General features: G+C 46.5%; 41 protein-coding genes and 1 pseudogene (1 of these 42 cut by a window edge). 31 read left to right on the top strand and 11 right to left on the bottom strand.

Annotated features, from left to right (window positions below; genetic code table 11):
• Positions 1-107: 107 nt before the first annotated feature.
• Together QUA80_RS10575 and QUA80_RS10570 are read right to left on the bottom strand one after the other, a co-directional pair.
• On the bottom strand, positions 108-824 hold the full coding sequence (locus tag QUA80_RS10575; RefSeq protein ID WP_333423903.1) for a pentapeptide repeat-containing protein: 717 nt from the start codon (positions 822-824) through the stop codon (positions 108-110).
• 209 nt (positions 825-1,033) lie between these two features.
• Complete coding sequence (locus tag QUA80_RS10570) at positions 1,034-1,306, bottom strand: hypothetical protein (RefSeq protein WP_333423901.1); 273 nt, start codon at positions 1,304-1,306, stop codon at positions 1,034-1,036.
• Positions 1,307-1,412: 106 nt separating this feature from the next.
• Here QUA80_RS10570 and QUA80_RS10565 point away from each other — a divergent pair, with 106 nt between their 5' ends.
• Entirely contained in the window at positions 1,413-2,126 is a 714-nt protein-coding gene (locus QUA80_RS10565) for a tetratricopeptide repeat protein (protein ID WP_333423899.1), read from the top strand.
• A gap of 78 nt (positions 2,127-2,204) precedes the next feature.
• Here QUA80_RS10565 and QUA80_RS10560 read toward each other — a convergent pair whose 3' ends face one another.
• Complete coding sequence (locus QUA80_RS10560; protein WP_333423898.1) at positions 2,205-3,542, bottom strand: peptidylprolyl isomerase; 1,338 nt, start codon at positions 3,540-3,542, stop codon at positions 2,205-2,207.
• A 119-nt stretch (positions 3,543-3,661) separates the two neighbouring features.
• On the opposite strand from QUA80_RS10560, the gene QUA80_RS10555 reads away from it, so the two are divergent.
• The gene (locus tag QUA80_RS10555; protein ID WP_333423896.1) at positions 3,662-4,213 is read left to right on the top strand and encodes a peroxiredoxin; all 552 of its coding nucleotides are present in this window, start codon (positions 3,662-3,664) and stop codon (positions 4,211-4,213) included.
• A gap of 365 nt (positions 4,214-4,578) precedes the next feature.
• Here QUA80_RS10555 and QUA80_RS10550 read toward each other — a convergent pair whose 3' ends face one another.
• Positions 4,579-5,118 carry a phosphate-starvation-inducible PsiE family protein gene (locus tag QUA80_RS10550; RefSeq protein ID WP_333423894.1) on the bottom strand — a complete coding sequence of 180 codons (540 nt, stop codon included), beginning with the start codon at positions 5,116-5,118 and terminating at the stop codon, positions 4,579-4,581.
• Positions 5,119-5,498: 380 nt separating this feature from the next.
• Here QUA80_RS10550 and QUA80_RS10545 point away from each other — a divergent pair, with 380 nt between their 5' ends.
• The gene (locus tag QUA80_RS10545; protein ID WP_333423892.1) at positions 5,499-6,101 is read left to right on the top strand and encodes a superoxide dismutase; all 603 of its coding nucleotides are present in this window, start codon (positions 5,499-5,501) and stop codon (positions 6,099-6,101) included.
• Positions 6,102-6,392: 291 nt separating this feature from the next.
• Here QUA80_RS10545 and QUA80_RS10540 read toward each other — a convergent pair whose 3' ends face one another.
• Entirely contained in the window at positions 6,393-9,128 is a 2,736-nt protein-coding gene (locus QUA80_RS10540) for a bifunctional acetate--CoA ligase family protein/GNAT family N-acetyltransferase (RefSeq protein ID WP_333423890.1), read from the bottom strand.
• Positions 9,129-9,551: 423 nt separating this feature from the next.
• Between QUA80_RS10540 and QUA80_RS10535 the strand changes: the two are divergent.
• From QUA80_RS10535 to hypD, 17 genes and pseudogenes are all read left to right on the top strand, one after another.
• Positions 9,552-10,859, top strand: a pseudogene (locus tag QUA80_RS10535) (pyruvate formate lyase family protein); the annotation flags it as partial.
• A gap of 957 nt (positions 10,860-11,816) precedes the next feature.
• Entirely contained in the window at positions 11,817-12,371 is a 555-nt protein-coding gene (gene hoxE, locus QUA80_RS10530) for a bidirectional hydrogenase complex protein HoxE (protein WP_333423888.1), read from the top strand.
• Between the two features lie 135 nt (positions 12,372-12,506).
• Positions 12,507-13,604: an RNA-guided endonuclease TnpB family protein gene (locus QUA80_RS10525; RefSeq protein ID WP_333423886.1), complete on the top strand. Its 1,098-nt coding sequence runs from the start codon at positions 12,507-12,509 to the stop codon at positions 13,602-13,604.
• A 127-nt stretch (positions 13,605-13,731) separates the two neighbouring features.
• Complete coding sequence (gene nuoF, locus QUA80_RS10520) at positions 13,732-15,360, top strand: NADH-quinone oxidoreductase subunit NuoF (protein ID WP_333423884.1); 1,629 nt, start codon at positions 13,732-13,734, stop codon at positions 15,358-15,360.
• A gap of 7 nt (positions 15,361-15,367) precedes the next feature.
• The gene (gene hoxU, locus QUA80_RS10515) at positions 15,368-16,084 is read left to right on the top strand and encodes a bidirectional hydrogenase complex protein HoxU (RefSeq protein WP_333423882.1); all 717 of its coding nucleotides are present in this window, start codon (positions 15,368-15,370) and stop codon (positions 16,082-16,084) included.
• Positions 16,072-16,620 carry an oxidoreductase gene (locus tag QUA80_RS10510; RefSeq protein ID WP_333107970.1) on the top strand — a complete coding sequence of 183 codons (549 nt, stop codon included), beginning with the start codon at positions 16,072-16,074 and terminating at the stop codon, positions 16,618-16,620. The genes hoxU and QUA80_RS10510 overlap by 13 nt, the downstream gene beginning before the upstream one ends.
• Positions 16,621-16,690: 70 nt before the next feature.
• Complete coding sequence (locus tag QUA80_RS10505) at positions 16,691-18,127, top strand: Ni/Fe hydrogenase subunit alpha (RefSeq protein WP_333423880.1); 1,437 nt, start codon at positions 16,691-16,693, stop codon at positions 18,125-18,127.
• A 69-nt stretch (positions 18,128-18,196) separates the two neighbouring features.
• Positions 18,197-18,688, top strand: coding sequence for a hydrogenase maturation protease (locus QUA80_RS10500; protein WP_333423878.1), 492 nt, complete (start codon positions 18,197-18,199; stop codon positions 18,686-18,688).
• 90 nt (positions 18,689-18,778) lie between these two features.
• On the top strand, positions 18,779-19,120 hold the full coding sequence (gene hypA / locus QUA80_RS10495; protein WP_333423876.1) for a hydrogenase maturation nickel metallochaperone HypA: 342 nt from the start codon (positions 18,779-18,781) through the stop codon (positions 19,118-19,120).
• A gap of 1 nt (position 19,121) precedes the next feature.
• Complete coding sequence (gene hypB / locus QUA80_RS10490; protein ID WP_333423875.1) at positions 19,122-20,012, top strand: hydrogenase nickel incorporation protein HypB; 891 nt, start codon at positions 19,122-19,124, stop codon at positions 20,010-20,012.
• Positions 20,013-20,024: 12 nt separating this feature from the next.
• A complete protein-coding gene (gene hypF, locus QUA80_RS10485; protein ID WP_333423873.1) occupies positions 20,025-22,472 on the top strand; it encodes a carbamoyltransferase HypF in 2,448 nt (815 codons plus the stop codon).
• A gap of 2 nt (positions 22,473-22,474) precedes the next feature.
• The gene (locus tag QUA80_RS10480; protein ID WP_333423913.1) at positions 22,475-22,720 is read left to right on the top strand and encodes a HypC/HybG/HupF family hydrogenase formation chaperone; all 246 of its coding nucleotides are present in this window, start codon (positions 22,475-22,477) and stop codon (positions 22,718-22,720) included.
• A gap of 190 nt (positions 22,721-22,910) precedes the next feature.
• On the top strand, positions 22,911-23,081 hold the full coding sequence (locus tag QUA80_RS10475; RefSeq protein WP_333423871.1) for a hypothetical protein: 171 nt from the start codon (positions 22,911-22,913) through the stop codon (positions 23,079-23,081).
• Between the two features lie 68 nt (positions 23,082-23,149).
• On the top strand, positions 23,150-26,974 hold the full coding sequence (gene nifJ, locus QUA80_RS10470; protein WP_333423869.1) for a pyruvate:ferredoxin (flavodoxin) oxidoreductase: 3,825 nt from the start codon (positions 23,150-23,152) through the stop codon (positions 26,972-26,974).
• A 75-nt stretch (positions 26,975-27,049) separates the two neighbouring features.
• Positions 27,050-28,063 (top strand): dihydroorotate dehydrogenase-like protein, encoded by a 1,014-nt coding sequence (locus tag QUA80_RS10465; RefSeq protein WP_333423867.1) that lies wholly within the window; start codon positions 27,050-27,052, stop codon positions 28,061-28,063.
• 41 nt (positions 28,064-28,104) lie between these two features.
• A complete protein-coding gene (locus QUA80_RS10460; protein ID WP_333423865.1) occupies positions 28,105-28,782 on the top strand; it encodes a DUF305 domain-containing protein in 678 nt (225 codons plus the stop codon).
• Positions 28,783-28,976: 194 nt separating this feature from the next.
• Positions 28,977-30,113, top strand: coding sequence for a hydrogenase formation protein HypD (hypD, locus tag QUA80_RS10455; protein WP_333423863.1), 1,137 nt, complete (start codon positions 28,977-28,979; stop codon positions 30,111-30,113).
• 144 nt (positions 30,114-30,257) lie between these two features.
• Here the strand turns inward: hypD and QUA80_RS10450 are convergent, their stop codons facing one another.
• Positions 30,258-30,608 carry a four helix bundle protein gene (locus tag QUA80_RS10450; RefSeq protein ID WP_333423861.1) on the bottom strand — a complete coding sequence of 117 codons (351 nt, stop codon included), beginning with the start codon at positions 30,606-30,608 and terminating at the stop codon, positions 30,258-30,260.
• 118 nt (positions 30,609-30,726) lie between these two features.
• Between QUA80_RS10450 and hypE the strand changes: the two genes are divergently transcribed.
• The 6 genes from hypE to QUA80_RS10420 all read left to right on the top strand — a co-directional run bounded on the left by hypE (position 30,727) and on the right by QUA80_RS10420 (position 37,248).
• On the top strand, positions 30,727-31,785 hold the full coding sequence (gene hypE, locus QUA80_RS10445; RefSeq protein WP_333423859.1) for a hydrogenase expression/formation protein HypE: 1,059 nt from the start codon (positions 30,727-30,729) through the stop codon (positions 31,783-31,785).
• A complete protein-coding gene (locus tag QUA80_RS10440) occupies positions 31,779-32,432 on the top strand; it encodes a radical SAM protein (protein ID WP_333423857.1) in 654 nt (217 codons plus the stop codon). The genes hypE and QUA80_RS10440 overlap by 7 nt, the downstream gene beginning before the upstream one ends.
• 124 nt (positions 32,433-32,556) lie before the next feature.
• Positions 32,557-35,187, top strand: coding sequence for a bifunctional acetaldehyde-CoA/alcohol dehydrogenase (gene adhE, locus QUA80_RS10435; RefSeq protein ID WP_333423855.1), 2,631 nt, complete (start codon positions 32,557-32,559; stop codon positions 35,185-35,187).
• A gap of 227 nt (positions 35,188-35,414) precedes the next feature.
• A complete protein-coding gene (clpS, locus tag QUA80_RS10430) occupies positions 35,415-35,708 on the top strand; it encodes an ATP-dependent Clp protease adapter ClpS (protein ID WP_332982802.1) in 294 nt (97 codons plus the stop codon).
• A 136-nt stretch (positions 35,709-35,844) separates the two neighbouring features.
• Positions 35,845-36,126, top strand: coding sequence for a hypothetical protein (locus QUA80_RS10425; protein WP_333423854.1), 282 nt, complete (start codon positions 35,845-35,847; stop codon positions 36,124-36,126).
• Positions 36,127-36,342: 216 nt separating this feature from the next.
• Positions 36,343-37,248: a hypothetical protein gene (locus QUA80_RS10420; protein WP_333423852.1), complete on the top strand. Its 906-nt coding sequence runs from the start codon at positions 36,343-36,345 to the stop codon at positions 37,246-37,248.
• Positions 37,249-37,255: 7 nt separating this feature from the next.
• Here the strand turns inward: QUA80_RS10420 and QUA80_RS10415 are convergent, their stop codons facing one another.
• From QUA80_RS10415 to QUA80_RS10400, 4 genes are all read right to left on the bottom strand, one after another.
• Positions 37,256-37,756 (bottom strand): plastocyanin/azurin family copper-binding protein, encoded by a 501-nt coding sequence (locus QUA80_RS10415; protein WP_333423851.1) that lies wholly within the window; start codon positions 37,754-37,756, stop codon positions 37,256-37,258.
• An 82-nt stretch (positions 37,757-37,838) separates the two neighbouring features.
• Positions 37,839-38,957: a tocopherol cyclase family protein gene (locus tag QUA80_RS10410; protein WP_333423849.1), complete on the bottom strand. Its 1,119-nt coding sequence runs from the start codon at positions 38,955-38,957 to the stop codon at positions 37,839-37,841.
• A 599-nt stretch (positions 38,958-39,556) separates the two neighbouring features.
• A complete protein-coding gene (locus QUA80_RS10405) occupies positions 39,557-40,333 on the bottom strand; it encodes a hypothetical protein (RefSeq protein WP_333423847.1) in 777 nt (258 codons plus the stop codon).
• Positions 40,334-40,439: 106 nt separating this feature from the next.
• Positions 40,440-41,195, bottom strand: a complete 756-nt coding sequence (locus QUA80_RS10400; protein ID WP_333423845.1) for a class I SAM-dependent methyltransferase — start codon at positions 41,193-41,195, stop codon at positions 40,440-40,442.
• Between the two features lie 524 nt (positions 41,196-41,719).
• Between QUA80_RS10400 and QUA80_RS10395 the strand changes: the two genes are divergently transcribed.
• From QUA80_RS10395 to QUA80_RS10375, 5 genes are all read left to right on the top strand, one after another.
• Complete coding sequence (locus QUA80_RS10395) at positions 41,720-46,042, top strand: amino acid adenylation domain-containing protein (RefSeq protein ID WP_333423843.1); 4,323 nt, start codon at positions 41,720-41,722, stop codon at positions 46,040-46,042.
• A gap of 27 nt (positions 46,043-46,069) precedes the next feature.
• The gene (locus QUA80_RS10390) at positions 46,070-47,377 is read left to right on the top strand and encodes a phthiocerol/phthiodiolone dimycocerosyl transferase family protein (RefSeq protein ID WP_333423841.1); all 1,308 of its coding nucleotides are present in this window, start codon (positions 46,070-46,072) and stop codon (positions 47,375-47,377) included.
• A 1-nt stretch (position 47,378) separates the two neighbouring features.
• Positions 47,379-48,161, top strand: coding sequence for an SDR family oxidoreductase (locus QUA80_RS10385; RefSeq protein WP_333423839.1), 783 nt, complete (start codon positions 47,379-47,381; stop codon positions 48,159-48,161).
• A gap of 247 nt (positions 48,162-48,408) precedes the next feature.
• Positions 48,409-48,894 (top strand): multidrug efflux SMR transporter, encoded by a 486-nt coding sequence (locus tag QUA80_RS10380; protein ID WP_333423837.1) that lies wholly within the window; start codon positions 48,409-48,411, stop codon positions 48,892-48,894.
• A 565-nt stretch (positions 48,895-49,459) separates the two neighbouring features.
• Positions 49,460-50,041 (top strand): Npun_F5749 family FMN-dependent PPOX-type flavoprotein, encoded by a 582-nt coding sequence (locus tag QUA80_RS10375; RefSeq protein ID WP_333423910.1) that lies wholly within the window; start codon positions 49,460-49,462, stop codon positions 50,039-50,041.
• A gap of 181 nt (positions 50,042-50,222) precedes the next feature.
• Here QUA80_RS10375 and cysE read toward each other — a convergent pair whose 3' ends face one another.
• On the bottom strand, positions 50,223-50,562 hold the 3' portion of the coding sequence (cysE, locus tag QUA80_RS10370; RefSeq protein WP_333423835.1) for a serine O-acetyltransferase. It continues 467 nt past the right edge of the window; only the last 340 of its 807 coding nucleotides appear in the window; its start codon lies beyond the right edge, outside the window; its stop codon occupies positions 50,223-50,225.

Raw genomic sequence — 50,562 nt, 5'->3', positions numbered from 1 at the left:
GAGGACGCCCAGACATTTTAATATTCTCCTTTACTTTTCAGGTAACTCTAGCATAACTTTAGAAAAATGGTATTAGGCAAATTATTCAGACAGACTTTAATTTAACTTTACTTTAAATTAAAGCCACTGTCTTCATTAATAGAACCGTCTGGCATTATTGCCCCGGCCAGCACTGCACCTCTGAGATTTGCTCCGGTTAAAATAGCGCCTTCTAAATTAGCATTGCTCAAATTTGTGACTTGTTTGGAACCTCGGAAAAAGAAGCTGTGCAAGTCAGCACCAGTCAAATTACTGTCCGCCAAATTAGCATATTGCAAGTCAGCACCGTGCAGCGTCGCCTCCGTTAAATTAGCCTGGGTGAGATTGCTTCCCCAAAGTCTAGAATCTAACAAATTAGCATCTTGTAAATTGGCGCGACTCAGATTTGCCAAGGTCAGATTGGCATCCCACAATTTTGTGGAGTTAAGATTAGCTTCTGTCAAATTTGCTCGACTGAGATCCGTGCCTAAAATATCAGCATTTGCTAAATTAGCGCCGCTGAGGTCTGCGCCTGAAAGGTCAGCATTTTTTAAATTAGCACTGGACAAATTTGCGCCGGACAAATTTGCGCCGCTCAAGTTGGCTTTTTCGAGATTAGCTCCCCGCAAATCGACAGCATTCAAATCGCACTGCTTCCACAAAAAACTGACGCACCAATTATCTTTTAATAGCTGACTCAAATCCTCTGCATTGGCGGCCATAACAGGAGGAGTTAAGTTGAGAGTGAACAGGACGATCGCCAACACTGCCGCGAACCAAATTTTCAACCTCATAACTTTTTTCATTGACACTAATTTGCGCCATAAATTATTGATGTCTAATCAAAGCATAACAAATAACCTGCAACTTTCCTCAGCAAGATTACTCAAAAATATTAGTGAAATGTTAATTAGCGTGGGCGCAGGCACAAACTTAACTCAGACAGTCTTAGACGCGCTTTGAGTGAGAAACACGCTTGCTTTACAGATGCCTCGCTGCCAAACTAATATTTTTCCTAAAAATCCGGTATAAGATGACCGCAAGCTCGATCGGGATTTACGGACAGAATATCGCTACAAAGTAATACTGGCGGCGGGCAGTTGCGATCGCACCTGCTGGGGCATACCTGCAAACAATCCTGGTAGGAACTGCTGAATATGGGAATCAAGAAACCGTTCATGTAGCCTAAAAAGCTTATATTTAAAGGGTTGTAGGCGTAATTTTTCTTAATTGCGATCGGCATCACTAACTCAGCCGAACTCTCCTCACACAACTCAAGCCCCAGCATCACCCAATATCATCAAACTTATCACGTTTCTGAGAGTATGGATATCACTGCCAATAGGTAAAATATCGAGCAAAATGAGAGCATACAGTTGAACATTTCCCCTCTCATGCCTACAATCCCCATTCTCCCAAGCCAATTAGTTGTCACAAGTATTTTCCATTCGATCGAATCTTTGCGATTCCCTAATATTGCAGGCAAAGTATTTTCGGCCGAGCAAGCTGAATCTCGACAAGAGGCAATTTTAAAGGCTAGCACCAGAAAGTTTTACACTCAGGGTTTAAAAAATCTCAAACAACAAGACTTGCACGGTGCGATTAAAAATTTTACTGCCACAATTAACATTAATCCCCAATTCGCGTCAGCTTACAACGATCGAGGTATGGCCCGCTACAAATTAGGCGAAAAACAGTTGGCCGTAGAAGATCTAACTACCGCCATCGAACTCAATCCTTCCCGAGCCAAGTATTACAGCAATCGAGGGTTTATGCTGACTCGTTTAAAAGATTATGCTGCGGCGATCGCAGATTACAACTCGGCACTGCGGCTCAACCCCAATTTCACCCACGCTTATTTTAACCGAGGTGCTATCCGCCTGCAAATGCAAAATTCCCTGGCAGCACTAGCTGACTTTGAGTCAGCAATTCGCCTCGATCGCGATTTTGCTAAAGCTTACTTCAACCGAGGAGTGACTAGATATAAATTGAGAGAGGTTCAGGGAGCATTTGAGGATTTTCAGAAAGCAGCAGGGCTTTTTAAGCAGCAGGGGAGAATGGATTATTATCAAGATGCAGTTTCTAAAATTACAAAGCTATGGTATTAGTTGAATTGGGAATTGGGAATTGGTAAGGTGCGCGGTGCACACCTTACAGCTATAATTATGGGGTCAGTATTGTTAAAGTTAGCCAATTCTTAAGGCGGCGTCGCCGACGGGCAAGTCATTCGGACGGGAAGCAGTAGAAAAGTTAATTGCAAAAGCAGCGTTTTGAACTGCTGCGGGGGCGGCATTTTGAACGACAGCCAAAGTAACTCCTCCAAATTGAATGAGCGTGTTGCTGCCGGATTGGGTGAAGGAGGTGTTGGATAAATTGCTGGTTAAGCCAATGCGATCGCCCTCTCCCGGTCTAAAATCAATAATTATATCGCTCGCCGTATCTAAAGCCAGATTTTCACCTGTGGTCAGAACAAAAGTATCTGCACCTGCGCCACCAGTTAGAGTATCGCTGCCAATATCGCCGACTAAAATATCGTTACCATCGCCGCCGATTAAAACATCGTTGCCTCTGCCGCCTCGCAAAAAGTCGTTACCAGCATCGCCATTGAGACTATCGTCGCCGAGATTTCCGTTGATAATATCGTTGCCAACACCGCCGCTAATGGAGTCGTTACCTTTGCCCCCTCGCAAAAAGTCGTCGCCTGCTTCGCCAGTGATGGTATCGTTACCTTGGCTGCCATTAATTGCATCATCAGTGGGTGAACCGACGATGCGGTCGTTTGCGCTACCTCCCACTACACCGCTGGGATTTTGCTGAGAGTCTTGGGAAGTGACTTGATAGTTGTTGGGGGTGTTTGACAGTCTGAGCGCTCGCAAAGATAGATTTACAAAATTGGTACTATTAATTAAATCGTTGAGCACATTAACATCGCTAATGATGCTAGAAACCCGACTGGGAACAATTCCTTGAACGACTTTTGCAGTTGAAATGCGATCGCCCTGCTGCACCGCATTCACCGTTTCAAAACCTTGAATAACGTTGCCAAAAACAGCATAATTACCATCCAAAAATGGCAAATCATCCAAAGCAAAATAAAACTGCGAAGAAGCCGAATTCAAGGCATTAGAACGAGCCATTGCCACAGCCCCTCGATTGTGCTGCAACTGCGGCGTCTGGGTTACAACTTGGTTGTAAACAGGTTGCGCGGCCCCTTGCGGCTTAATTTCCAAAGGAATAAAACGCGCCTGATTGGTATCCGGGTCAATAAAATTACCCGTTCCCAATTGACTTGCTGGAATTGTAGTATCTTTGCTGCGCGGATCGCCTCCTTGCACCACAAAAGGATCTGGCTGGCGCACAACTCGGTGAAACATCACCCCGTCGTAAATGCCGCGTTCAACTAAGTCAACAAAATTTCCTCCAGTAATCGGGGCATTAGTGCCGTCTACTTCGATCGTAACGGGTTGACCGTTAATTACCTGGACTACTATAGCTTTGCCTGTTAACGGGAGTGCAGCGCTCATGGGTAAATTGCTATTTGAGTGAGTGATCTTTGGGTTTTAGAAGCAATCCGCGAATTGCCTCTACCCATTTAATCAGAAAACTGTAAACTTGTCTTAAGTACAGTTCTACTTCTAAATTTATGATGTCCCGCCGCAAGTTTTTTAGCACTTTATTGGCAATTTGTCTAGTTTTTCTAAGTTTCAATTTTGCCCCACCTGCATTTGCCCTCGGTGGCAAGCTTCCCACGGTAAATGAAGCCGCACCGGATTTTAGTTTGCCGACAAACAGCGGCGACGGACAAGTCTCCCTGTCCGATTATCGCGGTAAGTGGCTGGTAGTCTATTTCTATCCCAAAGACTTTACATCGGGTTGTACGATAGAAGCCCGGAGATTTCAGCAAGACTTGCCGAAATACTTGGCAAAGAATACTCAAATTATCGGTATTAGCGCTGATGATGTCGATTCCCACGCGGAATTTTGCGATTCGGAAGGTTTGAAGTTTCCGCTGCTAGCTGATACCGACGGCAAAGTGAGTAAAGCTTACGGTTCTTGGATGAGTTTTATCTCCGCGCGACACAGTTTTATTATTGACCCTGAAGGCATTTTGCGCGAAACCTTTGTGAAGATAAATCCGGCTACTCACTCGAAAGAAGTGTTGGCTCGTTTGGGTGAATTGCAGGCTAACGGGTAATTCCATTTTAGATTTTAGATTTTAGATTTTTGATTGGAATCATTGGGAATGACTGATGAAGCTTGTGTTTGTAGTTAAGACTACATTACTCTGTATTTTCAGAGGATTTTCGTTTTCACTGCAAACGTTATCAGGTTGATTTGACCTCACATCTTGCACTATTCTCAATCATCCTTTTTTGGGTGGGATCTACTGCCCACCCTACAAGAAAATCTACTCTTCGCTTCACGGGCCGAAGCGCCCGTTCTTGACAAAGGTGCAAAATCTCAGTTTTACCGGAAATGATAGCTGGTAACGTGACAAGCGATAAAAGACTAAATCTAAAATCTAAAATCTAAAATCTAAAATCGCCTGTCCTGTCATATTCAATGAGAATTAAACTTGCTATCGACTGCAACAGATGCACAAGAAGATTCATTTTCTGAATATTTTCTATTTCTGCTAGCCATGCGGCGTTCTGGGTCAATTCCCTCGAAGGTTGGCGGCAACCAAACTCGGACTACTAACAACACTCCCAAAACCAGCAAAAATACCCCTGTTGATAATATTTGGACCCAGGGAGTTTCCAGCACTCCCCGCACGATGACTTCTCGCAAAACAGATACTATACAAACTTCCACAGCCACCCCTATCGAAACGCGCTGCTCTTGCAAGTAAATAATTAGCAACCGAATTAATTCCACTAAAACCAATAAAAATAGAATGTCGGCAGTCACTTGCTGAAAATTCAAAGGAGGTAGCAGCGAGAAGAACATTTCTCGCAGTTCTAGCACCATGAAACAAAACAAACCAATACATAGGGAAATTACAATTAAGTCTTGGACTGTTTCCAGAGCGGTGACAATTAATTGCAAATTCAACCATTGAGGAGGGTGGCTGGACGAGTTTTTTAAACGCTTTTCCATTGACATATCCTGCAACTTGTTTGACTTCTTACAGCTTAATTGAACTTAGATTAATCTTTGAGAATTTACAGGTTTAATCTCTTTATCAGTCTCATAAAATTTCGATCGGTTGACAATTTCACACAAACTTTTATTTGCCTCCTAGGTGGCTTGACATTTAGTAAGAGTTTATGCTATCCAAAGCCGGCAATAAGTAGCTTTGATATCTAAAAAATAGAAGTATGAATGCTGAAATGCTGCAACTGCTATAAAATATGAAAATTGTAAAGAATTATTGACCACAGCTTGATAAACTCAAGCTAGTGACTCTCGGCTTTAATCGTACGAAAGCCGGAAAGTTAACCGAAAAACCAAAAGTAATCCAGAGAGGATTGAACACCATGGCATTTGAACTTGCACCGTTACCGTTCGCCGCTGACGCCCTAGAACCAGATCATATGTCGGCCGAGACGTTTTCGTTCCACCACGACAAGCACCACGCTGCTTACGTGACCAACCTCAACAAACTGATTGAAGGAACGGAAATGGCGAGCAAATCCCTTGAAGAAATTGTCAAGGAATCTGCTAAAGACCCATCCAAAGCCGGCATTTTCAACAATGCAGGTCAAGTTTGGAACCACAATTTCTTTTGGAATTCCCTCAAACCGGGCGGCGGCGGCACTCCGACAGGACCTTTAGCTGACAAAATCAACGCTGACTTCGGCAGCTTCGACAAATTCAAAGAAGAATTCAAGAATGCTGCGACAACTCAGTTCGGTAGCGGCTGGGCTTGGCTGGTTGTGGACAACGGTACTTTGAAAGTTACCAAAACTGCTAACGCCGACACCCCGGTTGCACACGGCCAAACTCCGCTGCTGACTTTGGATGTGTGGGAACACGCTTATTATTTGGATTTCCAAAACCGCCGTCCCGACTACATTACTAATTTCTTGGATAATTTGGCTAACTGGGATTTCGCAGCAGCAAATTTGGCTGCGGCTTAGTAGCATCTGAGTTTGAGGACTAAAGTCCTCATATCGTGTCCGATCGATTAACCATAATATTCCGGTCGGGGCGGGTTTTTGAGATTGTCCATTGTTGGCAGGTATTGTTTGTGAACCCGCCCCTACAAAAATCGCGGTCGCTCGATCGGACATGATATCACTACAAACCGATAAAGTTTGTAGTGAGGACTAATATCAAATCCGTTAGCATCGGAAAAGTAAATTCGAGTTCACTGTTCACTGTCAACCGTCAACAGTCAACATCATGTATGAGTGTAACCGGAAATGATATTAGCAAACAAAAACAGCTTTCAACATTCCTTCGCCTCGGTCTGGTTGGAGTTCAAATCCTAGTTTTTTACAGAGGCTCTGCATCTTGTAGTTGCTATTGAGAATGTAGCCGACGATCGCATCTAATTTCTCTTCCTGACCAATTTGCAGCAGCCGCCTCAATAATTCTGTGCCCAAACCGCGCTGCTGATAGCTATCGCTGACGATCAGGGCAAATTCGGCTTCGTTTGTGCCGTGGAGTTTGCTCAGACGCGCTACTCCCAAAATCCGGTGTTCTGAGGTTCCCGAGTCCTTGCGATCGGCTACTAACACCATTTCCCGATCGTAGTCGGTAAAACAAATCCTCATCAAACGTTCGTGGGCGGTGCGGTGTTTTAATTTAATCGCGTGAGCGTAGCGCAAATACACGCTTTCCTCCGAAAGTTCTTCGTGAAAACGCACCATCAACGGTTCATCTTCCGGGCGGATCGGACGGATCGTTAAGAGATCGCCCTTGCGATCTTGCCATTCTCGAACGTATTGCACGGGATAGGGGCGAATCGCCGGGATAACGGTTGTGTCTTCTGAGTGGAGAACAACTCGCGCGTCAAGGGCGATCGCACCTTCAGGAGATACCAACAGCGGGTTAATATCGAGCTCGGAAATCAAAGGTTGCTCGACAATCAGTTGACTGAAACGAACTAATAACTGTTCGAGTTTTTCCAAGTCAATTGCCTTGCGGCCGCGCACTCCTTGCAAAGCTTTGTAGATGCGCGTTTGCTCCATCATCCGCCGCGCTAGGGTGGTATTTAAAGGCGGAAGTGCGATCGATCGATCTTGAAAGACTTCCACTAATTGTCCGCCGGAACCAAACAGCATCACCGGCCCGAATTGGGGGTCAATACTGCTACCCAAAATTAATTCGTACCCCTCCAAATGCACCATAGGCTGCACGGTGACGCCGAGAAACGCTGCGGGATCGATCGCCCGCACTCGATCGGATATCCCCTCAAAGGCACTAATTACAGCGCTAGAACTGCTTAAATTTAGTTGTACGCCCCCCACCTCAGTTTTGTGAGTAATCGTCTCAGAATGGAGTTTTAGCACGACTGGATAGCCGAGGCGATCGGCAATTTCCACAGCTTCGGCCGCACTCGCTGCAATTTCTGTCGCTACGGTGGGAATGCCGTAAGCTGCCAGCAACTGTTTTGATTCGTACTCGGTTAATAGAGTGCGATTGTTTTGGCGGGCGGCAGTCAAAATCTTCGCAGCAGTCGCACACCCGGAAGTCTCGATTTCGCAATCAGCGGGGAGAGATGGCGTTTCGTAGATAGCGCGCAGGTTGTACGTGTACCGCCACATATAGTTGAACAACCTGACGGCGGTATCGGGATAAGGGAAAGTCGGAATATTTGCCTGATTGAGAATTTGCGTTCCCGCTGACACTTCCACACCGCCCATCCAGCTTGCTAATAAGGGCTTTGGGAGTTTGCTGTAAGACTTGAGTTTTTCTGCGGTTTGCGTCGGATTTGTCATCGCTTGTGGCGTCAGGATGACCAGCAATCCGTCACTATTGGGATCGGGAGCGACCACTTCTAGAGTTTTGGCGTAACGATCGCTACTAGCATCGCCCAAAATATCGATCGGGTTGTGATGACTCCACTGAGGGGGCAAAAACTCATCAAGCTGCTGCACCGTCTCCGGTGCCAGATCTGCCAGCGCACCGCCGTCGCTAATTAAGGCATCAGTGGCGATCGCCCCTGGGCCTCCTGCATTGGTGACGATCGATAGGCGGTTTCCATGAGGTCGCGGTTGCTTGGCGAGAATTTCTGCCATGTCGAACAAATCGGAAATTGTATGTACTCGCAGCGCGCCGCAGCGGCGGAATGCAGCGTTAAGCACGTCATCGCTGCCGGTCAAAGCTCCCGTATGGGAAGCGGCGGCTTTCGCGGCCGCGGCGGTACGTCCTACCTTGAGAATGATGATCGGTTTGTCGATCGCCACTGGGCGGGCGGCGGACAGGAACGAACGAGCATCACCCATAGATTCCATGTACAAAACGATACTGTGGGTATGGGGATCGTCCCCGAAATACTCGATCAGATCGCCCCAACCGACATCGAGCATAGAGCCGATCGATACAAAAGCGCTAAAACCGACATTTTCCCCCAAACTCCAGTCGAGAATCGAAGTACAGAGGGCGCCGCTTTGACTGATGAAGGCGACATTACCCGGACGGGCGATCGTACCTGCAAAAGTAGCATTGAGCCCGAGCACGGGATTCATCACGCCGAGGCAATTTGGGCCGATAATCCGCATTCCGCCCTGACGCGCTTGGGCCATCACTTGCTGTTCTAAAGCCTCCCCAGCCGCACCAATTTCTTTAAAGCCAGCAGAAACAATAATTGCCCCTTTCACCCCAGCAGCGATACATTCGCGGATCACTTGCGGCACCCCTGCAGCAGGCGTAGCAATCACCGCCAGATCCACTCTTTCCGGGACGCTAGCAATGTCAGGATAAGACTTGAGCCCCAAGACACTGCGGCGCTGCGGATTCACCGGAAAAACTGTTCCGCCAAACGGATTCCGAATCAAGTTCCACAGGAGAGTACGTCCGACGCTTCCTTCTCTCTCTGTTGCGCCGATTACAGCCACAGACCGAGGCCGAAAAATCCGATCGAGCGGATGACGCTGCTCTTTCCAAATATCGTGAGCCGGATCGCTCGCTGTGCTTTGATTTCTTGAATTTATCTGCATAATACCCTACTTCAATTAATCAGCAATTAATATTGCTCTGCTTTCGATAACAATTACCGCATCCAATCCGAACTATTTTTCTGCTATTCTTCTGCTTTTTTTCTGCTTTTTCTTTCTCTTCTTCTGGTCTTCGCACTTCGCGACCAAAAATCTCATTGCGGGTTTCCGACCGACCCGCACTTTAACAACATTTGCGTTGTCAAAGTGTTAGTTCGGAATCCCACTTTGTCAGAGCTTCCTCAACAATCCCAGAGGTTGTTCTGCATACTATTTATTTTAATTCTTCCCACCGAATTAGTAAGTCAAGTTTTGTAACAAAGAGGAAACAGGCTATTTAAAATAGTGAGATTAAATATATAGTAGATATAGCAGTCCCAGAAGAAAAAATTGACCGCTAACAAAAGATTGAGGTCAAAGCAAGCTATGTTTGCAGAATGGCACGGCTTTACTGAAGGCAACTGGACAAACGAAGTCAACGTTAGAGACTTCATCCAAAAGAATTACACCCCCTACGAAGGGAATGCAGAATTTCTCACAGCACCAACCGAAAAAACCCAGCAGCTTTGGCACCAAGTCCTCGAACTAATGAAGCAAGAGCGCGAAAAAGGTGTATTGGATGTTGATACAAAAGTTCCCACATCTATCACCGCTCATGCAGCAGGATACATCGATCGCGACTTAGAAAAAATAGTAGGTTTGCAAACCGATCGACCTTTGAAACGCGCGATTATGGCCTTTGGCGGGATTCGCGTTGTCAAGGCAGGTTTAGAAGCTTACGGCTATCAGCTCGACCGACAAACAGAAGAAATATTTACGAAATATCGCAAAACTCAAAACGATGGTGTATTCGATGTTTACACGCGCTCGATGCGTCTGGCGAGACGTTCTGGTATCATCACAGGTTTGCCAGATGCCTACGGACGCGGGCGGATTATCGGTGACTATCGGCGCGTAGCTTTGTACGGTGTCGATCGCCTGATTGAGGATAAAAAAACACAGCAAGAATCGCTCGAACTAGACGCGATGGACGAGGCAACAATTCGCTTGCGCGAAGAGTTATCCGAGCAAATTCGGGCATTGTTTGAGTTAAAAGAAATGGCTGCTAGCTACGGCTTTGATATTGGCCTGCCGGCGGCAAACGCGCGAGAAGCTGTCCAGTGGGTGTATTTTGCCTACTTGGGAGCAGTGAAAGAACAAAACGGGGCAGCGATGTCTCTCGGCAGCGTATCGACGTTTTTAGACATTTATTTCGAGCGCGATTTGCAAAGCGGCGCGAGTTCCGAACAAGAATTGCAAGAACTGATCGACCATTTTGTAATGAAACTCCGCATGGTGCGGTTTTTGCGAACTCCCGACTATAACGAGCTGTTTTCTGGCGATCCAACTTGGGTAACAGAGGCGATCGGCGGTATCAGCGATGACGGTAGAACATTGGTAACTCGTAACAGTTTCCGCTTCTTGCACACCCTCTCAAACCTCGGTACTGCACCAGAACCAAATCTCACCGTTTTGTGGTCGGAAAACTTGCCGGACAACTTCAAAGAATTCTGTGCGAAGGTATCCAGCGATACGAGTTCGACTCTGTACGAAAACGACGACTTGATGCGTCCTCAATACGGCGATGATTATGCGATCGCCTGTTGTGTTTCTGCCATGCGAATTGGCAAGCAAATGCAGTTTTTCGGCGCGCGAGTTAACTTGGCTAAGACTTTGCTCTATGCGATTAACGGCGTTGAGAAGGCAGGAGGCAGGAGGCAGAAGGCATTCGGGAAACCCCATAAATAAATTTAGGGGATTCAATAGGGACGTAGTATTTCTTGCGCTGCGCGTCTCGAAATACATATTGTTTCTTTTTTTATAAATAAATTTAGGGGCTTTAAACCCTTTTAGCAGAGGGCAAAAATTATATTTTCTTCCTCCTGCCTTCTGCCTTCTGCCCTCTGCCTTTCTTTGGTAATTCATTAAGTTATTTATTTTTCATTCCTCAATTGGAGGATGCCATAAGGGAGGACGCATAAGGTTTCTTTCTTCTTCCTGATTATGAGAATTTAACAGGCTTCTCAATTCACACATCATTTCCAGTCGGTTTTGTCAAGACCGCATACTGAACCGATGCTCTCGCTCTAGCTGGCGATTCCCCTGGATGCCCGTTATCACCAATCTGTGGAAGATGCTCCGGCGGAGCGTCTCTACGACTGGAAAGAAAAAGCGGGCTATTAAGTAGGTAAACCAAATTAATTGCCGACTGAGTTGACTTGAAACCCTTGATAGGTCTAAAGAGTAACAAAGTCGGATGTGTAATTAATTTTGTGTAGGTACTTATAAGCTGTTGTGCATTTAAATTGTATATTTCTAGTCCCGATCGAACAATCGTCAAATCCTCTCCCCCGATCCCCATCGGACCCTCTCCCTCTCTAATACCATAGGCAATCTAGATGCAACACAGCTTAGCGGATTTGGCATGAAGTTCTCCCCCAGGCAAAGTCATGACAAGTTGTGAAGAAATTTATGTGATTTGTCACTTCATGACTTGTCACATCATAAGATAGGTTTAGAAGGCTAAAAGTTTGTAGGAAAGAAAGTTAAGCAATACAAATGTTGCAAAAGTAGCAAGCCTCTAAGGAGCTTCAATTTTAATTATGGATTATTACAAATGGTTTAAGTTGCTGTAATTGAGGGTTAATTAATATGCCTTACCCACCTCTTCAAGACCAACACCGTTCGACAGTTGCTGGCGTTGCATCGCCTGCTAAATCTCCTTCTGCCAAGGGTCATGCCAGTGGCGATCGCCGCTTTAAAGCATTGGATATGACCATGAAGCGGAATCAGTACAAACCAGATGCCTTAATTGAAGTGCTGCATAAGGCACAGGAAGCCTTTGGCTATCTGGAAGAAGATGTCCTGATCTACATCGCTAAGGGACTCAAACTGCCGTTGAGTCGAGTATACGGAGTTGCAACGTTCTATCACCTGTTTTCTCTCAAACCCAGTGGTGCTCACACCTGCGTCGTTTGCTTGGGAACAGCGTGCTACGTCAAAGGTAGCAATAAAGTAATGGAAACATTGGAAAAAGAACTGGGGATCGAAAGGGGCAAGACAACTCCAGATGGCAACGTTTCACTAATAGCAGCTCGCTGTTTGGGAGCATGTGGTATTGCTCCAGCCGTTGTTTTCGATGGCACTGTGGCAGGTAAACAGGAGCCGGAAACCGTACTGGCTCGTATTCGCACCTGGAAAGCCTGACCTAAAGCCCCAATATCCTAGCCTCTTGGAATTGGAAGAATAACCTAACCCAGATAAGCCGTAACGGAGAGTAAGACTTAAGTGTCAAATAGTTTGCTAAACTTGTCCATAGTTAATCGCCATTGAGGAAGTTTTATGTTTGCCATTAAACGAGCGCTCAAATTAAATAACAAGGAAGCGACCTTGATGGCGAAACACGCAGGGTTCCGGCGCGTAGTTTTTAACTTTGGGTTGAGCTTGCGGACTCAAATGTATGGCGGCGAGGGAAAATTTACTGACTCGAAGGTGAGCAACGAAGTCAAGAAAGTTCTCACCAACCATGTCAAGAAAAAGCCTGAATTTGCTTGGATGAACCAATTGTCTAGCCGAGTCTACCAAAATGCTTTGATCGATCTCAAAGATGCGTTTAGTCGCTACCGTTCTGGGAAAGCAGGTCATCCAAGATTCGCTAGTCGCAGGGACGGTCAATCTTTTACGGTCGATTCGTATCACGGCAAAGTTTTGCTAACTGCTGGCAGAACGATTAAGATTCCTACATTGGGAACTTTTAGGCTTTTTGAACCCCTAGAATGTAGCTTCGTCTCTCAAACTTTCACGATTTCAAAAGAAGGAAATTGCTGGTTTTTATCCTTTTGCGTTGATGCAGAACGCCTACCTGTTCAGCCGTCTGAAAGTTCTGTAGGAATAGATCTCGGTATTAAGTCTTTTGCCACGCTGTCAACCCAGCAAACTTTTGATGCACCAAAGCCGTTGATAGCCAGTGCGAAAACCAAGCTTGCCACTTTGCAGCGCCAAGCATCAAAGCAGGTGCGAGGCTCTCAAAACCAGCGTAAAACCTACAGTAAAATCAGCCGGCGACCTGCGCGGATAGCTCGCATTCGCTTAGATTTCCTTCACAAGTTGACAACTTACTTAGCTAAAACATTCAAGTTAATTAAGATTGAGAACTTAAACGTTCAAGGAATGATGGCGAATCATAAGTTAGCTGGAGCAATATCTGATCTCGGATTCTACGAATTCAAACGTCAACTTGACTACAAGTGCCCAATGTATGGAGCTAATTTAGTCCTGGTAGACCAGTGGTTTCCTAGTACCAAAACTTGTTCCAATTGTGGCACCAAAAAAGATATGCCACTAAGCGTTCGGACTTTTGACTGTCCTGCTTGTGGCATATCTTTAGATCGGGACTGGAACGCAAGTCTAAATATTTTAAATTGGGAACCCTCGGCTTGAGGGGGATAGCCTACTTATCTTGGGATTAGCCGTCTACCCAACAGCGTAGGAAGTAAGCACAAACTGTGTCTAAAAATGAGTTTAGAGAAGTTTAGGTAAGTTTTACAAAGCAGGAGATAGGTTCAGTATGAATTTAACGGAATTATTGGAAATTGCTCAGCAGGAGCGATCGCGCCAAAAGAGCATTCGTATCAACTGCTGTACATCGACGGGATGCCGTGCTGCCAATTCTTTGGGTGTGCAAGCCAATCTGCAAACGGCAGTGAAAGAGCACGGATTGAGCGATCGCGTTGAAGTCATTGGTGTAGGCTGCATGGGGTTCTGCGGACGAGGCCCCCTAGTAGAAATTGAACCCAATAACACGCTCTACGAAGAAGTTAAGCCCGAAGAAGCCGCCAGCATCATTGATGCTCTCAATGGCGGGACAGCCAAACCCATCCAAGGCGATACCCAGCATCCTTTTTTTGCTCGACAAATGCGGATTGTGCGGGAACATAGCGGCAAAATCGATCCAGAACGGATTGAGGAATATATAGCCGTTGGTGGTTATCAATCCTTGTACAAAGCCATCTATGACATGACCCCTGCCCAAGTTGTAGAGGAAATCAGTAAGAGTGGCTTGCGGGGACGGGGTGGCGGTGGCTATCCCACAGGACTCAAGTGGGCAACGGTGGCCAAAGTATCGGGAGATCAGAAATACGTCATCTGCAATGGTGACGAAGGCGACCCCGGTGCATTCATGGATCGCAGCGTTTTGGAGAGCGATCCCCATTTAGTCTTAGAAGGCATGACGATCGCCGGTTATGCCGTTGGCGCCAATCATGGATATATCTACGTTCGAGCGGAATATCCCCTAGCCATTGAACGCCTGCACAAGGCAATTCAACAAGCCAAGAAGTACAATCTCCTCGGCACACAAATTTTTGACTCTCCCTTCGATTTCAAAGTTGATATTCGGATTGGTGCCGGAGCATTTGTCTGCGGTGAAGAAACAGCTTTAATCCAATCGATCGAGGGCGGACGAGGTAATCCACGTCCTCGCCCCCCTTACCCAGCTCAAAAAGGCTTGTGGGGATGTCCAACCTTGATCAATAACGTGGAAAGTTTTGCCAATATTTCTCCCATCATTCGTCAGGGAGCGGCTTGGTATGCCAGTATCGGCACTGAAAAAAGTAAAGGAACCAAGATTTTTGCCCTGACTGGGAAGATTCGTAACAACGGATTGATTGAAGTCCCGATGGGAATCACTCTGCGAGAAATTGTGGAAGAAATGGGAGGCGGGATTCCCGATGGAGTAGTAAAGACGGTACAAACAGGCGGCCCCTCCGGTGGTTGTATTCCTGCCTCGTTACTGGATACCCCAGTTGACTATGATTCGCTGATGGCGGTCGGTTCCATGATGGGATCGGGCGGGATGGTGGTGATGGATCAAGACACCAGCATGGTGGAAGTTGCTCAGTTCTACATGGAATTCTGCCGGGATGAATCGTGTGGCAAATGCATTCCTTGCCGTGCGGGAACGGTTCAGCTTTATGAGCTGTTGAATAAGATCGCGAACCGTCAGGCGACGCAGAAAGACTTGGATCAGCTAGAAGCCCTCTGCTACATGGTTAAGGAGATGAGCCTGTGTGGGTTGGGTCAAACTGCTCCCAACCCGGTGCTCAGCACGTTGAAATACTTCAAACAGGAGTATTTGGATTTGCTGCAATCTCCAGTCGAACACAACGGCAAAGTAACCGTTTCGCAATCTTCGTGAGGTGTGTATGTCTGTCAAAACGCTCAAAATTGATGGGATTGATGTAGCGATCGAAGAGGGCGCAAGCATCCTGCAAGCGGCAAGAGAGGCGGGAGTCGCCATTCCTACACTATGTCACCTTGATGGTGTCACAGATATCGGAGCTTGCCGTCTGTGCATGGTAGAAATTGCAGGAACACCGAAGCTGTTGCCTGCGTGCGTCACTCAGGTGGCTGAGGGGATGGAAGTTTCTACCAACACGCCCAAGCTGCAAGACTACCGCCGCATGGTTGTTGAGTTGCTATTTGCCGAGGGCAATCATGTCTGCTCCTTTTGTGTAGCGAATGGTAATTGCGAGTTGCAGGATGTTGCCATTGAAGTGGGAATGGATCATTCTCGCTTCCCGTATCGTTTCCCCGATCGCAAAGTCGATATTTCGCATCCGCTATTTGGTATCGACCACAATCGTTGCATCCTCTGTACTCGTTGCGTGCGCGTCTGCGATGAGATTGAGGGAGCTCATGTGTGGGATGTGGCACAACGGGGCGAGAATTGTTACATCGTATCTGGATTGAATCAGCCTTGGGGCGCAGTGGATGCCTGTACCTCCTGCGGGAAGTGTGTCGATGCCTGTCCTACTGGATCGATTTTCCGTAAAGGCGAAACAACTGGCGAGAAAGAACGCGATCGCAACAAGCTGGAATTTTTGGTAAGGGCGCGGGAGAAAAAAGAATGGACAAGATAAGATTTGCCACCGTTTGGTTAGCAGGCTGTTCCGGTTGCCACATGTCGTTTTTGGATTTAGACGAGTGGTTGATTGACCTCGCTCAGCAGGTGGATGTAGTTTATAGTCCCGTTGGCTCCGACTTGAAGGAATATCCCGAAAATGTTGATGTTTGTCTGGTTGAGGGAGGCGTTGCCAACGAAGACAATCTGGAACTAATCCACCAAGTCAGACAACGCACCAAAATCCTAATTTCCTTTGGGGATTGTGCCGTCACGGCAAACATTCCTGGTATGCGAAATATGTTGGGGGGCACTGAATCCGTCCTCAAACGCGCTTATATCGAATTGGCAGATACGGGGCGGCAACTGCCTCATGAGCCAGGAATTGTACCGGAATTGCTCGATCGCGTCTTGCCCGTGCATCAGGTTGTTCCAGTTGATATCTATATGCCGGGATGTCCGCCATCGGCTGAGCGCATTCGAGCAACCCTTGAACCTCTGCTCAAAGGGGAAAAACCCCGCATGGAAGGGCGAGACATGATTAAGTTTGGGTAATGGTTGATGGTTGATGGTTAGGTGCAAATGAAAACGGACTACTGACAGCCCACGAGAAGAGAGAGGTGCTATGAAGACTGTTGTCATCGATCCTGTTACACGCATTGAGGGACACGCTAAAATCTCAATTTTTCTGGATGAGGCGGGTGAAGTCTCAGATGCTCGATTTCATGTCGTGGAATATCGGGGATTTGAAAAATTTTGTGAAGGCAGACCTTTCACAGACATGGCAGGCATTACTGCTCGGATTTGCGGCATTTGTCCGGTGAGTCACTTGCTAGCATCCTCGAAGACTGGGGACAAAATTTTAGCAGTTAAAATTCCGATTGCTGCAGAGAAACTGCGACGATTGATGAACCTGGCACAGATTACTCAATCTCATGCCCTTTCATTCTTTCATCTCAGTAGTCCCGATTTCTTGCTGGGTTGGGATAGCGATCCAGCCAAACGGAATGTGTTTGGGTTAATTGAAGCGAATCCCGATCTGGCAAGAGCTGGAATCCGGCTACGGCAATTTGGACAAAATATCATCGAACTCTTGGGCGCACGCAAGATTCACTCGGCTTGGACGGTGCCGGGAGGGGTGCGATCGCCTCTTTCTGAAGAAAGCAGACAGTGGATTTGCGATCGCTTGCCCGAATCATTGGCAACTATCAATCTGGCTTTGGGGCTATTCAAAGGCATGATTGATGGTCAACTCAAAGATGAAGTGAACATCTTTGGTGAATTCCCTTCGTTATTCATGGGACTTGTTGGCAAGGATGGTGAATGGGAACACTACGGCGGGCATCTCCGCTTTACTGATAGTCAAGGCAATATTATTGCTGACAACCTGAGCGAAGATAACTATCAGGAATTCTTAGGCGAAGCCGTTGAGAAATGGTCGTACCTGAAATTCCCGTACTACCAGCCCTTAGGCTATCCCGATGGCATCTATCGAGTTGGTCCACTGGCTCGACTCAATGTGTGTAATTACATCGGTACAGAAGCCGCCGATCGGGAGTTCAATGAGTTTCGCGATCGCTCTGGTGGGGTTGCCACGTCTTCATTCCTTTACCACTATGCTCGATTGATTGAAATCCTGGCTTGTTTGGAGAAAATCCAAGCGCTCATGGACGATCCAGATATTCTATCCAATCGAATTCGCGCTCACGGTGGGGTGAATCAACTCGAAGCGATCGGAGTCAGCGAAGCACCGCGCGGTACTTTGTTCCATCATTACAAAGTTGATGAAAATGGTTTGATTGAAAAGGTCAATCTGATCATTGCGACAGGACAAAACAACCTAGCAATGAACAAAACCGTTGCTCAAATCGCCAAACAATATATTCATGGCAATAGCAACGGCAATGAAATTCCCGAAGGCTTGCTAAATCGTGTTGAAGCAGGAATTCGCTGCTTCGATCCTTGTTTATCTTGCTCCACCCATGCGGCGGGACAAATGCCTTTACAGGTTCAACTGGTTGCACCCGATGGAACGATATTGAACGAGATTTCTAGAGGCTGAAGACGAGATTCCCGACTGCTTTAGAGAAGTCGGGAATCTGAACCGCTGAGCAAGCAAAGGAGGTAGTCTTTGAATATTACTGACACCCAAAAAATTAGCTATCTCATCATTGGCTATGGCAACACGATTCGGGGGGACGATGGAGCCGGTTATCAGGTTGCCGAAACTGTCGCGCAGTGGAATTTTAATCATGTGCGATCGCTTGCCGTACATCAGCTTACACCAGACTTAGCTGAAGCGATCGCCCAGGCTAAAACCGTCATTTTTGTCGATGCGGTTGCCACCTTATCAGAGGTCAAAATCGAACAACTTAGACCGAATTCGGCCACCAGCTTTACGGGACACTATGCCGCTCCGCGATCGATACTAGCTCTAACTTGTACCCTGTATAAAGCTATTCCTACTGCTTACCAAATTTTGATTCCAGCCGTTAACTTTTCCTTTACTGAAACCCTTTCTACCGTTACAAGAAAAAACGTTGACTTGGCTTTAGTAAAGATTAAACAACTGGTTTCTCAACAGAGCAGCAGAAGGATTACCACTTATGATAAAACCCTTTGAAAACAGAGTTTTAACCAACTCAAAAGGCGATTATCATGAAAAGTATTTGAGACTTCCCCTTTTCCTTTTCCCCTTCACTTCCTAATTGATATGCATGAAGTTGGCATTATGCAAAATACGTTAGATATTGCTCTGGAGTACGCGAAACGTGAGGGTGCAGCTCAAATTCACCGCATGACATTACGTATTGGTCAATTGTCGGGAGTGGAGCCAGAAGCTTTAGCCTTTGCGTTTGATGTTGTGACACGGGGAACCATTGCCGAACGCGCCCAACTCAGCATTGATTCCATTCCAGCCGTTTGCTATTGCCCAAATTGCCAACGTGAATTTCAACCTTCTGATTGGATTTACGAGTGTCCTGAGTGTCATCAATTCTGCACTGAAATCCGTCAGGGTAGAGAACTAGAACTTGCTTCGCTGGAGGTTTCTTAATATGTGTCAAGATTGTGGTTGCAGCCAGGTTGGAGAAGTTGCGATTGATGGGGTTGCACATCACGAACATTCCCACCTGCACGAATATTCTCATTCTCACGATCGCCAAAACGAGCATCAACAAAGAAAGGCAGAGGGCAGAGGGCAGATGGCAGAAGGAATATATTCCGATGCTGTTAGCGATCTGCATGAGCGATCGCACATTTCACACACCCTTGCCATTCATGAATCCCTGTTGTCGAAAAACGATCGCTTAGCAGAACGCAATCGAGGATATTTTCAGGCAAAAGGGGTGCTGGCACTCAACATTCTGTCCTCACCGGGTTCGGGGAAGACGGCACTGATTGAGCGCATGGTGCAGGATTTGAACATTCGCGTACTAACATCCCTGCAACACCCCTTACGGATCGGTGTGATTGTGGGTGATTTAGAAACAGACAATGATGCTCAACGCTTACGCCGTGCTGGTGCGCCAGCCGTACAAATCACCACGGGGAATGCGTGCCATCTAGAAGCAGATATGGTGTCACGGGCAATGCAAAAGCTCGATCTGGATGCCCTGGACGTGTTGATTATTGAAAATGTGGGTAACTTAGTCTGTCCGGCTAGCTATGACTTAGGCGAAGCGATGCGAGTTGTGTTGCTATCCGTGACGGAAGGAGAGGATAAACCTTTAAAGTATCCCACAATGTTCAAAACGGCCAATGTCGTTCTGATTAACAAAATCGACATTGCAGAAGCCGTGGGATTCGACAGAGAACGGGCTATTGCTAACATTCAGCGCGTCGCACCCCAAGCAACCCTCTTTGAAGTTTCTGCTCGAACTGGACAGGGAATGGAAGCCTGGTATAGCTACCTGGGAACTGCTATTCAACAGCCTATGCAGGTATAAGGAGAAGGGGCTATGGTGACGACAGCATCAGGATTTATACAACACTCAACCAAACGTCGGCAGCGCTTGGCTGTAGAAGGCATCGTGCAGGGAGTCGGCTTTCGCCCATTCGTTTACGGGTTGGCTAAAGACGTGGGAGTTGTGGGCTGGGTGAAAAATACCGATCGCGGAGTCTTAATCGACATTGAGGGTACTATCGAACAGCTTCAGATTTTTCAGAAACGCCTGGAGCAAGACAAACCGCATCATACATTTTTGCAGCACATAGAAACTCAGTGGATGAGCCTCGCAGGATACACCGATTTTGCAATTCGTCCATCAGATGCGGCTCATTCCTCAATCGCCACTCCTAAATCGGCACTGATTCTGCCCGATCTCGCAACCTGTCGGGCCTGTCTGCACGAAATTTTCGATCCTGCCAACCGTCGCTATCGCTATCCCTTCACCAACTGTACGCACTGCGGCCCTCGTTTCAGCATCTTGCGATCGCTTCCCTACGATCGCCCCAACACCACGATGCAGCGATTTCAGATGTGTCCGGAGTGCCGTGCAGAGTACGAAAACCCTCTGGATCGACGCTTTCACGCTCAACCAAACGCTTGCCCGATTTGTGGCCCCCATTTAGAACTTTGGGATCGTCAAGGTAAGACGTTAGCAAGCCATGATGAGGCACTGCTGCAAACGGCAAATGCTATTCGTCAGGGTAAAATTCTGGCAATTAAGGGATTAGGTGGATTTCATCTGGTTGTGGATGCTGGCAATGAGACTGCCGTGAGAACGCTCCGCGATCGCAAACGGCGACCTAATAAGCCGCTTGCGTTAATGTATCCTTCATTAGAGCTAATCCGCGAACACTGTCAGGTTTCTGAAGAAGAAGAAAAATTGCTGCGTTCTTCCGAAGCACCAATCGTTCTCCTTCAATCTAAAATCCCAAATCTCAAATCTACAATTGCTCCCTCCGTTGCTCCCGACAATCCCTATTTAGGGGTGATGCTACCGTACACGCCGTTGCATCATCTCTTGCTGTCAGAACTCGGTTTTCCGATTGTCGCGACGAGTGGAAATCGTTCTAGCGAACCGATTTGTACGGATGAATTGGATGCGCTGAATCGATTACAGAATATTGCCGATTTGTTCTTAGTTCACGATCGCCCGATCGCCCGTCCTGTTGACGATTCCATCGTGCGGGTGGTTGGCGAGGAACCCATCGTTCTGCGTCGTGCCAGAGGCTATGCTCCCTTTCCAATTACACCGCCATCGAAATCAACCTCTCATAATTCATCCATCATCCTTGCTGTTGGCACTCATCTAAAAAATACCGTTGCGCTGTATCTCAATCATCAAATTTTGATGAGCCAGCATCTCGGCGATCTCGATAATTTATCAACAATCGATCGCTTTCAAGAAGCGATTCACCATCTACTTAATATTTACGAGGTTCAGCCCACTGCGATCGCAACTGATGCCCATCCAGACTACTACTCGACTCAATTTGCCAATGCTTTGATTGAAGTGAAAGCAGAGAGCAAGCAGGCAACTGAACAGAAACGCTTTCCTTCTGCCCTCTGCCCTCTGCCCTCTGCCTTTCCTACTTCTACACCCGTAATTCCAGTGCAGCATCACTATGCTCATGTCCTATCTTGCATGGTGGACAATCAACTGGAACCTCCCGTGTTGGGAATTGCCTGGGATGGAACGGGTTATGGCTTAGACGGGACGATTTGGGGGGGCGAGTTTCTCAACATCCTAGCTAACGGATTTGAACGAACGGCTCATCTGCGATCGTTCCCATTACCTGGAGGAGAACAGGCAGTCAAAGAGCCTCGACGATGCGCTTTGGGATTGCTCTACGAATGCTTTGGAAATCGGGCGTTTGAAATGTTGGAGTTAGCCCCTCTGCAAGCCTTCTCGGAGCAAGAACTTAAAGTATTGCAAACCATCTTGCAACGAGGGTTGAATACTCCAAAAACGTCGAGTGCCGGACGCTTGTTTGATGCGATCGCTGCCTTGTTGGGGTTGTGTCAGCAAGCGAGTTTTGAAGGGCAAGCTGCGATGCAACTGGAGTTTGCAGCTAATGGCTTCAAGACGCATGAAGCTTATCCGCATGAGTTGCTGTGTCCTGCATACTCTCCTATGATTCTCGATTATTCACCGATGCTCAATGCCATTCTCGATGACATTCACGAGCAGATTTCTCCAGAAATCGTTGCGGCAAAGTTTCACAACACGTTAATTGAGGGAATGGTAGCGATCGCTAACCGAGTCGGTGTTGAACAAATTGTGTTAACGGGCGGTTGTTTTCAAAATCGTTATTTACTAGAACGTGCGATCGCTCAACTCAAAACAGAAGGTTTCTCAATTTATTGGCATCACCGAATTCCAACCAATGACGGAGGCATTGCGGCTGGACAAATTATGGCGGCGTTACGAGCTTTGCAAAATCAATCAGGAGGGGCGTGAAAATGTGTCTTGCTGTACCGGGTAAAGTTATCAGTATCGAGGAAAATTCAGAGCGCGATGGTAACTCCTCGCTCTGGCGCACAGGTAAAGTCAGCTTTGGCGGCATTATCAAAGAAGTTAGCCTCGCCTATGTGCCAGAGGTAAAACTTGGGGATTACGTCATCGTGCATGTGGGTTTTGCGCTCAGTATTGTTGACTCTGAAGAAGCAGAACAAACTTTAACTTATTTGAATCAGTTTCAAGTTTAACCATCGCCAGTTAATATAATTCCAATAAAACAACAAGATTGTTGTTTTGTTGACTTTTTATGAAGAGATTATTTGTCGATCACATACAGTTAAGAAAAGTAAATTTTAGTGTTAATCAAAAGAGTATACTTTGTAAGTGTGATAACTTATTAGTATAAGATAAAATTTCACATTTAAAAAAGTAAAGAACATGGTTATCAAATACTTAGACCAAACTTTCTTAGGTTTCCAACAATACATTCAGCACTCTGCCACAGGTAGGCTATTGGGGATAGCCGCCGCACCTCTGTACGCACATCCAGCAGACCAATGGATTATTCGTACATTGCTCACCCTACACGAGCGAAGTTTATCGATATAGGTGCAAGATGTCAGCTTGCCAAGAACGAACAAACTGAACGTCTGTAATCCCAAAAAGAGGAGTAGACAATGCTATTAAAAACTTTTGTCACGATAGACGGTAACGAAGCTGTTGCTCGCGTTGCCTACCGACTCAGTGAAGTTATCGCAATTTATCCTATTACACCGGCTTCAACGATGGGGGAATGGGCGGATGCCTGGTCATCTGCCGAACAGCCTAACGTGTGGGGAACTGTTCCCTCGGTTGTGGAAATGCAAAGTGAGGCAGGCGCAGCCGGAACGGTTCATGGAGCATTGCAGGCGGGAACGTTAACCACAACGTTTACGGCTTCCCAAGGCTTGCTGCTGATGATTCCCAATTTATACAAGATTGCGGGTGAACTAACGTCTGCGGTGATTCACATTGCAGCGCGATCGCTAGCGGCACAGGGACTTTCGATTTTTGGCGATCACAGTGATGTAATGGCAGTCCGAGGAACGGGTTGCGCGTTGCTTTGTTCAGCCTCGGTGCAAGAGGCACAAGATTTAGCGGCGATCGCCACTCGTGCCACACTGGAATCTCGTATTCCATTCCTCCACTTCTTCGATGGTTTCCGCACGTCCCACGAAATTCAAAAAGTAGAACTGCTATCGGATGACGAGTTACGCGCTTTCATTCCGAATGAACTGATTTTGGCGCACCGCGATCGCGCCTTGACACCCGATCGCCCAGTGATTCGCGGTACAGCTCAAAATCCGGACGTTTATTTCCAAGCGCGGGAAACGGTCAACCGATTCTACAACGCCTGTCCCGCTATCGTACAGCAGGCGATGGATGAATTCGCACAACTAACAGGGAGACAGTATCAACTCTACGAATACTACGGCGATCCAGCAGCGGAACAAGTCATTGTATTGATGGGTTCGGGCTGCGAAACCGTGCATGAAACGGTGGATTACCTGAGTGCTCGCGGTGCAAAAGTAGGTGTACTGAAAGTTCGCTTGTACAGACCATTTGATGGTAGTCGATTGGTTGCTGCACTGCCCGAAAGTGTGAAAGCGATCGCCGTACTCGATCGCGCCAAAGAACCAGGCAGCACGGGTGAACCATTATATCTTGATGTCCTGAGTGCGCTAGTTGAAAGCAACCGTCAGGATATTCAGGTAGTCGGAGGTCGTTACGGTCTATCGTCTAAAGAATTCACCCCTGCAATGGTGAAGGCTGTCTTTGATAATCTGACGGCTGGCCAAAGAAAGGCAGAGGGCAGAGGGCAGAGGGCAGAAGGGATTTATCCGGATGCCAAAGGCACGCGCAATCTTTCGACTGATAAGGAGGAGGGGTCTGAATCCCCTTCGGAGCAGAACCTTCTGCCTTCTGCCTCCGATCCTCTGCCTTCCCTTCAACAGCCACTAAATCATTTCACTGTTGGCATTTACGATGATGTCACCCATACATCATTAAACTACGATCCCAGCTTCTCCACTGAACCCGATAACGTAGTACGAGCCATTTTCTATGGTTTGGGTGCCGATGGGACAGTGGGCGCAAATAAGAACTCGATCAAAATCATTGGCGAAGAAACAGACAATTATGCTCAGGGTTACTTCGTCTATGATTCCAAGAAATCTGGTTCTGTTACGGTTTCCCATTTGCGTTTTGGTCCAGAACTAATTCGTTCAACTTACCTCGTTAGCAGTGCGAATTTTGTCGCTTGCCACCAATGGGAATTTGTCGAGAAATTCGATCTGCTGGATGCTGCAAAACCGGAAGCTATCTTTTTGCTCAACAGTCCCTACAATCCAGAAGAAACCTGGATGCGGTTACCAGAGCGTCTGAAGGCGCAAATTGTTGAGAAGCAGTTGAAGTTCTACGTCATTAACGCTTCTCAGGTGGCACGCGAGACGGGCATGAGCAGGCACATCAACACCGTGATGCAGGTTTGTTTCTTTGCCATTGCAGGCGTGTTGCCCCGTGAAGAAGCGATCGAGCGTATCAAGCAATCGATCCGCAAGACTTACGGCAAGAAGGGTGAGGCGATTGTGGAAATGAACTTGAAAGCGGTCGATCGCACCCTGGATAATCTATACGAAGTGGATTATCAGAGTTATCAACAATCCGCTATTTCCAATCAGGTAGGAGAAGCGCCCTCCCCAGTTCCCGATACTGCCCCAGCCTTTGTTCGAGACGTACTCGGCAAGATGATGGCACGGCAGGGAGACGATCTTCCAGTGAGTGCGTTGCCGATTGATGGCACTTATCCCAGCGGTACCTCGAAATGGGAGAAGCGCAACATTGCCCAGGAAATTCCAGTGTGGGATGCAGATGTGTGCGTGCAGTGCGGCAAATGCGTCATGATGTGTCCCCATGCCGTGATCCGCTCCAAAGTGTATGAACCCGAAGCACTCGCCAATGCACCGGAAACGTTTAAGAGTGCGAATGCCAAAGACCATGACTGGACGAATCTGAAATTTACGATCCAGGTGGCGGCTGAAGACTGCACGGGTTGCGGGATTTGTGTCGATGTTTGTCCGGCAAAGAACAGAGCCGAACCCAGGAAGAAAGCAATTAACATGGCTCCCCAGTTACCCTTGCGAGAACAGGAACGGGAAAACTGGGACTTCTTCCTCAACTTACCGAACCCCGATCGCACCCAACTGAAATTGCACAAGATTGCTCAGCAGCAGATGCAGGAACCGTTGTTTGAGTTCTCCGGTGCCTGTGCGGGTTGTGGTGAAACGCCCTACGTCAAACTGGTATCGCAACTGTTTGGCGATCGGATGTTAGTGGCGAATGCGACCGGATGCTCATCTATCTATGGTGGTAACTTACCGACAACCCCTTGGACGCACAATGCCGAAGGTCGCGGGCCGGCATGGTCAAACTCGCTATTTGAAGATAATGCAGAATTTGGCTTGGGCTTCCGAGTTGCCATCGACAAGCAAATGGAATATGCCAGAGAACTCCTGCAAGAGCTATCGAGCAGTATGAATGGCAGTTCCCCAATTCCGGTTGACTTAGCATCCGCCATTCTCAATGCAGAACAAAAGGACGAAGCCGATATCGTCGAGCAACGCGAACGGGTAGCTATCCTCAAGCAACGCTTAGAGGAATGGTGCAATCAGTTAGAGGGAGAGCAAAATCTAAAATCTAAAATTCAAACTCTAAAATCCCTCGCCGATTACCTAGTCAAAAAGAGCGTCTGGCTGATTGGTGGTGACGGTTGGGCCTATGACATCGGCTATGGTGGACTCGATCACGTCATTGCTAGTGGTCGCAATGTCAACATTCTGGTGCTGGATACAGAAGTGTATTCCAATACAGGTGGACAGATGTCCAAAGCCACACCCAGAGGTGCGGTTGCGAAGTTTGCCGCCGGAGGTAAGCCTGCACCCAAGAAAGATTTAGGACTCATGGCAATGACGTATGGCAATGTCTATGTTGCCAGTGTCGCGATGGGAGCGCGGGATGAACACACGCTCAAAGCGTTCCTGGAAGCGGAATCTTACAATGGGCCTTCGTTAATCATTGCCTACTCGCACTGCATTGCTCACGGCATTGATATGGCAACGGGAATGCAGCAGCAAAAAGCGGCAGTCGAATCGGGGCGGTGGTTGCTCTACCGTTACGATCCGCGTCGGACCCAACGGGGTGAAAATCCGCTGATTTTGGATTCGCGATCGCCCAAGATATCGGTTGAGCAGGCGATGTACAGCGAAAACCGCTTCCTGATGCTAACTCGCACTAAACCAGAAGATGCGAAACGGTTAGTAGAACTCGCTCAAGCGGATGTCAATACTCGTTGGCAAATGTATCAGTATCTGGCTGCACAGCACCTGGGCCAACCCAACGGACATCCCAACGGAAACTCTGTTCCTTCCAACAGTGACAAAAAGTCCGAACCTGCAAACCAGTAAACACTATTGTAGGGGCGCACAACCGTGCGCCCTGAAATTGGGTATTGTTCTCAGGCATCGTAAGAAGGAGAAATCATGAATTTAACCACAACTTATATGGGATTGGAATTGCGATCGCCCCTGGTGGTTGGTGCAGCCGCTCCTCTAACCGAAGATATCGATAATATCAAACGAATGGAAGATGCTGGAGCTGCTGCCGTCGTCCTGCACTCCCTCTTCGAGGAGCAAATTGAGCAGGAAATGTTCACAATGCACCACCATCTGCAACAGGGTACCGAAAGCTATCCTGAATCACTGACCTACTTTCCTGAACCCGAAATTTTTCACGTTGGTTCTGAGCTTTATCTAGAGCATATTCGCAAAGCCAAAGAGAGAGTGAATATTCCCATCATTGCCAGTCTCAACGGCTCGACTCTAGGAGGTTGGACAAACTACGCCCGTCAAATTGAGCAAGCTGGAGCAGATGCACTAGAACTCAACATCTACTACATTCCTACCGAAATTCATCTAACAGGTGAAGCGATCGAGCGGCAATACTTGGATATTCTCAAGGCAGTGAAAGCGGTTGTGACAATTCCGGTAGCCGTAAAACTCAGCCCTTATTTCACCAATTTAGCGAATATGGCGCATCAGTTGACGAGGGAAGGAGCAGATGCGCTGGTGTTATTCAATCGCTTTTACCAGCCGGACATTGATGTGGAAGAACTGGAAGTCAAACCCAACGTTCTTCTGAGCACTCCTCAAGCGATGCGTTTGCCGATGCGGTGGATTGCCATCTTGTATGGGCGCATTGCTGCTGATTTAGCGGCAACTAGCGGCATTCAGAAAGGGGTTGATGTGGTGCGAATGCTAATGGCAGGAGCAAAAGTGACAATGATTGTGAGTGCTCTGCTGCGGCATGGGATTAACCATCTCCAGGAGATTGAACAGGAACTACGGCAGTGGATGCAAGAACATGATTACGCTTCTATCAGTGAACTCTACGGTACTATGAGCCAGCGTTACTGCCCGAATCCGAGCGAATTTGAGCGAGTGCAATACATGAAAGCGATTCAAACTTACACCCCTCAACAACCAGTGACCTCATAGTCATCCGGTATCACTTTGAAAAATAGCAACGAGGTAGAAAAATGAATAAAAAATCTTTGATTTATGGTCTTGGTGGTTTATTATTCAGTAGTGCCTTTGCAAGTTTTTTAGTCATTAACAGTACACAAGCTCAGACTCAATTTTCACAACAAAATACTCTTGCCCAGACACAACAAAACCCGCCAGGTTTAAAACACCCTTTACACCATCCCCAAGGGTGTTCAACTGCTACTCCTTCCGGTATGGGCATGATGTCTCAACAACAAGCCGAGCAGCATTTTATCCTGATGATGATTCCTCACCATCAAGGAGCAGTGGATATGGCAAACCTTGCCTTAAGCAAAGCTAAGCATCAGGAAATTAAAAAGCTAGCTGAAGCTATTAAAACAAACCAAAACCGAGAAATCGAGCAGATGAAAGCTTGGTATAAACAGTGGTATGGCACTGAGGTACCTGCTTCATCAGGAAGGGGAATGATGTCCATGTGTTCGGGTGGGGGCATGATGAGGGCGGATTTAGAATCTCTAAAAAATGCTCCTAACTTTGACAAAGCATTTATTGAGCAGATGATTCCCCATCACAAAATGGCGGTGATGATGGCTGGAATGGTTCTAGATAGTAAGCATCCTGAAATTCGCAATCTGGCGAAATCCATCATCCAAAATCAAAGTACTGAAATCGAGCAGATGCAGCAATGGTATCAGACTTGGTTCCAATAGTTTTCCAGCTTGCTTGATGCAATTCAAGCTACACAAAAGCAACTTTGCCCATCAGATTAACGCGAAAGGAGAAACTGTAAGGAGCCAGAACGAATTGAGGATGCTGCTGTTGGCGAAGAAGGTGTCTAGAGCGGTTGTCGCTTTAATGCTTTTGCACCTGAATGGATACACTAGGTTGAGCAGGATGAGAACGGATGAAATTTGTTGACGAATATCGAGATGCCCAACTGGCTCAGCAGTATGCTGACGCGATCGCCTCCATCGCCACCCGTCCCTGGAGCATCATGGAAATCTGTGGAGGACAAACTCACTCAATTGTTAAATTTGGCATTGATACTCTTTTACCCAAAACAATCACCTTAATTCATGGCCCGGGGTGTCCCGTATGCGTCACATCGGCTGAGATTATTGATGAAGCGATCGCACTAGCTGCCCTACCGAACGTTATCTTTTGCTCCTTTGGAGATATGCTGCGCGTACCGGGATCGGCGATTAGCGATGCCGCTTCTACTCCCTCCGATTTACTCACAGTAAAAGCATCGGGTGGCGATGTCCGCATGGTTTATTCTCCATTGGATGCGCTGAAAATCGCCCAAAACAATCCTCAGAAGCAAGTTGTATTTTTTGCAGTTGGGTTTGAAACAACCGCCCCAGCAACCGCAATGGTAGTATACCAAGCGTACCAACAGGGCGTGACCAACTTTTCACTGCTGGTGTCTCATGTGCTTGTTCCTCCAGCAATGGAAGCGATTTTATCCTCTCCAACGTGCCAGGTGCAGGGCTTTCTGGCAGCAGGGCACGTTTGTACGGTAATGGGGTATCGAGAGTATGAAGCGATCGCGCCCAAGTATCGCGTTCCAATTGTAGTCACAGGATTTGAACCTATTGACATTTTGCAAGGAATATACTTGTGCATCAAACAACTGGAAGAAGGCACAGCAGAAGTTGAAAATCAGTATGCGCGATCGGTTCGCAGACAGGGCAATGAAGCAGCACAGCATCTCATGGAGGAAGTGTTTGAAGTTGTCCCTCGCTGCTGGCGTGGCTTGGGTGAGATTTCTCAAAGCGGGTTAGGACTGCGCGAACACTATGCCGCCTTCGATGTTCACAACAAAGGACTCCTCCCTATCTCGCCATCTCCCCATCTCCCCATTTCCTCCGAATGCATCAGCGGACTCATCCTTCAAGGCATCCGTAAACCTCATGATTGTCCAGCATTTGGCACTCGCTGTACTCCCGAACATCCCTTAGGGGCACCGATGGTTTCTTCAGAAGGAGCCTGTGCTGCCTACTACCGCTATCGGCAGCGATCGCCAGTAACCATCAGGTAAGGCAGAGGGCAGATGGCAGAGGGCAGAAGGAAAGAAAGAAGAAGATAAGGTCTAGCAGTCGCCAAGGCGATTAGGACTCGCGATAAATGATAAAACCTTTACCAGCCAATCTTTTCCCTTGGAGCCTCCTGCCCTCTGTCTTTTTCACGTTTTAAGTTTATTGACAGTTGCCACCATGATTTTCTGCATTTCTTCTACTTCATTTATGAGAGGAGTGAATAACTTATTATCAGCTAACTTTACCCTTTGAGCGATTATTAACTGTGTATCTAGTTCTCTTAAAGAACCTAAAGATATATGAAGAAATTGAAGGTATTCATTTTTAGTACGTCTGCCATAACCTTCAGCAATATTGGAAGCAACAGAAACGGCGGAACGTCTGACTTGGCTGGTTAAACCATAAAGCTCTGATTTTGGAAAATGTTGCGTTAATTCGTAAGATTTAACCGCTAAATCGACACTTCTTTGCCAAATAAATTGTTCTCTGTAGCTCATAAGGTTGAAGGAAAAACTTTGAAGTATTTACATACTACCGCCTTCTTGTTACTTCTCCTTCCTTCTGCCCTCTGCCTCCTGCCCTCTGCCTTTTACCTCCTCCCAGAAGCTTATTTCAATGCCATTTCACTTTACCCTATCCTGTCCGATTCCTATTCAGCAGTACCCAACCATACTCCTCGCACACGGGGGCGGTGGGCGATTGATGCATCAGTTAATTGAGCAGATGTTTCTGCCGATTTTCGGCTCACCAAACGATGTTCAACATGATGCCGCTGTCTTGTCGCTCTCTAGTAATCGCATCGCCTTCACCACTGATTCCTATGTCGTGCGTCCTCTATTCTTTCCCGGTGGTGATATTGGTTCGCTAGCCGTTCATGGCACAGTCAACGATCTAGCAATGGCAGGCGCACGCCCACTCTATCTCAGCTTGGGCTTCATTCTAGAAGAAGGACTGCCGATGGAAACGCTATGGCGCGTTGTCCAATCTATCAAACAAGCTGCTGATTCCGCCAATGTCAAGATTGTGACTGGTGACACTAAAGTGGTCGATCGCGGAAAAGGAGACGGTATTTTTATCAACACCGCAGGTGTTGGCATTCTCGAACACAACCAGACAATTAATCCCACCTCAGTTCAACCTGGGGATATCATTCTTCTGAGTGGAGATATTGGCAGACATGGAATTGCCATTATGGCAATGCGTGAAGGATTGGAGTTTGAAACAACCATTGAAAGTGATTCAGCTCCTCTAGCAGATTTAGTGGGTGAACTTCTGAGTGCAAACATCGAAATTCACTGCTTACGGGATTTAACGCGAGGTGGGCTAGCCAGTGCACTGAATGAAATCGCATCAGCAGCAAATGTAGCGATAAACATTGACGAACAAAAAATTCCCGTGCGTGAGGATGTTCGCGGAGCCTGTGAACTCTTGGGACTCGACCCGCTATATATTGCAAATGAAGGACGATTCATCGCATTTGTCCCCTCTTCCGATGCAGAACGAGCACGGGGGATTATGGAAGCCGATCAGGAAAAGAGAGGAGACGCAAAAACAGCTTGTGCGATCGGTGAGGTGAGAGAGCAACCCGCTAAATCTGTCATTCTCAACAGCAAAATTGGAGTCGATCGCCTCCTGGAAATGTTGAGCGGTGAACAGCTTCCTAGAATTTGCTGATTCCAGTGAAGTTGAGAAGGCAAGCTCACTGTCGCAATTCCCACGATGGTAAAGAAGTAACCGTCGATTATTTAATCGATCAAATTACAAAATGTAAATCCTACCTGCGGAAAGGAGGCGTTACAGTCAGCGGCGGCGAACCGTTGATGCAGCCGGATTTTGTCAGAGAAATCTTTATCCGCTGTCATCAAATGGGTTTGCATACAGCTCTAGACACATCAGGATTCTGTGTTTTAGAAGTTGCTAAACCGGTGCTGGAAATGACCGATCTGGTTTTATTGGACATCAAATCCTACATTCCCGATCTGTATTACAAAGTCACCAACGTTTCCATCGAGCCTACTTTAGCAATGGCCAAATACCTCAGCGAAATTGGCAAACCGACGTGGCTTCGATTCGTTCTAGTTCCTCACCTCACCGATCACATCGAAAACGTAGAAAAATTAGCGGATTTTATTGCCCCTCTGAACAATGTGGAAAAAGTAGAAGTATTACCATTTCCTAAAATGGGAGAATACAAATGGGAACAATTAAAACTGGATTACGAACTCAAGGATACACATCCAGCTTCACCGGAACTCGTGCAACAAACTGTTGATATTTTTCGCAGTCGCGGGGTAAATGCGATCGGAGCTAGCGGTATATAATAATTAAAAGACCGCGTACACAAGTCACCCACCATCTTGAAATTATCTGCGTCGATTTGCTGGTTCCATACCAATCAAAGATTGAGGCAATAATTTTTCCGAAATAAACATCAGGCAAAATAACATGAAAGTTACCAATTTAGATGAATTAGAAGCCCTAATTCAAAAAGTAAAAGCAGCCCAAGCTGAGTTTGCCACCTACACTCAAGAACAAGTCGATCGCATATTCAAGCAAGCAGCTTTAGCCGCTAATGCCGCCCGCATTCCCTTAGCCAAAGCAGCAGTCAAAGAATCGGGAATGGGAGTCATCGAAGATAAAGCAATCAAAAATCATTTTGCCTCGGAAATGATTTACAACAAATACAAAAACGACAAGACTTGCGGTATCATCGAGTCCGATCGGCATTTTGGCTACGAACGCATTGCCGAACCCGTGGGAGTGCTGGCGGGAATCGTGCCTGTAACTAACCCGACTTCCACCACCATCTTTAAATCTTTAATCGTGCTCAAGACGAGAAATGGCATTATATTTTCGCCCCATCCCCGCGCCAAATCCTGCACGGCTGCGGCGGCAAAAATCATCCTCGATGCTGCTGTAGCAGCAGGAGCACCACCGGATATTATTGGGTGGATTGACGAGCCAACTGTGCCACTTTCCCAAGCTTTGATGCAGCACCACGATATCAAACTAATTTTGGCAACTGGCGGGCCGGGAATGGTAAAAGCTGCCTACTCTTCAGGGCATCCGTCCCTCGGTGTCGGCGCAGGAAATACTCCCGCCATCATCGATGAAACCGCCCACATCCAAATGGCTGTCAGCTCAATTTTGCTCAGCAAAACTTTCGACAACGGCACGATTTGTGCTTCGGAACAATCGGTAGTTGTTGTGGATGAGGTGTACGATGCAGTGCAACTGGAATTTATCAAGCGCGGTGCTTATTTCCTCAATGCACAAGAACGGGAAAAAGTGCGTCAGGTAATCTTAATTGATGGTCGATTGAATGCTGAACTTGTCGGACAATCGGTGCAAAAAGTGGCGGAGATTGCGGGTTTTGTAGTGCCGTCAAACATCAGAGTTTTGATTGGAGAAGTGGATGGGGTAGGTAAAGAAGAACCCTTTGCTTGCGAAAAACTTTCGCCGATTCTCGCGATGTACCGCGCCAAAGATTTTACTGAAGCAGTAGACAAAGCTGAAGCGCTGATAATTTTTGGCGGACACGGACATACTTCTGTACTCTACACGGCTCCGCACAATCAGAACCACATTCGTTATTTTGAAAGCAAAGTAGAGACTTCGCGGGTGCTGATTAATACGCCTTCTTCTCAAGGTGCGATCGGCGATTTGTACAATTTCCGCCTCGATCCCTCCCTTACCCTCGGTTGCGGTAGCTGGGGCGATAATTCCATTTCTGTTAACGTGACACCCCATCACCTGCTCAATATCAAAACCTTAGCAGAACGCCGCGAGAATATGCTGTGGTTCCGCATTCCTCCCAAGATTTATTTTAAGTCGGGTTGTCTTCCTGTAGCTTTGAGGGATCTTGCAGGTAAGAAACGTGCTTTGATCGTGACGGATAAACCATTGTTTGAATTGGGATTGATTAAGGAAGTCACAGATAGTTTGGAAGAAATCGGCATCGATCACTACACATTTTACGATGTGGAACCAGATCCTTCGCTTGCTACTGTTCGCAAAGGTTTAGAAATCTGCAATAGTTTCCATCCAGATGTGATTATTGCTTTTGGTGGCGGCTCGCCGATGGATGCTGCTAAAGTAATGTGGCTGATGTACGAGCATCCAGAAATTGAGTTTGAAGGATTGGCGATGCGGTTTATGGATATTCGCAAGCGGGTATACGAACTGCCGCCTTTGGGATCGAAGGCAATTATGGTGGCAATTCCAACTACTTCGGGAACGGGTTCGGAAGTCACGCCTTTTGCGGTTGTTACGGATGAACGATCGGGGATTAAGTATCCGCTGGCTGATTATGCTCTAACTCCGAATATGGCGATCGTCGATCCAGAACTTACGCTGAATATGCCCCGGAAACTGACTGCTTACGGCGGCATTGATGCGCTAACCCACGCTTTAGAAGCTTATGTTTCTGTGTTGGCTTCGGAGTATACAAATGGTTTGGCTTTAGAAGCGATTCGTTTGCTGTTTAAATACTTGCCCAGCGCTTACAAAAATGGTGCTAGCGATCCGAAAGCGCGGGAGAAAGTACATTATGCTGCTACGATCGCCGGGATGGCATTTGCCAACGCTTTTCTGGGGGTTTGTCACTCAATTGCTCACCAATTAGGTGCAACTTGCCACGTCCCTCACGGTTTAGCGAATGCGCTGATGATTTCCCATGTAATTCGCTACAATGCAACGGATGTTCCTTTCAAACAAGCGATTTTTTCTCAAAACAAGTATCCTAACAGCAAGTGGCGTTATGCTCGAATTGCGGACTATCTGAATTTGGGCGGCGATACAGAAGAGGAGAAAGTAGAGAAGTTGATCGCAGCGGTGGAAGATCTGAAACGTCAGGTAGATATTCCTACCACGATTCAGGAGGCGATCGCCTGTCAGGGAATGAGCGATGATTTCTTTTTTGCTCGGGTTGAGGAAATGGCCGATCGCGCTTTTGACGATCAGTGTACCGGAGCGAACCCCCGCTATCCGCTGATTGAAGATTTAAAGCAACTTCTGCTGCAAGCGTACTCTCACGGCGACACTTCTGAGGTCGATCGAGTGTTAACTGTAGTTTAATCCGCGCCGTGCAAGAGATTTCTCCTCAAAAGCCTGTCAATGGGGGGCAGGATGTCTAACCCCTACTCCCCAAAGTTTCTGGAGAAATCTAACGCAGGTTCCGGTGGTGAAAATAAACCCCGAAGCGGATAGAAATACCAAGTAGGGGTTGAAAAATTGTGAAATTGTGTTATTATGTCGGAGGTAACTATTTAACGAATTTTGTAGTTTCAGTGGCTGTTCGCGCGATGACCTCTTCACCAACCATAGCACCCGTTCGATCGAGTCAAGTTACCCGCAAACCTTATCCCAACTATCGGGTAATAGTCCTCAACGATGATTTCAACACGTTTCAGCACGTTGTGGAATGTTTGACAAAATACATTCCAGGGATGACGAGCGATCGAGCTTGGAAACTCGCCAACCAAATCCACAACGAAGGCCAGGCAACCGTCTGGGTTGGCCCGCAAGAGCAAGCAGAACTCTATCACATGCAATTGAGCCGTGCTGGACTGACGATGGCTCCGCTAGAGTCTACATAAAAATTTGTACGGTTGAAGACTTGTTTAAGTTTGGTTAATTCAATTTGAAATCTGCCAAAAAGGCAACATAACTCGGTTCTCCTGAGCTAGATTATATGTAAACCCGGATAATCTTTTACTCAATTAGGAGAATTTTATGAATCATCCTTTTGACTTAGATCCTGCTGAACTCGAAGCAATGGATTTAGATTTTGGAGAGCCGCTAACTGATGAAGAGGCCGCCCACATCCGAGGTGGAATTCGCTACACGACTCTGGCTCTAGGTGAAGAAGGCGGGGGTGGTCCGATACAGTGTATCTCAGCTCCCTGTCCGGGAAGTGAAGGAGGAGGAGAAGGATTTCCTCGCCCGCCTTTGTTCGACCCTCCGATGACAACTATGGCTGTCGGTGAAGAGGGTGGAGGCCCTATTCCTTCGTAATCTCATTCGTGGCGACAATTGTAGAAGAGATTCTGCCTAATTCCTGAAGTCTTGAAATTGTTTCTGTAATGAGACTGTCAAAGATTCAGGCTCATTCGACAGTTTTTTTAATAAATAAAAAGTTGCAACACACTCAAAACAAGTGATGCGACTTTTCATTTATTTACTTGCATTTTAGCAGATTTTTAAAGCAGATTTTTAATTTTAAAATTTCCCATGAACATTTTAATTCTGGGTAATGGTTCAGATGCTCATGCTGCTCATATAAAAGATGCTCTCACCCAAGCCGGTGCAGAAGTAGATTATTTAAATACCTATCTGTTTCCCAGACAATTACGTCTGTCTTGGCAACCTGATACCCTGTTAGGGTGCTTGACGCTACCCGGAGGTCGCCAGTTGAATTTTCAAGATATTCACAGTGTATTTTGGCGCAATTTTTCCGGTGTTTATGTTCCACCTTTAAAAGATGCAAATCAACAGCAAGTTGCATTTAATGATTCAATGAGTACAGTGCGATCGCTCGTGCAAGCTTGTCCGGCTCGCTGGATAAATTCCTGGCAGGCCTACCAATTTCATAAAGAAAAACCCCTACAACTGAGTCTGGCAAAGCAAATAGGAGTTACCATTCCTGCAACTTTAATCAGCAACAATCCAGAGCAAGTTAGAGAATTTGTCAAAGCTCATCAAAAAGTAATTTTTAAGCCTGTTTGTGGTGGCGCTCATACCAAGTTCGTGACAGAGGCGCATTTAGAACCTCATAGGCTGGACTTGGCTTTGAGTATTTCTCCAGTAACAATACAAGAGTATATTCCTGGCACAAACATTCGCAGTTATGTGATTGGTGAATCAGTCTATTCTGCGGAAATTCGCAGTCAAGCTTTGGATTTTCGGGAAGATTTAGAGGCAGAGATAATTCCGATATATTTGCCAGAATCAGTTAAAAAACAATGTTTGGCAATATTAAAGGCATTTATGCTAGATTGGACTGCTATTGATTGGCGTCTCAAGCCAACGGGTGAGTATGTATTTTTAGAGGCAAATCCTAGTCCGATGTTCATACACTTTGAGCGTCAAACTAATTTTCCTATTACACAAAAATTAGTCAATCTGTTAATGTATTAACTGGGATTTAAGAGGCGATCGTAATTTTCCCAATCATCCCCGCCTCTGTATGTCCGGCTACCGTACACCGCAGGTTGTAACTTCCCGATTTCATCGGCACAAACACCCATTCTGCCATAGCGCCCGGTTTAAGTTCCAATTCGTGAATCGCTCCTTTAATTTCCACATTGCCAGCTTCAACTTTTTGAGTCCAACTCGCATCAGCAAAGTTTTTGGCAGTGAAATAATGTTTCTGCGAACTGGGATTTTTCAGCACTAATTTATAGCGCTTTCCCGATTCAAATTCTAGCTGATTGGGAAAAAATTTGAGTTCCCCAGCTTCGTTACCTAAACTAACAGTAATTTCGGTGACTGGTTGGCGAGACAAATCACCTGCGGCACTAGCAATAGCCGCAGGCATCAAGATTGTCCCCAAACACAAAATTAGTCCCAAAATCACCTTGAGAGCTTGTTGTAACCGCTGGCTGCGGTAGAATTTGCTTAATTGTAAACCGAGTAAATTGCTCATGGTTGTTCAGACTACTGTTAACTGTTAACTATTAACTGACTGCTGACTGCTGACTAATGACTAATGACTAATGACTAATGACTTAATTCGATCGCCAAACTTCATCCCAAGGCCCGCCCCCAACCTCCACACCCGACAAAGAACTTTGAGCCTCTAAGATAATTCTAGAACGCTGCTTGCCATTTTTGTCAACATTTCCCCCCAACAACTCTCGCAGTTGCAAGCGCAATTTGCCGTGCGTCGTATCCCGGCAGCAAAAAGCCAGACCTTTTTCTGTAGGAGCTCGCAGATAAGTACCAGAACTGTTTGTAGTGGCAATTAACTCAACTTCAAATTGGCTGTTTCTAGCCTGCATTTTCCAGCTTCCCCAAGGCTCGATATTCCAGCTAACTTGCGAATTCCACGGCACAAATTCGTAAAATTTTCCTCGGTAATGCAGACAAATCATTGCTACCGACTCCATCCACCACAGCACGCCCCGCTTCCCGCCGCCAGCAGTTAAAGCTAAATCCTTTTCGCCTTGAAAACAATTGCAATTAACCCAAAACCACTTTTGCGGAAAAGCACCGCCCCAGTTTTTTTCGCTGTAAGCGGGAGCATCTTTAAATTCGTAGCGTTGGCCGTTCCAATCAATCCAGCCAGTGGCTAAACCGTGAGCCATTAAAATTTGCCAGCCCGGTTCAAATACGGGCATAAAAGATAGCATTCCCGCCGTTGACTTCTGGATTTCTTCAGAGTTTCCCCAGCCGTAAATAGGTTGAATTTCGTACTGCCAAAAACAGCGACTGCCGCTTCCAGGATCGTGCAGATAACCTTGATTCAAAGTAGCAGTAGCTTGATAGCCTTCTTCGACGCGACTGTCGAATATTTGCGGCTCTAAATATTGCGGTTTAATTTGTAAATCTGTTCTGCCCCAATGTCCCAAACCCAAGCTTTCTCGGTGCGCCCAAAACTTATTTACATCGGGGAAGGTGCGGCACAAATAGCTATCTTTCGGACCGAGAATTTGTGCTGCACCGCCGCTGTAAGGTTGACCGCCTCTGGGGTCTTCGATGGAATACATGAATGCAAAGGATTGTCCGTGAATCGGTAATGTTATTCGATAGTACCAACCTTCAAAAAAGCGCCTGGAACTGCCGTCCCAGTGGTAGCCGCTGTGGGGAGTTTCAATAGTTTTGAGTTTTGAAATTGAATTTGACATAAAATTACCAATAGCAAGATTTTAAGAGTTGTTAATTGTGAGTTTAGGGAGAGAATCAGGAGGCAGAAGTAAATGTAAAAATCCACTAATTACCCATTACCAATTACTCGCTACCCATCTGTCATGGGTTGACTACTGCGTAAAGTTTTTTTTTAAAGGTTAACTAATTTTATGGGATTTTAGATGCTGACACAAATTGACTCTTGCCTGCGCTGAGTGGACTCCCCCACGATCGCCCGCCGGTGATTCAACCGCGAGCAAAATCGGTACTATTGGCCCTTTGTCGGCGGGCTAATTGTTTTTGAGCGATCGCCCCTCACCCCAAGATGACTGTCGCCTCAGTCTTTCAAGCTGCGTGTCATCAACTCACTCGGGTTTGAGCTTCCTGTCGCGCCCGATTGCCTGTAACTCACCCCGATCAATTGCCGTGCGATCGAACGCAAGAACCTTTCAACCCCCCAAATTTTACTTTACCTCATACACCTCCAATCTGCTGTATGTTCCATTAAAAAGAAACTGACGATCGGACAACAGACCGGACGATGGCATCGCCGTCATAACAAATTTGGCAAACAGAAGTGAGCTCTTCCAATGAGTAGTTAGGTTTTCAAAATAGTGCTTGCTACAATACTCATACGCTTTTCTTCAGCTATTACTCCGTGAGCAAGAGGCTTAACCTGAGCAAGGACATCAACATTTTTGAAATATTCCTGAAACTGAAAGCCTGTGTAGACGAGTATTTCCCCAATGTCAAGCGTTACCGTTTGAGGTTCAGTAGCGCCTTCAGGCTGGATCGTTAAATTTGATGTAGGCCCTATAATGCTTTGGATAAAGCTCTTGTCCCGATGCAACTCTAGTATCACTTGTTCCCGATAATAAGCCGGTTTGATTTGGAGAATACACGAAAGATGTGAATTGGGCTCTAAGTAACGTCTCAATTCTTCAAGCAGAGGAGAATTTATGTGACGGTTAACAAACTGTGCAATATCATATCCTTGGTGATGAGGCAATTTTTCAACTTCAGGTAGGCTTTCTAAGTTCACATTATTCTCAGGTACAAAGAATCCATCTCTGTCACCTGAATAAAATTTTTTAGAATTGTAGTATTCAAGGGGAAACTTTTTAGCCTCATAGATATCATCATATACTGTTTGAGGCCAGTAACCTGCAAGATATCCTGAACTCCGAAAAACATAATCGCCAGACTTAAACAAGTCTCTTTCCCGATCTGGTCTTTCAAAAAATCTTCGCATTCCCTCACGAAATAAGACGATATTTTGATGCAATATCTCTAAATCACTTGGCTTGACGACTGATTTAAAGTAATCTTGTCTTAAAATTAAGTAGCTTTGCTCGATAAACTGTTGAAAGTTCATGCTAATTCCCTCCCGATCCGGTATATAGTGTGGTGTTTTTAAGGGGAAAACTAAATATTGGCAGCCAATAATCCTGATTTTGCGATTTCAGTTCCCCTCTCTTCAGTTAGCTTTGATGTATGTTGGCTCGCTTTGTGCCGATCGTGGCTTTATAGTATAGGGGGCGTCCGTCCATGTGAAATCGATGCTGATAGTCATGCTTCTGGGCAATCTCAAAAATGTCCGTTTCGGCTACCCAAGGGTTCCGTGCCACAAAAGAAGCCTCGCCTTTCTCCTCCCAGCCTTCTTTCTGCACGTTGAAGGCAATCGAGCCATTGGGTGCTATCAGGTTAAATGCGGTAGCCAAGGCTAAGGGAGGAATGTGATTAGACGTGAGTGCAGAAGCACAAACCATACAATTAAACCCTCGGCTGCTTAGGGCGTTCCGTGCCGCGGAGCTTAAATTGGTCAGATCTTCAACGTAGTAATTCTCGTAAACTCCTGGACATTCGCGTTTTGCTGCTCGGGCAGCTTCTGGAAGAATGTCAATTCCAGTGATTGATTTCACCCCCAAATCTGCTAGAGCTTTGCCTACCATTCCACTTCCAGCCCCAATTTCTAGCACTACTAAATCCTTAACATCGCCGCCAGCTTGGGTGACTTTATCTATCAGTAAAGAAGACAGTATCATATGGGATTTAGCCTGCAACTTTTCCATTAAATATTCGTACAGATGTGGAATCCGATAAATTTGAGCGTAGTCGTGCAATCTCAGCTTGCCTTCATTTCCATTTTGGCTTAACCAAAAGAATTCTTCCTGGATGGGTAAGTTCCGAACAATTTCGGTTTCTGGTAGTTGAATCTCAAAATCCACTTTCTGCATATGTGTGTCGAATGTTACTGTTGATTGAGTTAGAAATTATTAGCCGATGAAAGATCGGGGTGAAATGATATCATGTCCGGTAACACGACCGTAATCAAATATCTGTAGATACTTTACACCTAAGGTCTCTGCATTATAGGTATTATGGGTAAGCTCTCGGACATGATATTGAGTCAAGAAAAATTTTTGAAAAGTCCTGTGCCTGCGGTAACGGGCCGTGCCTCTGGAATAGGCAGGGCTATGGCTCTCGCTTTTGCTGAAGCTGCGGCTGATGTAGCGCTATCGCACTGCTAGCACAAATCCATACAAAGACGAAATTGAAGCACTGGGAGTTAGGACACTTCCGATGAACCTTGATGTCACATCAACCGACTTAGTCAAAGCTGGGTACTGGTACTGGGTGAAATGGCACTAAGAAAAGTGTAAATCCTTGGTGTTCCTGGCTTTGGAGTGTGAGGTTGCAGGTTCGAGTGTGGGGAATTAAGAATTTGAACTTAACGAACAAGAAACTTTTCGTGAAATTTATGAATAGTTTTTGCATCCATCAACTGTTTGAGGCACAGGTAGAACGAACGCCAGAAGCCATAGCTGTGGTTTTTGAAGATGAGCAGCTAACTTACCGAGAGCTAAATCAGCGATCGAATCAACTTGCACGCTACCTGCGAGGCTTGGGAGTGAGACCAGAGGTGCTGGTGGGCATTTGCTTGGAGCGATCGCTTAATCTAGTCGTTGGGCTCTTGGCAATCCTGAAAGCTGGTGGGGCTTACGTTCCATTAGATCCCACCTATCCGGTAAAACGTCTAGCCTTCACGGTAGAAGATGCCCAATTACCAATAATCTTGACTCAGGAAAAGTTGGCAGCGGGACTGCTAGATTTCGCCACACCGGCGTCGCCCCATCCTAACAGCAAAAAGCTAAAGCTGCTCTGCCTAGATAACACAGAAGAGGCGCGGTTTGAAAACAGTTTCGAGAATCCAGACAGCGGGGTAATAGATGAAAATTTAGGCTACGTCATTTACACGTCAGGCTCTACGGGCAAGCCTAAAGGAGTTGAAATAACCCACAAATCTGTGGTCAACTTCTTAAATTCCATGCGCCTTTCTCCGGGACTGACCCAACAAGATACCCTCGTTGCTGTCACCACCATATCCTTTGATATCGCAGTGTTGGAAATTTACTTGCCCTTGATAACGGGCGCACGTCTAGTATTAGCAAGTCATGAAGTTGCTACAGACGCAGCACAACTGATAAAACTGCTGAGAAAATCTGATGCTAACGTTATGCAAGCCACTCCAGCAACGTGGCGAATGTTGCTAGAAGCTGGGTGGGGTGGCAACAAAAAATTGAAAATTCTCTGCGGTGGAGAAAGCTTATCGCCAGAGCTAGCCAATCAGTTGCTAGAAAAAAGTCATAGCCTGTGGAACCTCTACGGCCCCACAGAGGCTACCGTATGGTCAGCTATCCACCAAGTGCAATCAGGAGATAGCCCAGTTCCCATCGGATATCCCATTGCCAACACCCAAATTTATCTGCTCCAAGAATCAGGTCAGCTAGCTCCTACCGGCATCCCAGGTGAATTGCATATCGGTGGAGTTGGTGTTGCACGAGGCTACCTCAACCGCAGCAAACTGACCGACGAGAAGTTTATTCCCAACCCATTTACCCAAGAACCAGATTCGCGCCTGTACAAAACTGGGGACTTGGCTCGCTATTTACCAGATGGCACTATTGAATTCCTCGGTCGCATCGACAACCAAGTGAAAATTCGCGGCTTCCGCATCGAACTTGGAGAAATTGAAGCCTTACTTAATCAACACCCTGCCGTGAAGCAAGCTGTGGTCATTGCTAGGGAAGACGCAGCCAAGGACAAACGCTTGGTGGCTTATGTTCGGCTCCACCCATCCCCACCCGAAGAAGTACAAGAGTTAGAAACAAACAGCCCGGACGAGCAAACAGAGCAATGGCAGAAAATCTGGGATGAAACCTACAGCAAGACAGATGCAGATGGGGATGGAACATTCCATATCGGGGGCTGGAACGATAGCTATACAGGTTTGCCGCTGGCGGAAATCCAGGTGCGGGAATGGGTCGAGCTGACTGTGGAGCGCATTCTCTCCTTGCTACCCAAGCGTTTGCTGGAAATAGGTTGTGGTACGGGTCTGCTGCTGTTTCGCATCGCTCCCTACTGTCAGCATTACTGTGGCACGGATATTTCTGCTGAGGCAATTCGTTACATTGAGCAGCAGGTTAGTAGTAGCGCTTTAGCGCAATCAGTGATACTGAAACAAAGCGCCGCAGACGGGTTGGAGGGCATAGATACTGAAGCCTTTGACACCGTGGTGATTAATTCGGTAATCCAGTATTTTCCAAGTATTGAATATTTGGTGAAGGTATTAGAAAAAGTCGTAAAATTATTACAGTCAGAAGGCTGCATTTTTATTGGGGACGTGCTCAGCTTCCCGTTACTAGAAGCTTTCCATACCTCCGTTCAGCTACATCAGGCTCCTGCCTCTCTATCTGCAGTCGCGCTACATGAACGCATCCAGCAACGCATCGCCGAAGAAAAGAAACTGACTATCAACCCAGCTTTTTTCATAGCACTCCAGCAGCATCTACCCCAGATTAGTCGTGTGGAAATTCAGCTCAAGCGGGGGCGCTATCAAAATGAGCTGACTCGATATCGTTATGATGTGGTTCTCTATGTGGGTAAAAAGACCTCTGTCGCGATCGCCGAGCCGTTAGAGTTAGATTGGCAACACGATAATTTAACATTGGCTACTGTCCGAGAGCGAGTCAGAGAAACCAATCCAGAGAGGTTGAGAATTACGCGGATTCCCAACGCACGGATTTGGGCAGATGTTCAGGCGATAAAATTGCTAACTAGCACTCATCCTCCCCAGACAGCAGGTGAGTTGCGATCGCAAATCCAGGTAGCAGGAATAGAACCAGAAGATTGGCGGTCTTTGCAGTCCGAACTCCCTTATACGATCTGCACTACTTGGTCTGGAGACGGTGCCAACGGCTGCTATGACGTGGTGTTTGTGCGGCAAGGAATAGAAACAACGGTAGACGAGTTAGTTCCTGCCATCTCTACACAACCAGAGTTCCAACCTTGGAGTGCCTATGCCAATAACCCGATGCAGAGCAAGGAAGCGCTGGTGCCAAAGCTGCGGAACTTCCTCAAACAGAAGCTGCCGGATTACATGATACCCTCCGCTTTTGTCTTTTTGGAGGCTCTACCCCTAACTCCTAATGGTAAGGTGGACAGGCGATCGCTCCCAGCACCCACCCACGACAGACCGATTTTGGAGCAAGAGTTTGCCGCACCCAATAGCCCAGTCGAGAAGCAGTTGGCTGATATCTGGGTTAAAGTGCTAAACGTCCATCCAGTCGGTGTTCGGGACAACTTCTTTGAGTTGGGAGGACATTCCCTACTGATAATGCAGTTGCTCTCCCAAGTGAAAGATGCTTTTGGAGTCAATTTACCCCTGCATTCCCTGTTTGAGAACCCTACGGTTATCGGTATGGTGCAAGCCATAGGCGAATATACGTCGCAGTTCCCTATCGAATCCTTCCATCACTCAGGCGTAGCAACTCCTCTAGAAGGGATAACGGTCAAAGATTTGCAACGGGAAGCGGTTCTAGATCCCAGCATCCGCCCTGTAGCCAACACAGGTGCGGCTGTAACTGAGCCAAATGCTATTTTCTTAACGGGAGCAACTGGTTTTTTGGGAGCATTTTTACTTGAAGAACTTCTTGGACAAACCAAGAATAAAGTTTATTGCCTGGTTCGGAACTGCAAAACTGAAGCACAAGCCAAGCAAAAAATCCAAAAAAACCTGCACCGCTATCTACTGGGACATTTATTGGAAAATGAGAAACTCAACTCCCGGATTATTCCCGTACTTGGCAATTTATCCCTGCCGCTTTTAGGACTAGACGAGCAACAGTTTTACCAGCTTGCCAGCGAAATTGATATTATTTATCACGCTGGCGCTGATGTAAATATACTTTATCCCTACACTGCCGTGCGATCGACTAACGTGCAGGGGACTCAGGAAATTTTGAGATTAGCCAGTCTTGGCAAACTCAAACCCGTACATTACATTTCATCCCTTGGTGTGTTTGAATCTACTGGCTATTCGGAGGAGAAAAAGCGCATCCAAGAAGCAGATAACCTCGATGATTGTGAAGTGGTCTACGGTGGATACTGTCAAAGTAAATGGGTGGCAGAAAAAATGCTGCAAACTGCGCGATCGCGAGGAATTCCAGTTAGTATATACCGCCCCGGAATGATTAGCTGCCACAGCCAAACGGGTGCTTCTAATACTGAGGATATTCTGTCCTGCCTGATCGAGCAGTTTATCCAGCAAGGCACTGCACCTGACTTAGATATAACGATAGATATGACACCTGTAGACTATGTGAGCAAAGCCATTGTCTATTTATCAAAGCAGAAAGAATCTCAGGGGCAGGTCTTTCATTTAGTTAATCCTCAGTCTTTACACTTGAGCCAACTCATCAAAGAAATTATTACTCTTGGCTATTCCATCAAACAACTAGAATATGTCCAGTGGCAATCCAATTTGAGAAATCTCGCTATGACTTCCCAAGAAACGGCGTTGGGTATTGTGTTGCCTCTTTTCAGTGAAAAAATTACTGGAACGCAGTTAAGCTATCTGGAACTCTGCTCCATCGGGTTACAGTTTGACTGCCAAAATACCCTGGGAAGACTGACAGATACTTCCATTGTTTGTCCGCCACCAGACAGCAAATTTATTCGCACTTTGTTTGCCTACTTTACTGGTAGCGGTTTTGTGAATACTCCGGTAACTGAAAAAGTGTAACTTCTGCATACTTTAGGACTTAAGTTTATGGTAAATAACAGAATACTTGCACCTCATCAGCATCTGCTCGAAATATTAAATCGACGAGCTAGTACCTGGAATATGACTGTGTTTAGCCGTATCAGAGGATTCCTAAGCGAAGAAACTCTAAGACAAGCTCTGGAAGTGGCGCAGTATCGTCACCCTTATCTGAATTGTCGGATTGTTGGGGATCTGGATCGCCTGCGTTTTGAAACGGAAGGAACGCAGAAAATTCCTCTGCGAGTTGTGGAGCGAATCCATGAAAAACACTGGCAAGAAATTGTATTATCAGAACTCAACGAAAAAATAGATTCTAGCAGGTATCTGATGCGAGCTGTGCTGGTTAGGGATGAAGGTGACAATGGTATTAGCCATCTGATTACAACCGTGCATCATGCGATCGCAGATGGATTGTCATTTCTGCAACTGCAATCTGAAATCTTGACATACTGCTGCCAAAAAAATTTTGGTGAACTCCTAAATCAGGTGGCACAATTGGCTGCACTTCCCCCACTAGAAGAACTCATGCCAAAGCCAGCAAAAGCCAGCCTGGAAAACCAGACTAAAATAGCAGAGATAGACCACTTAACGGTTGAGAAGTTGGTATCCATCAAGTCCCGTTGCAGTGGCTGGTTTTACAGACAACTGAACGAAGGCTTAATCCAAAAGCTCGAAAAAATGGCACGCCAGGAAAAAACAACAGTGAATGGAGCTTTATGTGCTGCCATGCTATTGGCAATAGCAAAAATAATTCGGCAGACAAAGAGAACAGATAGCCTACGCCTTAGCTGTGAATCCTCTATTAATTTGCGTCCCTATTTAGAACCTGCTGTTAGCAACGAACATCTGAGTTGGTTAATTTCGTTGGTGTATTCACGGCACGTTATAGAAACAAACACCGCATTCTGGGATTTAGCGAGAGAGGTCAGACAACAGATTAAAGAAGGTTTACCGCACAGCGTTCAATTTAACTTAGCGGAGTTTGATAGGGAGTTGGCGCAGAAGATTCTTGTCAGTCCCAATGAACTAGGGATAACGGTGGAGATCACCAATATGGGAAAACTGAATATCCCTACAGCTTACGGAGCACTAGAACTCGAAGAAATTAGCTTGATTTTTGGACAGGCTGGTTTTGCAGGAGTCCCAGCTCTTGCTGTCACAACGTTTCGCAAAAAAGCAATTTTGAATTTTCTCTTTTCCGAGCCTTCCATCAGTCGAGAAACAATGGAGATATTGGCAGACAGTGTAGTGTATTATTTGCATGAAGCTTGCGGTGAGGAGGTTCATACAGGTTTAAGGGAAATGGCAATATAACATGAACCAAGAAAAATTTTTGTTAGGTCGTGTGGCTGCGGTAACGGGAGGAGCCTCTGGTATGGGCAGGGCTATGGCTCTTGCTTTTGCTGAAGCTGGGGCTGATGTAGCGATAGGTTCCGGTACTGCTAACACAAGTCCGTGCAAAGCCGAAATTGAAGCACGGGGAGTTAGGGCACTGGCGATAAACCTTGATGTCACATCAACTGACTCGGTGCAGGCTTTTTACACTGCTGTGGTCAAAGCCTTTGGCAAAGTAGATATCCTGGCCAATTCGGCCGCAATCGGTGCCGAGCAGGCAATGTGCGGTCATTCTGACGAACTCTGGCATCAAGTCATCGATGTCAACCTCAACGGTGTCTATCGTACTATAAAGCTTTGTCTGCCAGGAATGATCGATCGCAAGTGGGGTCGCATTATTAACATTGCCTCCACTGCTGCCTCAGTGGGTTCTCCCACCAATGCCGCCTACTGCGCTTCTAAGGCCGCAGTAGTGGGACTAACTCGATGTGTGGCTTTGGAAGCAGCACCTCACGGTGTCACCTGCAACTCTATTAGTCCTGGCTGGGTAGAAACTGATTTCGGCAAAAACTGGATGAGGGAACTTGCTGAAACCGAAGGCAAAGGTTTAGCTGAATACATGGAGGAAATCAAGCAGACAAATCCGCAGAAAAGAATGATACAGCCGGAAGAAATCGGAGAACTGGCTGTTTTCTTGTGCCGCGATGAAGCCTTGGGAATTACGATGCAGGATATCACTGTATCGGCTGGTTCGCTTTGGTAAGCCTTAAACTTGGTTCTCCTTTAACAATGGGGGAAACTCAGCTTTCAGCTTTCTGGGGCGTAGGGCATGGGTCATCGAAAATGCTTGACGGGCAAAGATTTCTGGCGATTAATTAGTTTTCGCGATCGCCGTAAGTACCGGAGGAGCCGTTGCCACCTTGAATTTTACATCCTGAACTGCTATTTTTAAAGAATAGCAATTTCCAACAAAATAGCCTCTAACAACACATTACAAAAGCACTTACACAATGAGCGTTTGGATATATATATTGTTGGCAATCGTTCTAGAAGTGGTAGCCACGAGTTGTATGAAATTATCAGAAGGCTTTTCTAAAGTATTGCCTTCTGTTTTGATGTTTGTCTGCTATGGCCTCTGTTTTACTATACTGGCGTTTGCTCTCAAAAAAATTGAGTTGGGCGTCGTTTATGCAGTTTGGTCTGGTTTGGGAACAATCTCGATCGCGGCGATCGGCATTATTTGGTTCCACGAGTCGGCAAGTCCGCTAAAAATAGGAGCTATTCTCCTGATAATAATTGGAGTAGTTATTCTGAAAGTGCATCACGAACCCGTAACGATTCAGGGAAAAGAGATGTTATTAGAAGAAAGCGCCCTGAATGTTTATTTTGAAACTACAGAGCCTGTCAAAACACAAGAAATGCTTCCGACTGTTGAAGACGCTGCCCTCTTAATGTCGCAAATGCCAATAAAATCGCCTGAGCTAGAAAATTTATAAAAGCTTTTTCTGGGGCGCTGCACTAGCTTAGCTAAGGTTGAACAATCCAAGTTAAGAGGATTGAGCTTCAATATGCTACAGCAGCGCCCCAGAAAACCCACTTTTTTTAGAGGAGTGGCTCCCTTAGAGGTAGTACGATCCATATTTGTGCTTGTCATCAAAAAAACTTCACTATTTATTATTCAGTTATTGAGCTTCAACGAGAAATAGATATAGTTGGTATGTTTGTGTAGGGTTATATTGCTGTAAACCACCAACCATACAATTAGTTACTTTTGTTAACAATCAAATACGATCGATCGCCCGCCGCTGATTCAACCGCGAGCGAAATCGGTACTATTGGCCCTTTGTCGGCGGGCTAATTGTTTTTGAGCGATCGCCCCTCAACCAAGATGACTGTCGCCTCAGTCTTTGAAGCTGCTTGTCACCAACTCACTCGGGTTTGAGCTTCCGGCCGCGCCCGATTGCCTGTAACTCACCGCGATCGATTGCCGTGCGATCGAACGCAAGAACCTCTCAACCCAAAATTTTACTGTACCTGATACACCTGCAATCTGCTGTAATTATGTCTTTAGCACTTTGGCGATCGCCCTTAGCTCGCGCCCTCCACCGCAACCGCAGTTTAGCTTTTGCCCGCTACTTGCAACTAGCAACTGTTCGCGCCACCGGCCGTCCGGCCAACCGCACTGTGGTATTTCGAGGCTTTTTAGGAGATACTAATCAGTTGAAATTTATTACAGATATTCGCAGTCAAAAGGCTGAGGAAATTAACCTCTATCCTTGGGGGGAAATTTGCTGGTATTTCCCCAAAACTCGCGAACAATTTCGGATTGCTGGACAACTGATTTTGGTAGGGGCAGATTATCCAGAGGCCCAGTTGTGCTTGTCGCGCCGCACAGCTTGGCAGGAGCTTTCAGAGGCGGCTAGATCTCAGTTTGCTTGGCCGCATCCGGGGGAAGACAAAGCGGAGGCTGGTGCTTTTGATTCTGCTTCCCCAAATGCGATCGAACCGCTGCCTAATTTTTGCTTGCTGTTGTTGGAACCGGAAACTGTCGATTTGTTGGAGTTGCGGGGGGAACCGCAAAATCGGTCGCTTTATCGGCGTGACGCGGAGGGAAATTGGTCTGTGCGATCGGTTAATCCTTGAAAAAGAAGTCAACCGATTTTAGATTTTAGATTTTAGATTTTAGATTGAAGAAAGCGACTCCACTGATAAATCTGGGTAGTCATTAGTCAGTGATTATTGGTTATTGGTTATTTGTTACCAATAACCTTCCAGGCCCAATTGCCAATTCCCTCTGGCCTATGCCCTATGCCGAATTCAAATTTTAGATGCCGCTGCCGTCGAAAAATTCTTGAATTGCTTTATCTTTTAACTTGCAGCTAGGGGTTGTACCTAGCTGTGTTTTTTCGGCTAAAGCTACATTGCTGGCTTGGTTTAAAGCTTCTGATACTGAGTGGAAATTGTGGGAATTGGGAACAGAATTTAAGGAGACAGATGCTTGAGGAAGCAAACTTTTTACTTGCTGTTCGAGGGACTCGATGCGATCGAGCAAAGAGCGAATTACCGCAGCTTCCGAATCCGGCAAACTGCCGTGTTCTAGGGGATTGACGCGCACTCCCGACCGATAGACGATGCGGCCGGGAATCCCTACAACCGTACAGTCA

Origin of the sequence: Microcoleus sp. F4-D5, from assembly GCF_036704885.1 — a bacterium.
In the GTDB taxonomy this organism is placed as follows: Bacteria; Cyanobacteriota; Cyanobacteriia; order Cyanobacteriales; family Microcoleaceae; genus Microcoleus.
This window is presented reverse-complemented; position numbering and strand designations above follow the sequence as displayed.

Coding starts and splice junctions, on each gene's coding strand:
- QUA80_RS10510 (WP_333107970.1), top strand. CDS start 16,072: ATGGACAAGATAAGATTTGCCACCGTTTGGTTAGCAGGCTGTTCCGGT.
- QUA80_RS10380 (WP_333423837.1), top strand. CDS start 48,409: ATGAGCGTTTGGATATATATATTGTTGGCAATCGTTCTAGAAGTGGTA.
- QUA80_RS10480 (WP_333423913.1), top strand. CDS start 22,475: ATGTGTCTTGCTGTACCGGGTAAAGTTATCAGTATCGAGGAAAATTCA.
- QUA80_RS10460 (WP_333423865.1), top strand. CDS start 28,105: ATGAATAAAAAATCTTTGATTTATGGTCTTGGTGGTTTATTATTCAGT.
- QUA80_RS10390 (WP_333423841.1), top strand. CDS start 46,070: ATGGTAAATAACAGAATACTTGCACCTCATCAGCATCTGCTCGAAATA.
- nuoF (WP_333423884.1), top strand. CDS start 13,732: ATGAATTTAACGGAATTATTGGAAATTGCTCAGCAGGAGCGATCGCGC.
- QUA80_RS10410 (WP_333423849.1), bottom strand. CDS start 38,957: ATGTCAAATTCAATTTCAAAACTCAAAACTATTGAAACTCCCCACAGC.
- QUA80_RS10560 (WP_333423898.1), bottom strand. CDS start 3,542: ATGAGCGCTGCACTCCCGTTAACAGGCAAAGCTATAGTAGTCCAGGTA.
- QUA80_RS10570 (WP_333423901.1), bottom strand. CDS start 1,306: ATGCTGGGGCTTGAGTTGTGTGAGGAGAGTTCGGCTGAGTTAGTGATG.
- hypD (WP_333423863.1), top strand. CDS start 28,977: ATGAAATTTGTTGACGAATATCGAGATGCCCAACTGGCTCAGCAGTAT.
- QUA80_RS10550 (WP_333423894.1), bottom strand. CDS start 5,118: ATGGAAAAGCGTTTAAAAAACTCGTCCAGCCACCCTCCTCAATGGTTG.
- QUA80_RS10565 (WP_333423899.1), top strand. CDS start 1,413: ATGCCTACAATCCCCATTCTCCCAAGCCAATTAGTTGTCACAAGTATT.
- QUA80_RS10575 (WP_333423903.1), bottom strand. CDS start 824: ATGAAAAAAGTTATGAGGTTGAAAATTTGGTTCGCGGCAGTGTTGGCG.
- QUA80_RS10420 (WP_333423852.1), top strand. CDS start 36,343: ATGAACATTTTAATTCTGGGTAATGGTTCAGATGCTCATGCTGCTCAT.
- hypE (WP_333423859.1), top strand. CDS start 30,727: ATGCCATTTCACTTTACCCTATCCTGTCCGATTCCTATTCAGCAGTAC.
- QUA80_RS10400 (WP_333423845.1), bottom strand. CDS start 41,195: ATGCAGAAAGTGGATTTTGAGATTCAACTACCAGAAACCGAAATTGTT.
- QUA80_RS10505 (WP_333423880.1), top strand. CDS start 16,691: ATGAAGACTGTTGTCATCGATCCTGTTACACGCATTGAGGGACACGCT.
- nifJ (WP_333423869.1), top strand. CDS start 23,150: ATGCTATTAAAAACTTTTGTCACGATAGACGGTAACGAAGCTGTTGCT.
- QUA80_RS10385 (WP_333423839.1), top strand. CDS start 47,379: ATGAACCAAGAAAAATTTTTGTTAGGTCGTGTGGCTGCGGTAACGGGA.
- QUA80_RS10405 (WP_333423847.1), bottom strand. CDS start 40,333: ATGAACTTTCAACAGTTTATCGAGCAAAGCTACTTAATTTTAAGACAA.
- hoxE (WP_333423888.1), top strand. CDS start 11,817: ATGCCTTACCCACCTCTTCAAGACCAACACCGTTCGACAGTTGCTGGC.
- QUA80_RS10545 (WP_333423892.1), top strand. CDS start 5,499: ATGGCATTTGAACTTGCACCGTTACCGTTCGCCGCTGACGCCCTAGAA.
- QUA80_RS10475 (WP_333423871.1), top strand. CDS start 22,911: ATGGTTATCAAATACTTAGACCAAACTTTCTTAGGTTTCCAACAATAC.
- QUA80_RS10465 (WP_333423867.1), top strand. CDS start 27,050: ATGAATTTAACCACAACTTATATGGGATTGGAATTGCGATCGCCCCTG.
- QUA80_RS10450 (WP_333423861.1), bottom strand. CDS start 30,608: ATGAGCTACAGAGAACAATTTATTTGGCAAAGAAGTGTCGATTTAGCG.
- clpS (WP_332982802.1), top strand. CDS start 35,415: ATGACCTCTTCACCAACCATAGCACCCGTTCGATCGAGTCAAGTTACC.
- hoxU (WP_333423882.1), top strand. CDS start 15,368: ATGTCTGTCAAAACGCTCAAAATTGATGGGATTGATGTAGCGATCGAA.
- adhE (WP_333423855.1), top strand. CDS start 32,557: ATGAAAGTTACCAATTTAGATGAATTAGAAGCCCTAATTCAAAAAGTA.
- QUA80_RS10525 (WP_333423886.1), top strand. CDS start 12,507: ATGTTTGCCATTAAACGAGCGCTCAAATTAAATAACAAGGAAGCGACC.
- QUA80_RS10395 (WP_333423843.1), top strand. CDS start 41,720: ATGAATAGTTTTTGCATCCATCAACTGTTTGAGGCACAGGTAGAACGA.
- QUA80_RS10540 (WP_333423890.1), bottom strand. CDS start 9,128: ATGCAGATAAATTCAAGAAATCAAAGCACAGCGAGCGATCCGGCTCAC.
- hypF (WP_333423873.1), top strand. CDS start 20,025: ATGGTGACGACAGCATCAGGATTTATACAACACTCAACCAAACGTCGG.
- QUA80_RS10555 (WP_333423896.1), top strand. CDS start 3,662: ATGATGTCCCGCCGCAAGTTTTTTAGCACTTTATTGGCAATTTGTCTA.
- hypA (WP_333423876.1), top strand. CDS start 18,779: ATGCATGAAGTTGGCATTATGCAAAATACGTTAGATATTGCTCTGGAG.
- QUA80_RS10415 (WP_333423851.1), bottom strand. CDS start 37,756: ATGAGCAATTTACTCGGTTTACAATTAAGCAAATTCTACCGCAGCCAG.
- QUA80_RS10375 (WP_333423910.1), top strand. CDS start 49,460: ATGTCTTTAGCACTTTGGCGATCGCCCTTAGCTCGCGCCCTCCACCGC.
- QUA80_RS10425 (WP_333423854.1), top strand. CDS start 35,845: ATGAATCATCCTTTTGACTTAGATCCTGCTGAACTCGAAGCAATGGAT.
- hypB (WP_333423875.1), top strand. CDS start 19,122: ATGTGTCAAGATTGTGGTTGCAGCCAGGTTGGAGAAGTTGCGATTGAT.